Genomic DNA, 57671 nt, shown 5'->3' on the forward strand with positions numbered 1-57671 from the left:
GCCGTACGCAGCAGCGCGTCGCCGTCGTCCGCGAGGGCCAGCAAGGACACCACACCGGACACAGCCTCGTCACCAACAGCCGAGGTCAACCGCGCCGCCACCGCAGCACGGTCCTCGTCGGCAGCCAGCTCGACCCGCGCCACGTCGACACCACGGTCGCCCAGCATCCCGACGACACCGGCAACCCACGCATCCTCGACCGACCCCGCCGGTACGACGACCAGCCAACGGCCACTCAGAGAAGCAGCCGACCGACCCCTCACCGGCTTCCACGACACCCCGTAACGCCAGCCGTCCACCGTCGAGCGCACAGCCGCCTGCCGCCGCCACGACGACAGCGCGGGCAGCACCTCACCCAGCGACAGCCCCGGGTCCACCTCCAGCTCAGCGGCCAGCGCGGCCACATCGCCACGGTCCACCACATCCCAGAACCGCCCATCGACCACACCGCCCGGCGCGGCGACGGCCGCCGTGGGGACAGGGGCGTTGAGCCAGTAGCTCTGGCGCTGGAAGGCGTACGTGGGCAGGTCGACCGTCGTCGCGCCAGTACCGGCGTACGGGGTGGCCCAGGCGACCTTCTTGCCGCGTACGTACGCCAGCGCCACGGCCGCAGTGAAGGTTTCGGCCTCGGGGCGCGCGCCGCGCAGCACCGACGCGTACCGAGCGCCGTCCGCCTCGGGCAGGCAGTCCTGCGCCATGGCCGTGAGCACGGCGTCCGGGCCCAGCTCCAGGAAGGTGGTGGCGCCCTTGTCGGCCAGGGTGCGGACACCGTCGAGGAAGCGCACCGCGTCGCGGACGTGGCGTACCCAGTACTCGGGCGAGCACAGCTCATCGGCGGTGGCGACCTGCCCGGTGACGGTGGAGACCACGGGGATGCGCGGCGGCGCGTACTCCAGCACCTGGGCGACGCGCCGGAACTCGGCGAGCATGTCGTCCATGAGCGGGGAGTGGAAGGCGTGGCTGACCGTCAGCCGCTTGGTCTTGCGACCCTGCGCCTCGAACGAAGCCGCGACCTCGACCACAGCGTCCTCGTCGCCCGAGATGACCACCGACGCGGGTCCGTTCACCGCGGCGATGCTCACCCGCTCGCCGAGCAGCGGCAGCACCTCGTCCTCGGATGCCTGCACCGCGACCATCGCGCCACCGGCCGGAAGCTCCCGCATCAGCCGCCCGCGCGCCGCCACCAGCGCGGCGGCGTCCTCCAGGGAGAACACCCCGGCCACGTGGGCCGCCGCGATCTCACCGATCGAGTGTCCGGCGAGCAGTTCGGGGCGCAGCCCCCAGGACTCGACGAGGCGGTAGAGCGCGACCTCGACGGCGAACAGGGCGGGCTGGGTGTAGTCGGTGCGGTCGAGGAGCGCCGCCTCGGGCGAGCCCTCCTCGGCGAAGAGCACGTCGAGAAGCGGCTGTTCCAGCTGCTCTTCGAGGTACCAGCAGGCGTCGTCCAGGGCTTCGGCGAAGACGGGGTACGTGTCGTACAGCTCGCGGCCCATGCCGAGGCGCTGGCTGCCCTGGCCGGTGAACAGCAGGGCGAGCTTTCCGGCGGCGGGGGCGCCCCGGACGACGGACGGGGTGTCGCCGCCCGTGGCGAGGGCGCGCAGCGCGGCGAGGGCGCCGTCGCGGCCGTCGCGGCCGTCGGCGAGGAGCACGGCGCGCTGGTCGAAGGTGGCGCGGGTGGTGGCCAGGGAGTGGCCGATGTCGGTGAGGGCGAGCCCGGGGTCGGACTCCAGCAGCGCGCGCAGCCGTTCGGCCTGGTCGCGGAGGGCGTCGGTGGTCTTGGCGGACAGGACCCAGGGCAGTACGGCGGGGGCAGGGTCCCCGACAGCTTCCCCGATGACATCTTCGGCGGCGGGCGGCTGCTCGATGATGGCGTGGGCGTTGGTGCCGCTCATGCCGAAGGAGGAGACAGCGGCACGGCGCGGACGGCCGTTCTCGGGCCAGGGCCGTGCCTCGGTCAGCAGCTCGATGTCACCGCTGGTCCAGTCGGCGTGCGGGGTCGGCTCATCCACGTGCAGCGTCTGCGGCAGCACACCATGGCGCATCGCCATGACCATCTTGATGATGCCGCCGACACCGGCCGCGGACTGGGTGTGGCCGACGTTCGACTTGAGCGACCCGAGCCACAGCGGCTGGCCCGCCGCGCGCTCCTGACCGTACGTGGCGAGCAGCGCCTGCGCCTCGATCGGGTCGCCCAGCGTCGTACCCGTACCGTGCGCCTCGACCACATCCACGTCACCGGCCGCCAGCCCCGCGCCCGCCAGCGCCTGGCGGATGACGCGCTGCTGGGCGGGGCCGCTGGGGGCGGTGAGGCCGTTGCTGGCGCCGTCCTGGTTGATGGCGGTGCCACGGACGACGGCCAGCACCCGGTGGCCGTTGCGCTGCGCGTCGGACAGCCGCTCGACGAGCAGCATGCCGACGCCCTCGCCCCAGGCCGTACCGTCCGCCGCCGCCGCGAACGGCTTGCAGCGGCCGTCGGCGGCCAGCCCGCGCTGGCGGCTGAAGGCGATGAACGACCCGGGGTTGGCCATGACCGCCGCACCACCGGCGAGCGCCATGGTGCACTCGCCCGTACGCAGCGCCTGGACGGCCAGGTGGAGCGCCACCAGCGAGGACGAGCACGCGGTGTCGACGGTGACGGTCGGGCCTTCGAAGCCGAAGGTGTAGGCGATGCGGCCGGACGCGACGCTGGCCGCGTTGCCGGTGACCAGATAGCCCTCGAAGCCCTGCTCGGCCTCGTGCAGCCGGGGGCCGTAGTCCTGGGTCTCAGCGCCGACGAACACACCGGCCCGGCCGCCCCGGAGGGTCGCGGGGTCGATCCCGGCCCGTTCGAAGACCTCCCAGGAGGTTTCCAGCAGCAGCCGCTGCTGCGGATCCATCGCGAGAGCTTCCCTCGGCGAGATTCCGAAGAACGCCGGATCGAACTCATCGGCGTTGTGCAGGAATCCGCCTTCGCGGGTATAGCTGCTGCCCGCCTTGTCCGGGTCGGGGTCGTAAAGCCCGTCAAGATCCCAGCCCCGGCTCACCGGGAATTCGGAGATGACGTCTTTTCCGCCCGCGACAATATCCCAGAGTTCTTCGGGGGAACCGACGGAACCGGGGAAGCGGCAACTCATTCCGACAATGGCAATGGGCTCGTCGGCGGCGATCGGGGCCGTATCGGCGGCGTCCGAGGGGGAGTCGGAGGTGTCGTCGGCGCCGAGCAGGTCGGTGCGCAGACGGCGGGCGAGGTCGGCCGGGGTGGGGTGGTCGAAGGCGAGGGTGACGGGCAGCCGCAGTCCGGTGGCGGCGGTCAGCCGGGCGTGCAGGTCGACGGTGGCGAGGGAGTCGAAGCCCAGGTCGAGGAAGGGACGCTCGGGGTCGAGGACATCCGGCGCCTTGTCCTTGAGGGCCTGTGCGACGACCTCGCCGACCCATGCGGTGAGGGCCTCGGCGCGCTCGGCTTCGGGAAGGGCTGCGAGGTGGTCCCGCCACGGGGAGGCTCCGTCGGGGCCGACGGCCGGTATTTCCGTGTGCTCGGGCGTCATATCCACGGACTCACTCACCATCACGCGCCCCATTACCTCGCAAGACATACACCTAGACCGTAGGCCAGCCTTACACAGGGCAGGACGGCGGGATAACCCTTCAACCCCCCTACGGGCACCCCTATTGTTCCTTTGGGACCCCGTATTCGCCGACCATTCCATAATGGCCGCGCTTGGCTCACCAGAATGCATGAGAATTTCGGTGACGACAAGGAGTTCGAAGGAACGAAGAGCGTTCAAAAGGGAAGCGAGCCGGGGAAGCGAGCCGCGGCGGCGGGAAGGTGTTCAGAGGCGGAGGGACGGACTTTCGGTCCGCCCCTCCGCCTCTCGGGGGATCGCCAGTTGGTCAATGGGTGGTCAGCCGCGGTCCGGGGCGCGCTCGATGAATGGGGCGAGCAGCCCGGGGACCGTGGTCTCGGCGAGGGCGATCCCCTGGCCTTCGGTCAGGTCGTACACGTGGTAGGCGCCCTCACCGGCCGCCGTGGTGGCGCCGACGGTGAGCAGCCCCGCCCGGCGCTGGAATGGCGTGCGGGAGATCTTCCAGCCGATGATCGCCTCGCGCTCGAGGGCGACGGTGCGGTGGGCGAACGTCCCGGCGGAGGTGACGAGATAGCGGCCGCGGAGCCCATGGCCGAGGGTGCGGTACGCGTTGAACGCGAACGCCACCAGGATCGGCACCAGCACCACCCCGGCGATCACACCGCCGATGACGAGCCCGGTGCTGAGCCACAGCCCAAGACCCACCGGGACCGCCGCGATCAGGACCGACCAGATGAGGGCGCGGTTGATACGGCGCCGCAGGGCGGCCCGGGGGTGCCCGGTGAGGCCGTCGCGCTCGATCAGGCCCCCGTGTTCGCTCACGCCCGGCTCGTCCACCGGCAGCGCCTCGGCGGCGACCCGCACGGCCTCGGCACGCGGGACGGGAGAGGTCAGGGCGCGGCGGCGGCGATTCTCGTCCTCGCCGCCCAGGCCGCTGGCGACGGCGTTGAGCTTGGCGCCCCTGGCCCAGCGCAGCGGAATGGGCTCGACGAGTTCGAGGCCGCGCAGATTTCGTTCCGCGATGGTCACGGAGCGGGTGGCCAGCAGTCCCCGGCGGACCCGGAGCGCTCCGCCCTCTTCGCGGCGCAGTTCGTAACCGGCCCAGTTCTCGATGAACGTGGCGGTGGAGCCGACCATGCCGAGGGCGACGATGACGAGGACGGACACCAGGATTCCGTACCAGAGCGGCACGGAGCCGAAGCGGTGCTGGAGGTCCTTGACGATGCCGAGTTCGAGCGGGTTGACCTGCATCTCGTTCAGGGTGCGGTACACACTGCCCGCGGCGATGAAGACACCGCCGACGCCCCAGACGGTGAGCGGGCCGTAGCGCAGCCAGGACCAGTCCAGCTGGCAGAGCACACCGTCGTTGTCGGCCACCGCCGGGGACCGGCCCGCGTCGCGCAGGGCGAGGATCCGGCGGCGCAGCTCAAGCGCCTCGGCCTTGGTGATGCCGTCGAGGGCGAGCTTGCGCGCGACGGCGTCGCTCTGCTCCCCGCTGTCGATCCGCAGCGTGGTGAGTCCGAAGACCCGGTGGACCGGGTTGGCGGTGAGGTCGACGCCGCGGATGCGGCCGATCGGGACCGAACGCTCGCTGCGGAAGAGCAGGCCCTTGCGCAGCTCGAAGCGGTCCTCGGTGAGCCGGTAGCGGGTGGTGAACAGCCGCATCAGGCCGATGCCGCTGATGACCAGGAAGGTCACGAACAGCGACGCGAGGGTGATGATGACCTGGAGGTTGGTCTTGCCTCCGGTGACCGCGAGGCTGGCGAGGAACATGGCCAGCGGTGCGCCGAGGATGGACAGGTTGACCAGGAGCAGCCGACGGTTCAGCCGCCCCCAGTCCTGGTCGACCGTGGGGGGCGACACCGTCGTATCGGGTGTCATGTGGCGTCCTCCGGGACCGACTCGACGCGCGCGGCCAGGAATTCGACCAGGTCCTGGGCCACCTTGTGGTCGATGCCCTTGATCTTCACCGCGCCCGAGGAGGAGGCGGTGGCCACGGTGACACCTGAGAGCCCGAACATCTGCTGCAGCGGACCGCGCAGGGTGTCCACCGTCTGGACGCGGGACAGCGGGGCGACCCGCCACTGCTGCCACAGCCACCCGGAGGCCGCGTACACGGCCTCGTCGGTGGTCTCCCAGCGGTGGACCCGGTAGCGCCAGGCGGGCATGACGGCCATGTAGAGCAGCCCGGGGACCAATGAGATCAGCGTGGCCCACATGAAGAACTCACGCGTCGGGGGGATGGTGGCCCACAGGATCCCGAAGGTGAGGGGCAGGGGCAGGGCGAACAGTGTCGACTGCAGCGTCCACCAGCCGATCGCACGGCGGTCGACCCGGTGACGAGGCGGACGGAGCCTCAGATTGTCATGGCGTTCCACTGTTTCACCCTGCTCTTGCTTCCAGATGGGTGCCGGGTGCGGGCCCGGCGGGGTTGGCGGCCTATGTAATCAGGCTTCGGCCGATGCCTTGTCCGCGGTCTGCGGGCTGTCCGCGGTCTGCTGACCGTCAGGGCCCTGCTCGGGCAGCTGACCGTTCCCGGCGGCCTCCTGGGCCCTCAGCTTGCGCATCTTGGCCAGCAGGACGGCCGTACGCGTCAGCACCATGGCCAGCGCCATGAAGATGAAGGCGTTGGAGTAGGTGTCCTGACCGCTGATCCCGTATTCGATGGAGAACTTGATCAGGCCCATCGGGAACCAGTGCTCGGCGCCGTAGACGAAGATGATGCGCCCGCTGGAGAGGATGATCCACACCACCGCGTAGCCGATGCCACCGATGGTGTACAGCGCGCCCGAGGAGGCGTCCCTATAGGCGGGCAGCAGCGCTCCGGCGATCAGGCCGCAGATGACACCGATGCCGACACCCACGAGCTGCAGCGACAGGTCGTTGTCGCCCTTGGTCGGGAAGGAGTGGACGAAGATCGCGATGACGACGGCCACGGCGATGATCGAACGCGCCATCCGCATCGTGGTGATGCGGCGGCGGCCGAGGTCGGTCGCCAGGACGATCGTCAGAATCGTTCCGCTGGCGATCAGCGCGGCCATGAACTGGCTCAGCTGTGGCATATACGACGTTCTCCAAGCCAAGAGGGCGATGTGCTTCGTGGTGTGACGGCCGGTTGTCCCACCGGTCTCACCGGGAACAACGCTAGAAGCGGGCCCCGCGCCGCGCGACGACTGAACGGTGGGATCCGGCTGTCAACCGACCGGTGGACACGGGGGACACGCGTGGTAGTACTGAGGCCGTGCGCAATCACTCCCCGGGGGACGACTCGCCGACCGGCGCGTATTACGGCCCCGAGTCCGGCACCCGCTGGTTCGGCCTCTGGGACGGCTTCTTCGCCGTCTCCTACGTCGTCACCGCGGCCCTGCTGCTGCTCTCCAGCGGCTCCCAGGTCGACCACTCCCTCCCGATCGCCGCGCTGACCCTGATCGTGCCCTGGTACGCGGCGGTCGGCCGGGGGCTGATGATCGAGGCGAGTCACGGGCCGCGGAACCTGGTCTTCGCGCTCGTCCTGGTGGCGCTGTTCTGCGCCACCACGGCGTTCAACCTGATCGGCGCCTTCGCGCTGTTCGCGGTCATCCCGATGCTGATCATGAGCCTGCCGATGGGCCCGGCGGTCGTGCTGGCCACGGTGGCCAATCTGTGCCCCGTGCTGGTGATCGCGTTCGTCGGCGAGGACGTGGGTCTGAACGTCTGGGAGGTGGTGCCCATCTCCCTGCTGAGCATCGCGCTGTCGCTGCTGCTGGGCCTGTGGATCAAACGGGTGGTGCGGCAGAGCAAGGAGCGGGGGCTGCTCATCGAGGAGTTGCGGCGCAGCCGGGAGCGGGAGGCGCGGCTGTCCCACGAGGCCGGGATCTCCGCCGAGCGCGAGCGGCTGGCCCGGGAGATCCACGACACCCTGGCGCAGGGGCTGACCAGCATCATCAGCCTGGTCCAGGCGGCGGAGTCGGAGGTGTACGACGCACCGGACCAAGCCGTGAACCATCTGGCGCTGACCGGGCGGGTGGCCAAGGAATCGCTCGCCGAGGCCCGGGACTTCGTGGCCGCGCTCACCCCGCCCGCGCTGCGCGGCGGCTCGCTGGTGCAGGCGGTCCGGCGGCAGGCGGACGGGCTGATCGCCGAAACCGGCCTGGAGGTGCGGTGCTCGGTCAGGGGCGACGAACCGCCCCTGCCGATGGCGGTCAGCGTCGTCCTGCTGCGCTCGGTGCAGGAGGCGATCGCGAACGTCCGCAAGCACGCCAAGCAGGCCCGTACGGTGGACGTGGTCCTGGTCTTCGACGATGACGGCATCCGGCTGCTGATCCGCGACGACGGCGAGGGCTTCACCCCGGACGGCACGCAGGAAGGGTACGGGCTGCGCGGGATGCAGGCCCGGATGGAGGAGATCGACGGAATGGCGTCCATCACCAGCAGCCCCGGGCGGGGCACCACCGTCGAGGTGGACGTGCCGGCGACGGCGCTGGCCGGGGAGGCAGTGCATGGCTGAGGGAAACCCGATCAGGGTGCTGCTGGCCGACGACCACCCCGTGGTGCGGGAGGGGCTGAGCGCCATGCTGGATTCCGCCGAGGGCATCACCGTCGTCGGACAGGCCGGTTCCGGTGAGGAGGCGGTGGTCCAGGCGAAGGCGCTGCGGCCGGACATCATCCTGCTGGATCTGCGCATGGGCGGGATGGACGGCGTCGAGGCCACCACGCAGATCCTGCGGCAGGTGCCCGGCTGCAAGGTCGTCATCGTGACCACGTACGAGGACGACTCCGACATCCTGCGCGCGGTGGAGGCGGGCGCCGCGGGCTATCTGCTGAAGGGCAGTTCACGCCAGGAGCTGATCGGCGCCGTGCAGACCGCCGCGCGCGGCGAGACGGTGCTCACCCCGTCCCTCGCGGGCAAGCTCTTCCGCAGCCGGACGGCCGAGCCGTCGCCGCTCTCCGGCCGCGAGCGTGAGGTACTGCGGCTGGTGGGCCAGGGGCTGACCAACGCCGAGATCGGCGCCAAGCTGTTCGTGGCCGAGGCCACGGTCAAGACGCATCTGCTGCGCTCGTTCAAGAAGCTCGGCGTCTCCGACCGCACGGCCGCGGTGATGACGGCCATGGAGCGCGGTCTGCTCTCCTAGCGGCCCTCACACCGTGCCGGTCAGGCTGCTGTCGGAGAGCTTGGCGGGCAGGTCGCGGCGGCGCTTGACGTTCAGCTTGCGGTAGATGCGGGTCAGGTGCTGCTCCACCGTACTGACGGTGACGAACAGCTTCGAGGCGATCTCCCGGTTGGTGTTGCCGTGCGCGGCCAGCACCGCGATCCGCACCTCCGCCTCGGTCAGGGCCTCCACATCGCGCTGCGGCTCGGCCCCCTGGCCGGGCTGGGCGGCGGCGGCCGCCACCAGCTCACCGCTCTCCGCGTGCCGTGGCATCAGCTCGCGGCACAGCGGCTCGGCGCCGCAGGACTTGGCCACGTGCCAGGCCTTGCGGACGTAGACCCGGCCCCGGTTGAAGTCGCCCATCGCGCGGTAGGCGCGGCCGAGTTCGCCCAGCGCGATGGCGAGCTGGATGCGGTCGTCGCCGCCCTCCAGCACCTCGACGGCCTCCTTGAGCCGGGGCAGCCGATGCCGGAGCTGGTCGGTGCGGGCCAGGACCACCAGCAGACCGCCGCGCAGCCGCCCGTCACCGGCGCCCCGCCGCAGCTGCTCCTCGGCGAGGGACCGGGCCTGGGCGGGGTTGCCGAGGGCGAGCCACGCCTCGGCGGCGTCCAGCCGCCACGACGCCAGCCGGGGCGTGTCCATGCGCCAGGACGCGGCCAGTTCCCCGCAGTCCGTGAAGTCGCCGAGGGCGGCGTGGTAGCGGCCGGTGGCCAAGTGGCAGCGGCCTCGGGCGCGCAGGTAGTACAGCCCGGGGACGGTGCGGAACAGCCCGTCGGGGAGCGGCTGTTCGAGCAGCGCCATGGCCTCGTCGTAGTGGCCCATCCCGGTCTCGGCCTGGATCAGGGAGGACAGCACCAGCCCGATGCCGACCCCCCAGCCCGGCGCCGGAATCTGCGCCAGGGCGCTGCGCGCCTGGTGCGCGGCCACCTGGAGATCGCCTTGGCGCAGCGCGATCTCGGCCCGTACGGCGGACAGCATCGCCTGCCAGGCGGGGACGCTGCGGGAGGAGCACTCGCCGAGCAGCCGCTCGCACCAGGACAGGGCGAGGTCCAGGCGGCCGGTGACGACGAGCGCGTACAGGGCGATGACCAGCGGCTGGAGGGTGTTGTCGCCGAGGTGGTAGCGCTGCAGGACGCGTTCGGCCTCGATGACCGCCTGGTCGGTCCGGCCCTCGGTGAAGGCCGTGGACAGGGTGGCGGCGGCGTGCGCGTGGGCGAGGTCGGCCACGTCGTGCGGGGATCCGGTGCCCTTCGCGGCCCCGGCGCCGAGGGCGGGGAGGCGGTCGCGCAGCGGCGGGCTGAGCATCGTCAGCCACTGGATGGAGGCCGAGAGGGCGGCGCTCATCGCGGGGTCGCCGCCGCCGGTGACGCCGGGGCCCGCCGTGCGGCTCAGCGCGGTGATGGCGTCGGCGGCCGTGTCCAGCCGCCCCGACCAGGCGAGGTACGAGGTGATGGGGGCGATGTCGCGCGGGGCGAGCCAGCCCTTCTCGGCCTCCTCGGTGAGCGACGGCAGATACCCCTCGGCGACCGCGGGGCCGACCCGCCAGGCGACGCTGACGAGCCGCGCCTTGAGGGCGGTGCGGGTGGGCCCCGGCTCGCACGCGCGATGGGCGTGTTCGAGGCAGCGGAGCGCGACGTCGAGTTCCTTCTGCACCAGCGCGTATTCGGCGGCCTCGCGCAGGACCGGGACGGTCCAGGGCTCGCCGTCCTGGTGGCCGCGGACCAGATGGCGGGCGACGTCGAGCGCGGAGGCGCCGTCGGCGTGCAGCAGCCGGGCGGCCCGGGTGTGCAGGTCGTGGCGGACGGCGGCGGGCGCCGCGTCGAGTACGGCGGTACGGGCGACCTCGTCGCGGAACCGGCCGTGGTCCAGGACGGCGCACTCGTGGAGGTCCTGGACGCCCTGCTCGACCGTGCCGACGCTCAGGTCGAGGAGGCTGCTCAGGTGGCGGGGGGAACGGGCGTCGCCGAGGACGGCGACACCGCGGGCGATCGCCGCCACATCGGGCTCGCCCCGGTACAGACAGCCGAGGACGGCCTGCGCGAACGCGTCGCCGGGCGTGGGGCGCTGCAGGGCCTCGCCGTGTTCGCCACCGGCCCGCCAGTCGTCCAGCAGCGCGCGCAGCAGCAGCGGGTTGCCGCCGGAGAGGCGGTGGCACTCGGGGGCGAGCCGGGAGGCGACGGTGGCGGACAGGGTGTTGGACAGCGCCTCGGCGACGCCCGCCTCGGTGAGCATGGGCAGCCGCATGCGCACGCAGTTGGGCTGGCGGAGCAGTTCGGCGTGGAAGGTGAGCTGCCGCTGGCGCAGCCGGGGGGATTCGGTGAGGACGATGAGCACCCTCGCCTGGCGGACCCGGCGCGCGAGGTGGAGCAGGAATTGCAGGGAATGATCATCGCCGCAGTGCACATCGTCGACGGCGATCACCAGCGTGCGTTCGTCGACCAGCCGCAGCAGCACCGACGAAATCTGGGACATCACGTGCATGCGGGCCGCGGCGGTGCTCTCCGGACCCATGTCGGCGAGCAGGGTGACCGCCTCGGAGCGTACGTCCGGGGGCATGGCGGCGTTGTCGAATATCTTTCGGAGAATACCGAAGGGGAGTTCGCGTTCGGCCCGCGAAGCGGTCACTTCGAGGAGCAACGCGCCGCTGTCGATTGCCTGTTCGGCAAAGCTGTCCAGCAGCCGGGTCTTGCCGCTGGCCACCGCGCCGCTGACCAGCGCCAGCCGTCCCCGGCCCTGTGTCGCGCCGTGCAGCATTTCACGCAGGACGGAGAGACGGCTCTCCCACTCGAAGAGATTTATGGGCACAGGACTCATCCCCCGGCGAATCATCGCCTCACGCCCCCGGGTCGATGACGCCGAGGGCCTGAAACGTGACGTATGGCGAATTGCGTTTCGGTCGTGCGATACGAATCGGCCGGGTCAGGGACGTGACGCCGAAAGCACCCCGGACACCAGACTCGTGATTTCCGCTTGATGGTTGGCCAAGAAGAAGTGGCCACCCGGGAACACCCGGATGTCGAACGCGCCGGTGGTGTGCTCCTGCCACGCCTGCGCCTCGTCCAGGCTGGTTCTGGGGTCGTCGTCGCCGGTCAGCACGGTGATCGGGGCGCGGACAGTGGCACCCGGCTCGGAGCGGTAGGTCTCGATCGCCTGGTAATCACCGCGAATAGCGGGCATCACCATGCGCAGGATCTCCTCATCTCCGAGGACCCGTGCGTCGGTTCCGCTCAGCACCTTCATTTCGCGCACGATGCCGTCATCGTCACGGCGGTGCACATTCTCGTCCCGGTAACGGGACGGTGCCCGGCGGCCCGACGCGAAGAGGGCTACCGGGGAGAACTCCGGATCGGCCGCCTCCAGTCGCCGCGTCACCTCGAACGCGAGCACGGCGCCCATGCTGTGGCCGAAGAAGGCGATCGGCCGATCGAGCCAGGGCTTCAACTCGGCGGCGATGACGTCCGCGTACTCGCCGATGTTCTCGATCCGCGGATCGAGACGCCGGTCCTGACGCCCCGGATACTGCAGCGAGAGGACGTCCACGGCCGGTGAAAGCGCTTGTGACACCGGGAAGAAGAACGGCGCCGAACCCCCGGCATGCGGCAGACAGACCAGCCGCACGCGGCTGTCGGGGGCCGGATGGAACCGTCGTATCCAGACGCTGTCTTCTTGCTGAGCACCCATGTACGTGAAAAGTCTTTCCCTCATCGGGTTCGCGGTCGCAACAGCCGCTCACCCATCAGAAGATGTGTCAGAACAAGCTGCCCCTAAACGTTCTAACACGACAGTAGATGTAGGGGGCACCCCTAACAGCGAGGGGTCACCCCCCACGCGTAGGGTCTTGGAGCGCCGCCTGCTGCCGCGCGCCCCCGGCGAGCGCCTGCGCCAGGTCGTCCAGCGCCTCCACCAACAGCTCGGCGCTGCGCACCGCGACCCCCGGCCGCTCCCCCGCGCGCTCCTGCCAGTGCTCCAGCGACTCCTGTACGGCGGTCCAGTCCAGCGGCCGCCGCTCCCGGACCGCCTCCACCGCCTTCGGAACCGCCGTCCGCAGCGCCGCGGCGAACTCCTCGGACTCCTTCGACGGGGCCGCGTCACGGTCCGGGAGATGCGCCTCCAGCAGCATGGTGACCCGGCCCGTGGTGGACAGCGCGGTCTGCGCCTCCTGCGCCGCCCGGCGGCCGATACCCCGGTGGCGCACCGGCTCCCGGCGCGCCCGGGCCTCCAGCGCCTCGTACTCGCTGCGCGCCGCCCGCGCGTCCAGCAGCGCCTCCCGCACCTGCCGGGGGCGGCGCTCGGCGGGGCGGGCGTGGGCGTCGAATACGGCGACGGCGTACTGGCCGCCGGTGTCCAGCCAGTCGGCCAGCCGGTCGCGCATCAACGGGGTCTCCCAGGCGGGGAAAACCACGTACGCGGCCATCGCCACCAGCCCGCCCAGCAGCGTCAGCGCCACCCGCGCCTGGACGGTCTGGCCGACCTCCGCGCCCGCGATGCCGAGCAGGAAGACCACGTACGCGCTCACGCACAGGGAGGCCACGATGAAGCCGGTGCGCAGCAGCATGAACATGAAGGCCGCGCACACCACGGCCAGCGTGGCGCTGATATACGGGTCCGGGTGGGCCAGCGTCACCACCAGCCCGCCGATCAGGACCCCGGCCAGGGTGCCGAAGAAGCGGGCGACCCCGCGCGAGAAGGTCTGGCCGAAGTCCGGGCGCAGCACCATCACGGAGGTGAGCGGCGCCCAGTAGCCATGGCCGAACGGCAGCATGGCGCCCAGCAGATAGCCGCAGACGGCGACCACCGTGAGCCGCACCGCGTGCCGCAGGATGCGCGAGTCCCAGCGGGCCTCGCGGCGCAGCGCGCGCAGCGCCACCGGCACCAGGCCGGGGACGGTGGGGCGGGGCAGATGGCGGCGGTCCCTGGTGCCCTCGGCGGTCACCGCCTCCACCCGCTCGTCCGAGGACTCCACGACGTCGTTCACCAGGGCCATCAGCTTCAGCGCGGCGCGGCGGGCCGCGCCGTTGAGCATGGGGCCGCTCGCCGGTACCTCCAGCACCGCCATCGCCTCGGGCGGCAGCCGGACCGGCTTGTTCCGGCGGATGGCGTGGGCCACCGCGTCCAGCACGGTGGCGGTCGCGGCCAGCAGCTCCCGCACCCGGTCGCGCTCGGGCCCGAGCATCGGGGCGCCGACCACGGGGTCGGCCATCGAGGCGAGCACCGGGCGTATCCGCTCGGCCAGCAGCCGGTAGCCGCGCAGCTGGCGCGGGCGGCGCTTCGCCTCGCGCGGAGTGAGCGCGGCGGCGCTGCGGGCGTCCATCAGCGGCTGCGGGTCGAACGGCGCCTGCGGGTCGTGGCGCAGCCGCCGGGCGTAGTCGGCGACGCCCGCGAGCGCGTCCGCGAGGGCGTCGCGCTGCACACCCCAGGGCCGTACCGGGAAGAGCACGATCAGCACGGCCTGGACGACGCCGCCGAGCCCGATCAGCGCGGCGTGCTCCAGGGCGCCGAGCACCGAGGTGGGGAGGGTGACGGTGACCAGCATCACCGCGACCATCTGGGTCGACACCAGCCCGGAGACCGGGCCGACCGCCCACGACATGCCGGTCAGCAGCGTCCATACGGCGAGCATCACGACGAAGGTGGCGACGTGGGCGGCGGCCAGATAGCCGAGGAAGGTGGAGACGGCGAGCAGGGACGCCGCGGCGAGCGCCAGCTCCGGGCGGGGCCGCCAGCTCTTCTGGAAGATGGCGATCCCGGCGGAGAACGCGCCGAACGCGGACGACACCGCGAGGGTCGGCGAGCCGAACCAGAGGGTCAGCCCGATGACGATGGCCACACCGCAGGCGCCACGGACCGCGACCAGCGGCTCCAGCCGGATGCGCTCGATCGTCAAACCGGCCTGGGCCGTCTGCTTCAGCGCGTGTGACCAGCTCATACGCCGAGACTACGACCTTGATCTGCACGCGAGGAACCGGCCGTCTTCGGCGGATTCCTCGCGTACCCGCCCTTTCGGCCCGCGTCAGCCCTCAGGTGTCGCGCAGTCCACATCGAGCAGTTCGATGGGCCGGGTCGCGTCGAGGTCGACGTACGCGGTGAAGGAGCCGGTCGCGCCCTGGCCCCAGCGCGTGGTGATGGTCGCCCAGCCGACCCGGGCGGACTGGGCCGTGGTGACCTCGCCGACCTCGATGTCCCTCGGCTCGTTCTGCGCGCACAGCAGCAGGTCGTAGCCGGGGTTCTGGGCGATCCGCTCCTTCAGCTGGTCGGAGACCAGGTTGTCGCGCTCCCAGGGACGCGGCCCGTGGTTGCCGTAGAAGCCCTCCAGGAAGTGGTGGATCTCCTCGGCGGTGAAGCGGCCGTTCGGATCGGTCTTCTGGGCCGCGACCGCGGGTGCGCCCGCGGCCAGCACGAGTCCGAGGCCGAGCGCGGCCGCGGCCGCGGCACAACGAAGGGTACGAAGCATAGGAGATCCCCCTGAATGTGGTCGTGTGCCCATTGTTCGGGCGAACACTCAAGAAGACCTACAACAGGGGTGGATGGTTGCCCTGTGACACAGAGAAACCCTCGCCGGTCGCAGACCGGCGAGGGTGTCCCGTGTGCGCCCGGGTCAGTGGTTCTTGGGGAAGCCCAGGTTGATGCCGACCTCTTCCGACGGCTCCGGCCAGCGGGTGGTGACGACCTTGCCCCGGGTGTAGAAGTGCACCCCGTCGTTGCCGTAGATGTGCTGGTCGCCGAAGAGCGAGTCCTTCCAGCCGCCGAAGGAGTGGTAGCCCACCGGCACCGGGATCGGCACGTTGACGCCGACCATGCCCGCCTCCACCTCGAGCTGGAAGCGTCGGGCGGCGCCGCCGTCACGGGTGAAGATCGCGGTGCCGTTGCCCCACTTCGAGGAGTTGATCAGCTCGATGGCGTCGTCGTACGTCTCGGCGCGGACGACGCACAGCACCGGGCCGAAGATCTCGTCGCGGTAGGCGTCGGCGGTGGCGGGGACCTTGTCCAGCAGCGAGACGCCGATGAAGAACCCGTTCTCGTGGCCCTCGACCGAGTAGCCGGTGCCGTCCACGACCACCTCGGCGCCCTGGGCGGCGGCCCCGTGGACGTAGGAGGCCACCTTGTCCCGGTGCTCCTTGGTGATCAGCGGGCCCATCTCGGAGGACGGGTCGTTGCCGGGGCCGATCTTCAAACGGGCGGCCCGGTCGGCGATCTTCTTCACCAGGTCGTCGCCGATGTCGCCGACGGCGACCACGACGGAGACCGCCATGCAGCGCTCACCGGCCGAGCCGTAGGCCGCGTTGATCGCGTTGTCCGCGGCGAAGTCCAGGTCGGCGTCGGGCAGTACCAGCATGTGGTTCTTGGCGCCGCCGAGCGCCTGCACCCGCTTGCCGTGCTCGACGGCCTTGGACTGGATGTACTTGGCGATCGGAGTGGAGCCGACGAAGCTGACCGCGGCGATGTCCGGGTGCTCCAGCAGCCGGTCCACGGCCACCTTGTCGCCGTGGACGACGTTGAGCACACCGTCCGGCAGCCCCGCCTCGGACGCCAGCTCGGCCAGCCGGTAGGAGGCCGACGGGTCCTTCTCGCTGGGCTTGAGGACGAAGGTGTTGCCGCAGGCGACGGCCACCGGGAACATCCACATCGGCACCATGGCCGGGAAGTTGAACGGCGTGATGCCCGCGACGACACCCAGCGGCTGGCGGATCGAGGAGACGTCGACCCCGGTGGAGACCTGGGTGGACAGCTCGCCCTTGAGCTTCTCGGCGATGCCGCAGGCCAGCTCGACGATCTCCAGACCCCGGGCCACCTCGCCGAGCGCGTCCGAGTGCACCTTGCCGTGCTCGGCGGTGATCAGCTCGGCGATCTCGTCGCGGTGGGCGTCCAGCAGCTCGCGGTACTTGTAGAGGATCGAGGAGCGCTTGGACAGCGAGACGGTGCCCCAGGACCGGTACGCCTCCTTCGCGGACGCGACGGCCGCGTCGACCTCCCCGACCGAGGCGAGGGCGACCCGGGTGTCCTGGGCGCCGGTGGCGGGGTTGTACACCGGGCCGTGGTTGCCGGAGGTGCCCTCGACGGACTTCCCGCCGATCCAGTGGTTGACGGTCTTCATGGGTGCGAAGCCTTTCTCTCGAAAAACGTCAGAGGTGGCGGCGGCGGCCGGCGGCGTGCCGGTCGTACTCCTGGCGGGCCTTCACGGCGGCCGGGCGGGTCGCGGTCTCGGCTACGGGCACATCCCACCACGCCTGTGCGTCGGGTGCGCCCGACACTGTGTCGCCCGTTTCGGTCTCCACATAGACACATGTGGGACGGTCCGAGGCGCGGGCCGCCGCGAGCGCCTCGCGCAGCTCGGCCACGGTCGCGGCGCGCAGCACGTCCATGCCGAGCGAGGCGGCGTTGGCGGCCAGGTCCACGGGGAGCGGATCGCCGGTGTACGTACCGTCGGCGGACCGGAAGCGGTAGGCGGTGCCGAACCGCTCGGCGCCGGTGGTCTCCGACAGGCCGCCGATCGAGGCGTAGCCGTGGTTCTGGAGGAGGACGATGTTGATGTTGATGCCCTCCTGGACCGCGGTGACGATCTCGGTCGGCATCATCAGATACGTACCGTCCCCGACCAGCGCCCACACCGGGGTGTCGGGGGCCGCGAGCCGTACGCCGATGGCGCCCGGGATCTCGTAGCCCATGCAGGAGTAGCCGTACTCCAGGTGGTACTGGCGGGGCGAGCGGGCCCGCCACAGCTTGTGCAGGTCGCCGGGGAGCGAGCCCGCCGCGTTGATCACCACGTCGTCGTCGCCGACCACCGCGTCCAGCGCGCCCAGCACCTGGGTCTGGGAGGGGCGTACGGAGGCGTCCTCGGCGGCGTACGCGGCGTCCACCCGGCGCTCCCACGCGGTCTTGCCGGTGCGGTACTCGGCCTCGTACGTCTCGTCCACCCGGTGACCGGCCAGCTCGGCGGTGAGCGCTTCCAGCCCGGCGCGGGCGTCGGCGACCAGGGTGGTGGCGGCCAGCTTGTGGGCGTCGAAGCCGGTGATGTTGAGGTTGAGGAAGCGGACGTCCGGGTCCGCGAAGAGGGTCGCGGAGGCGGTGGTGAAGTCGCTGTAGCGGGTGCCGACCCCGACGATCAGGTCCGCGCTGCGGGCCAGGTCGTCGGCGACGGCGGTGCCGGTGTGCCCGATGCCGCCGATGTCGGCCGGGTGGTCGTGGCGCAGCGACCCCTTGCCCGCCTGGGTGGAGGCGACCGGGATGCCGGTGGCGTCGGCGAACGCCCGCAGCGCCCCCTCGGCCTCGCTGTGGTGGACGCCGCCGCCCGCGACGACCAGCGGGCGCCGGGCGGCGCGGATCGCCTGCGCGGCGGCGGTGGTCTCGGCGTGCTCCGGGGCGGGGCGGCGCACCCGCCACACCCGGTCGGCGAAGAACTCCTCCGGCCAGTCGAACGCCTCGGCCTGCACGTCCTGCGGCATGGCCAGGGTGACCGCGCCGGTCTCGGCCGGGTCGGCGAGCACCCGCATCGCGGCGAGCGCGGCCGGGATCAGCGCCTCGGGGCGTACGACGCGGTCGAAGTAGCGGGAGACCGGGCGCAGCGCGTCGTTGACGGACACGTCGCCCGCGTACGGCACCTCCAGCTGCTGGAGTACGGGGTCGGCGGGCCGGGTCGTGAAGATGTCGCCGGGCAGCAGCAGCACCGGCAGCCGGTTGACGGTGGCCAGCGCGGCGCCGGTGACCAGGTTGGTGGCGCCGGGCCCGATGGAGGTGGTGACGGCCTGGGCGGCGAGCCGGTTGGATTGGCGGGCGTAGCCGACGGCGGCGTGCACCATGGCCTGTTCGTTGCGGCCCTGGAGGTACGGCATGGTGTCCTGCCCGGCCTCCAGCAGCGCCTGGCCGAGCCCGGCCACATTGCCGTGGCCGAAGATGCCCCAGGTGGCGTTGATCAGACGGTGCCGCTGCCCGTCCCGCTCGGTGTACTGGTGCGCCAGGAACTCGACCAGGGCCTGGGCGACGGTGAGGCGGCGGGTGGTCATCGGGCGTCTCCTGCGGGAGCGTCAGGGGCGGGAGCTTCAGGGGCGGAGGCTTCAGGGGCTTCGTACAGCGGAAGGCGGGGGTCGACGGGCTGGTCGGGCCAGGTGGAGCGGATCCAGCCGTGGTCGGGGTGGTCGCAGATCAGCCAGGCGCGCTCCTCGCCGGGGCCCGCCATGACGTTGAGGTAGTACATGGCGTGGCCGGGCGCGGCGATGGAGGGGCCGTGCCAGCCGTCCGGGATGAGGACCGCGTCCCCGGAGCGGACCTCGGCCAGCACATCGGTGCCGCGGCCCCGGCCGGAGGGCGAGACGCGCTGGTAGCCGACGCCCTCGTTGCCGTGGGCCTCGGCGATCTCGAAGTAGTAGATCTCCTCCAGCTCGCTCTCCTCGCCGGGGCGGCACTCGTCGTGCTTGTGCGGCGGGTACGAGGACCAGTTGCCGCCGGGGGTGAGCACTTCGACGGCGATGAGCTTGTCGCATTCGAAGACGCCTGCCGCGCCGAAGTTGTTGACCTGGCGGGAGCAGTTGCCGGTGCCGCGCAGCTCGACGGGGACGGCGGAGGCGGGCCCGTAGCGGGCGGGCAGCCTGCGCTCGCAGCGGGCGCCGGTGAGGGCGAAGCGGCCCCCGGCGCCGCTGGCGATCGTGGCGTGGGCGTCGCGCGGGACGTACGCGAAGTCGGTCACCCCGCTGAACACGTTCTCGCGGCCGAGCAGTTCGAACGTCTCGCCCTCGGTGATCACCGTGCAGCCGCCGCTGAGCGGCAGCACGATCCACTCGCTGTCGCCGGTGACCAGCTGGTGCGAGCCGCCGGGCGGCAGGTCGAGCACGCGCAGGCTGGAGTAGCCCCATCCGGCCCGCGCGGGGTCGATGTCCAGCGCGTACGGGCCGTCGGCCGCCTTACCGGCCTGCACATGGAAGCCAAGGGAAGATTCGTTGGTGGTCATGGCGTCAGTGTTTCCTCCGGTTCCGGGGCCGATTCACGACGAGGCGATTTCCAGCAGAGGGCCCGATTCACAGCAGGCCGACGGCGGTGTCCACGGCGGTCTCCACGCTGCCCTCCGCCGGGTAGAGCAGCGAGCGGCCGACGACCAGGCCCTGGACGGTGGGCAGCCGCAGCGCCTTGCGCCACTTCTCGTACGCCCCCTCCTGGTCCTTCCCCACCTCGCCGCCGAGCAGCACGGCGGGCAGGGTGCTCGTCTCCATGACGGCGGCCATCTCGTCCGGGTCGTTGGTGACCGGCACCTTCAGCCAGGTGTACGCGGACGTTCCGGCGAGCCCGGAGGCGATCGCGATGGACTTGGTGACGGCTTCGGCGCTCAGGTCGTTGGAGACCCGGCCGTCTATCCGGCGGGAGATGAACGGCTCGACGAACACCGGGAGCCGCCGCTCCGCCATCTCGTCGATGGCGCGGGCCGTGGTGAGCATGGTGGAGAGCGACCCGGCGTCGTCGTAGTCGACCCGCAGCAGCAGCTTCCCGGCGTCGAAGCGCAGCCGTTCGATGTCCTGCGGGCGGTGGCCGGTGAAGCGGTCGTCCAGCTCGAACGAGGCACCGGCCAGCCCGCCGCGGTTCATCGAGCCCATGACGACCTTGCCGTCGAGGGCGCCGAGCAGCAGCAGGTCCTCCAGGATGTCGGCGGTGGCCAGCACGCCGTCGACACCCGGGCGGGACAGCGCTACGCACAGCCGCTCCAGCAGATCGGCCCGGTTGGCCATGGCCAGCTTGTGCCCGCCGACGGCGAGGGCGCCGCGCGCCGGGTGGTCGGCGGCCACGATCATGAGTCGGCCGCTGTCGCCGATCAGCGGGCGGCGGACCCGGCGGGCGGCGGCCTCGGCGATGGCCTCCGGGTGGCGGCTGCGCACCGTCACGAGGTCGGAGATGCTGATACTCAACTAAGGCTCCCTACATAGGGTCCGGCAGAACGGCGAACCGCGTCACGATTGGCTGAGCAGGGCCTCGACCTCGGCTTCCGTCGGCATCGCGGAGGAGCAGGCGAGGCGGGACGCGACGATCGCGCCCGCGGCGTTGGCGTAGCGCATGATCCGCTCCGGGTCCCAGCCCGCCAGCAGCCCGTGGCACAGGGCGCCGCCGAACGCGTCGCCCGCGCCGAGTCCGTTGACGACGTCGACCGGGACGGGCGGGACCTCGGTGGCGGTGCCGTCGCGGTGCACGGCGAGGACGCCCTTGGGGCCCTGTTTGACGACGGCCAGCTCGACGCCCGCGTCCAGCAGGGCCTGGGCACAGGCCACGGGCTCCCGGACCCCGGTGGCGATCTCGCACTCGTCCACGTTGCCGACGGCGACGGTGGCGTGGCGCAGCGCCTCGGCGTAGAAGGGGCGCGCCGTCTCGGGGTCCTTCCAGAACATGGGGCGCCAGTCGAGGTCGAAGACGGTGGTGCCGCTCTTGGCGCGGTGGGCGAGGGCCGCGAGGGTGCTGCCGCGGCTGGGCTCCTCGCTGAGGCCGGTGCCGGTCATCCAGAAGATCCGGGCGGCGCGGACCGCGTCGAGGTCCAGCTCGTCGGGGTAGATCTCCAGGTCGGGGGCCTTGGGGCGGCGGTAGAAGTAGAGCGGGAAGTCGTCGGGCGGGAAGATCTCGCAGAAGGTGATGGGGGTCGGGTAGTCCTCGACCGGCGTGACGAAGCGGTCGTCCACGCCGAACCCCTGGAGTTCCTGGTGGATGTACTCGCCGAACGGGTCCGCTCCGGTACGGCTGATCACCGCGGAGCGGTGGCCGAAGCGGGCCGCGGCCACCGCGACGTTGGTCGCCGAGCCGCCCAGGAACTTTCCGAATGACTCGACCTGCGGCAGCGGCACTCCGGTCTGCAGCGGGTAGAGGTCCACTCCGATGCGGCCCATCGTGATCAGGTCGTACGGCTCACTCATGCGTGCCCCTTCGGGAAAATTCGGGAAAGACGCAGCTCAGGATTGTCGTGGGCGAACACCGGGTCCCGCCCGGCCCCTTCAGGTCTAGACGCGCCCACGGCCCGCTGTCAAGGATTTGTCATTACATTCGGACCTAACCACGAGACTCGGCCCCGGAGCCGCCGCCCGCGCGTTATGGTCTCGTTACGTCCAGATGAAATGTTGTCATGACAAACTCTTGACAGGCAGTGTCCGCGAGGAGTTGGCTCCCCCTCATGCAACAGCTCTGTTAACACCGGACTGGCTTGAGAGGTGCTGGAGCAATGGACCTCAGATTCGACCGACGCCGCCGCGCGGGACTCACCGCCATCGCCGCCGTAACGGTTCTCCTCGCAACGGGATGCAGCAGCCAAGGGGGCAAGAAGGCCCAGGACGCCGCGGACGACATCTCGGCGGGCAAGGCCAACACCCCCCGGATGAAGATCGCGATGATCACCCACGCCGCCCCGGGTGACACCTTCTGGGACACGGTCCGCAAGGGCGCCAAGGCGGCCGCGGCCAAGGACAACGTCGATCTGGTCTACTCCAGCAATCCGAACGGTGGCGACCAGGCCAACCTCATCCGGAACGCGATCAACCAGAAGGTCGACGGCATCGCCGTCACCCTGGCCAAGCCCGCCGCGATGAAGGGCGCGATCGCCAAGGCCGAGCAGGCCGGGATCCCGGTCGTCGGCTTCAACTCCGGCCTGGAGGACTGGAAGGCGCAGGGGCTGCTCGAATACTTCGGCCAGGACGAGGGCCTCGCCGGTCAGGCCTTCGGCAAGCGCCTCAACGCGATGGGCGCCAAGCACAACATCTGCGTCATCCAGGAACAGGGCCATGTCGCCCTGGAGGCCCGCTGCGCGGGCGTGAAGAAGACGTTCAAGGGCAAGACGGACACCCTCTACGTCAACGGGACCGACATGCCGTCGGTCAAGTCCACGATCTCCGCCAAGCTCAAGCAGGACTCCAGCATCGACTACGTCGTCACGCTCGGCGCACCGTTCGCTCTGACCGCCGTGGACGCCGCCAAGGAGTCCGGCGGCAAGGCCAAGATCGCTACCTTCGACCTCAACAAGGACCTCATCGCCGCCGTCCAGAGCGGGGATGTGCAGCTGGCCGTGGACCAGCAGCCCTACCTCCAGGGCTATCTGGCCGTCGACTCCCTGTGGCTCTACAAGAACAACGGCAACTTCAGCGGCGGTGGCGAGGCGCCCGTGCTGACCGGCCCCGCGTTCGTCACCAAGGACAACGTGGAGAAGATCGCCAAGTTCGCCGCGAAGGGCACCAGGTGATCCGGCCATGACCCAAGCCGCCCCGCCCGCCGCCGCCATGCCACCGGCCTCCCCCGCGGCCGCTCCCAAGACCCGCTCCGCCGACCGCTCGCTGACCCGCCGGGCCCTCGCCCGGCCGGAGATCGGCGCACTGGTCGCCGCCGTCGGCGTCTACGCCTTCTTCTTCGCCGTCGCCCCCACCTTCCGCCAGGCGGACTCGTTCGCCACCGTGCTCTACCAGGGCTCGACCCTGGGCATCATGGCGCTCGCCGTCTCCCTGCTGATGATCGGCGGCGAGTTCGACCTCTCGGCCGGTGTCGCCGTCACCTCCTCGGCGCTGGCCGCGAGCATGCTCAGCTTCCAGCTCACCGCCAACGTGTGGGTCGGCGTCGGCGTCGCCCTGGTCGTCTCGCTCTCGGTGGGCCTGATCAACGGACTGCTGCTGATCAAGACCGGGCTGCCCAGCTTCCTGGTCTCGCTCGCCAGCTTCCTGATGCTCCAGGGCCTCAACCTCGCCATCACCAAGCTGCTGACCAACAACGTCGCCACCAACACCATCAACGACATGGACGGCTTCGACTCGGCCAAGGCGGTCTTCGCCTCCGAGGTCCCGGTCTTCGGCGTCGATGTGAACATCACCGTGTTCTACTGGCTGGCCTTCGCCGCCCTCGCCACCTGGGTCCTGCTGCGCACCAAGTTCGGCAACTGGATCTTCGCGTCGGGCGGTTCCAAGGAGAGCGCCCGGGCGGTCGGCGTCCCGGTGAACCTCACCAAGATCGCGCTCTTCATGACCGTGGGCTTCGCGGCCTGGTTCGTCGGGATGCATCTGCTCTTCGAATACAACACCGTGCAGGCCGGTGAGGGCGTCGGCAACGAGTTCTACTACATCATCGCGGCGGTGATCGGCGGCTGCTTGCTCACCGGCGGCTACGGCTCCGCGATCGGCGCGCTCCTCGGCGCCTTCATCTTCGGCATGGTCAACCAGGGCATCGTCTACGCCAACTGGAACCCGGACTGGTTCAAGTTCTTCGTCGGCGTGATGCTCCTGCTCGCCACGCTCGTGAATCTGTGGGTGCGCCGTCAGGCCACCAGGAGGTGATGGGAATGTCCGCCAACGACCTCACGAAGCCCGCCCCCGCCACCGACGAGGGCGCGACGGAGCCGGTGGTCCAGCTCAAGGGCGTCGGCAAGCTGTACGGCAACGTACGGGCCCTGGAGGGCATCGACCTCGACGTCCGGCCGGGCCAGGTGACCTGCGTCCTCGGCGACAACGGCGCGGGCAAGTCCACCCTCATCAAGATCATCTCCGGGCTGCACCAGCACGACGAGGGCGAGTACGTCGTCGACGGCAAGCCGGTGCGGCTGCACAACCCGCGCGAGGCCCTCGACCTCGGCATCGCCACCGTCTACCAGGACCTGGCGACGGTGCCCCTGATGCCGGTGTGGCGGAACTTCTTCCTCGGCTCCGAGCTGACCCGCGGCCCCTGGCCCGTCCGCCGCCTCGACATCGAGCGGATGAAGGAGACCACCCACGCCGAGCTGTCCGCCATGGGCATCCACCTGGACAACCTGGAACAACCCATCGGCACCCTCTCCGGAGGCCAGCGGCAGTCCGTGGCCATCGCGCGGGCGGTGTACTTCGGCGCCAGAGTGCTGATCCTGGACGAGCCCACCGCGGCCCTGGGCGTCAAGCAGTCGGGCGTCGTCCTGAAGTACATCGCGGCCGCCCGTGAGCGGGGCCTCGGCGTCATCTTCATCACCCACAACCCGCACCACGCGTACATGGTCGGCGACCACTTCTCGGTGCTGAGACTCGGCGCCCTGGAGCTGAACGCCGCCCGCGACGACGTCAGCCTCGAGGAACTCACCAACCACATGGCGGGCGGCACCGAGCTGGCCGCCCTCAAACACGAGCTGGCGCAGGTGCGCGGGGTCGATGTGGAGGAGCTTCCCGAGGCCGTCGACACCCCCTCGGCCTGACAGGACGTATCGACATGACGTACTGACATGACGTACTGACATTACGTCCGAATGTCCTGGCAAAGTCTTGACGGCCCCCGGTCCGGCCCGTAAAGCTGCCCAAACCAGCATGAAACGCGGGCCCCGACCACCACCGTGACCACCACCGAGCGCAAGCGACCCGCACTGCCCCCTTCCCCGGTCCCCCCGACCGGCGAGAGGAGACCCTCTTCCATGACTGCCGCCGCCTCCCCCGCACCCGCCCTGGACCGCATCCGGGTCGGCTCGGCCCCCGACTCCTGGGGGGTGTGGTTCCCGGACGACTCGCAGCAGGTCCCCTGGCAGCGCTTCCTCGACGAGGTCGCGGAGGCCGGTTACGAGTGGATCGAGCTGGGCCCGTACGGCTACCTGCCGACCGACCCCGCCCGGCTCACCGAGGAGATCACCCGCCGGAACCTCACCGTCTCGGCGGGCACGATCTTCACCTCGCTGCACCGCGGCCCCGACGTCTGGGACGCCACCTGGGAGCACGTCTCCCAGGTCGCCGAGCTGACCCGGGCCATGAACGCGAAGCACCTCGTGGTCATCCCCTCCTTCTGGCGCGACGACAAGACCGCCGAGATCATCGAGCCGCCCGAGCTGACCGCCGAGCAGTGGCGCCACCTGTCCACCGGCATGGAGCGCCTCGGCCGTGAGGTGCGCGAGCGCTTCGGGCTCGACATCGTCGTCCACCCGCACGCCGACACCCACATCGACGGCGAGGAGAACGTGGCCCGCTTCCTCGACGCCACCGACTCCGACCTGGTCAACCTCTGCCTGGACACCGGCCACTACGCCTACTGCGGCGGGGACAGCGTCAAGCTCATCGAGACCTACGGCGAGCGCATCGGCTACCTCCACCTCAAGCAGGTCGACCCGGAGATCCTGTCCGACGTGGTCAAGAACGGGGTGCCGTTCGGCCCGGCCGTCAAGCGCGGCGTGATGTGCGAGCCGCCGAAGGGCGTCCCGGAGCTGGAGCCGGTCCTGGCGGCCGCCCAGAAGCTGGACGTGGACCTGTTCGCCATCGTCGAGCAGGACATGTACCCCTGCCCGCCCGACCAGCCGTTCCCCATCGCCCAGCGCACCCGCCGCTTCCTGCGCTCCTGCGGCGCCTGACCCTCCGCCGATCTCTTAGATCCTCCGGACGAGCAGAAAGAGAAAAGAGACACCTATGACCCAGCAGGGCACGCTCGGGATCGCCGTCATCGGGACCGGCAAGATGGGCGCCGACCACGTCCGCCGCATCAACGACGTGATCAGCGGCGCCCGGGTGGCGGCCGTGGTCGACATCGACGAGGCGCGCGCCAAGGCCGTCGCCGACCTCTCCGAGGGCTGCCAGGCGTTCACCGACCCGGCCGCCGCCATGGCCGCGCCGGGCGTGGACGCGGTGCTCATCGCCTCGCCAGGGCCCGCGCACGAGGCCGCGCTGCTCAGCGCGTTCGAGCACGATCTGCCGGTGCTGTGCGAGAAGCCGCTGACCCCGGACTCGGCGTCCGCGCTGCGGGTGCTGGAGGCCGAGCAGCGGCTCGGTCACCGCCGTATCCAGGTCGGCTTCATGCGCCGCTACGACACCGAGTTCATGAAGCTCAAGGCGCTGCTCGCCTCCGGTGAGCTGGGCCGCCCGCTGCTGATGCACTGCCGCCACCGCAACGCCTCGGTGCACTCGTACTTCACCACCGAGATGCTGATCAACGACTCCGTGGTGCACGAGATGGACCAGTCGCGCTGGCTGCTGGAGCAGGAGATCGCCAACGTCACCGTGCTCAAGCCGACCCCCAACTCGAACGCCCCCGAGGGGCTTGCCGACCCCCAGCTGGTGATCTTCGAGACCACCGGCGGCGCGATCGTCAACGTCGAGATCTTCGCGAGCTGCGGCTTCGGCTACCAGGTCCAGGCCGAGGCGGTCTGCGAGCGCGGCACCGCGCGCGTCGGCGACGCCCACGGCATGCTCGTCAACCGCCCCGGCACCTGGGGCGGCGAGATCGCCCCCGACTTCGTGGCCCGCTTCGAGGAGGCGTACGACCGCGAGGTGCAGGCCTGGGTCAACGCCACCAAGCGCGGCGAGGTCGAGGGCCCGAGCGCCTGGGACGGCTACGCGGCGGCCGCCGTGTGCGAGGCGGGCGTGCGCGCGCAGACCACCGGTGAGCGCACCCCGGTCGACATGATCGTGCGCCCCGCCTTCTACGCCTGACGCTCCCGGGCGGGCCGGTCGCCGCCACGACCGGCCCGCCCCTTTCTCCCTCCCGTTCTCCCTGCTGGAAAGGTTTCTCCTTCTCATGAAGATCGCCCTCGACCCGCATATGCTGCGCAAAGGGCCGCTGCTCGAACTCCCGGCCCTCGTCGCCGAGCTGGGCTTCGAGTACATCGAGCTGTCCCCCCGGGACGACTTCATCCCCTTCTTCAAGCACCCGAGGGTCGACGACGGCACGGTGCGCCAGTTCCGCAAGGCGCTGGACACCGCCGGGGTGAAGATCTCCTCCGTACTGCCGCTGTTCCGCTGGTCAGGACCGGACGAGGACGAGCGCCAGGCCGCCGTCCGCTACTGGAAGCGGGCCATCCAGATCACCGCCGATCTGGGCGTGGACAGCATGATCTCGGAGTTCAACGGCCGCCCCGAGGACCCCAGCCGCAGCGAGGGCCAGTTCTGGCGGTCGATCGAGGAGCTGCTGCCGGTCTTCGAGCGCGAGTCCATCCGGCTGACGCTGGAGCCGCACCCCGATGACTTCATCGAGGAGGGGTACGAGGCGATCAACATGATCCGGGGCATCAACCACCCCCAGGTCTCCTACCTCTACTGCGCCCCGCACACCTTCCACCACGGCAATGACGCCCCCGGCCTGATCAAGCACGCGGGCGATCTGCTCACCCATGTGCATCTGGCCGACACCTTCGATCACACCGCGTCCTCGGGGCTGCGCTACATCATCAACCCGCCCGGCTCCACGGCCCGTATCCACCAGCACCTGGACATCGGGCAGGGCGAGGTCGACTTCGACGCGCTGTTCGGCGCGCTGCGCGACAACGACTTCGACGGCACGCTGACCTCCTGCGTCTTCGCCTGGGAGGACCGCGCCCGCGAATCGTCCCTCTTCATGCGCCGGAAGATCGACGAATACCTCTCCTCCTGGAAGTAGCAGGCACGTACCGAGGAGAGTTTCTGCGCATGACGACCGAAGGCCCCACCACGGTCCCCGCACCACCCACCGCCGGTCCGCAGGAATCGGCACCCCAACGGCACGCGCTCACGAAGATCGCCGTGATCTCCACGCTCGGCGGACTGCTCTTCGGCTATGACACCGGGGTCATCTCCGGTGCGCTGCTGTTCATGAAGGACGACCTGGGGCTCACGCCCTTCACCGAGGGGCTGGTCGTCAGCTCGCTCCTGGTCGGCGCCGCCTTCGGCGCGCTGACCGGCGGGCGACTCGCGGACGCCCTGGGCCGCCGCCTCACCCTGCTGCTCGCGGCCGTGCTCTTCGGGCTCGGCGCGCTCGGCACGGCGGTGGCCCCCGATGTGCCGCTGATGGTGATCTCCCGGGTGGTGCTCGGGCTCGCGGTCGGCTGTGCCTCGGCGGTGGTCCCGCTGTACATCGCCGAGATGGCACCCCCGCACCGGCGCGGTCGGCTCGTCACCCAGAACGAGCTGATGATCGTCACCGGTCAGCTGATCGCGTTCACCGTGAACGCCCTGATCGACCGGGTGTGGTCCGGCGAGCACATCTGGCGCTGGATGCTCGCGGTCGCGGCGGTGCCCGCCGTGCTGCTCTTCGTCGGCATGCTGTTCCTGCCGGACACCCCCCGCTGGTACGCGAGCCGGAGCCGGGACGCGGAGGCCCAGCGGGTGCTGCGCCGGACCCGGCCCAGGGCCGAGGCGGACGGCGAACTCGCGGCCATCCGCACCGCGATCGCCTCCGCCGCGCACCAGCCGAAGGCGAGCTGGACGGATCTGCGCACCCCGTGGATCCGGCGGCTCGCCCTCATCGGCGTGGGCATCGCCATCTGCCAGCAGATCACCGGCATCAACACGGTGATGTACTACGCGCCGTCCATCCTGGAGTCCACCGGACTCGGCACCAGCGCCTCGCTCGTCTCCACCATCTCGGTCGGCGTGATCTCGGTCGTCATGACCTTCGTGGGCATCTGGCTGCTGGGCCGGGCCGGACGCCGCCCGATGCTGATCGCCGGGCAGATCGGCACCACGACCTCGCTCTTCGTGCTCGGGCTGTGCTTCACGCTGCCGGAGTCCGGGGTGCGCAGCTATGTGGTGCTCACCTTCATGGTGGTCTTCGTGGCCTTCCAGCAGTGTCTGATCTCGCCCGTCACCTGGCTGATGCTGGCCGAGATCTTCCCGCTGCGGCTGCGCGGGTTCGTGATGGGCCTGTGCGTCTGGGTGCTGTGGATGGTGAACTTCGCGGTCGCGCAGACCTTCCCGCCGCTGGTGGCCGCCTGGGGCTCGACCGCCACGTTCTGGCTGTTCGCGATGTGCGGCATCGGCGCGATCGTCTTCTCCACCCGTTGTCTGCCGGAGACCAAGGGGCGCACGCTGGAGGAGATCGAGGCCGACCTGTGCGGCCCGGCCCGCCTCACTCCGCAGACCGACTGACGACTGACCGACTGACCGCCCCTTTACGACCTCAACGACCTCAACGACCTCAACGAGACGGGAACCCTTATGCGCATCGGATTCCTCGGCGCGGGCCGCATCGGCGCGTTCCACGCCGCCGCCCTGGCCGGTACGGACGGGGTCGACGAGCTGCTGATCGGTGACGCCGACGCCGGGCGGGCCGCCGAGGTCGCCGAGCGCGTCGGCGCCCGGGCCGCCGCGTCGGTGGACGCGGTCTTCGAGAGCGGCATCGACACCCTGGTGATCGCCACCCCGACCGTCACCCACGCCGATCTGATCACCCGGGCCGCCCACGCCGGGCTGCCCACGTACTGCGAGAAGCCCATCGCCCTGGACCTCGCGGGCACGGTCCGCGCGCTGCGCGAGGTCGAACGGGCCGGGACCATGCTCCAGATGGGGTTCCAGCGCCGGTTCGACGCCGGGTACCTGGCCGCGCGGGAGGCGCTGCGCAGCGGGCGGCTCGGCCGGGTGCACACCCTGCGGGCCGTCACCTCCGACGCCTCGCCCCCGCCGCCGGAGTTCCTGCCCCACTCGGGCGGGCTGATCCGGGACTGTCTGGTGCATGACTTCGACGCCGTGCGCTGGCTGACGGGCCGTGAGGTGGTGGAGGTGTTCGCGTCCGGCTCGGACGGCGGCGCCGCCTTCTTCCGCGAGGCGGGCGACGTCGATACGGCGGCGGCACTGCTCACCCTGGACGACGGCACGCTGGTCACCGCGACCGCCACCCGCTACAACGGGGCCGGTTACGACGTACGGATGGAACTGTCCGGGGAGCGCGACCAGTTCGTGGTCGGCCTGGACGACCGTACGCCGTTCACCTCCGCCGAACCGGGCGGTCCGCCCGGCCCCGCCCGGCCCTGGGCCAACTTCCTGGAGCGGTTCGAGTCCGCGTACCGGGCGGAGCTGGCGGCCTTCGTCAAGGCGGCCCGGGGCGAGGCCCCCAACCCGTGCTCCGGCCAGCAGGCGCTGTACGCCCTGCTGGTGGCCGAGGCCTGCGAGCTGTCCCGCCTGGAGCACCGCCCGGTCCAGCTCACCGAGATCACCAAACGCATGTCCGACCTGGAGGCGTGAGCCCCGGGGCCGTCGCGTCACCCGGCGGTCACAGGCGTCACATCTGCGCGCGGCTTACGTCACAGGTGTTCAACAGCCCCTAGCCGCCCGTCACCCGGCCTCGTTCACCGGACACAGGCCGAGTGAAAGGGCGCGTGTGATGACCGATCGAAGGCTGTGGTCCTACAAGGAGATCGCCGCACATATCGGTGTGCAGACCGACACCGTACGGTCCTATCGCAAGCACGGTCATATGCCGCCCCCCGATCTGGTGGAGGGCGGCAAACCGTATTGGTACGCGGATACGATCCGGGCCTGGGTGGCCCGCAGACCCGGCAACCGCCGCGCCCGGCGCGAGGATTAGGGGGTCAGTGGGTACTCACCCGGTCCCGATCCCGGTCCCGGCGCCGGTCCCCCTTCGTTCCCGGGACCGTGCCCGCATCCTCGCCGGGTTCGCCGGAGGGGGTGTCGTACGAGGGCGCGGACTCCCCCTCGCTCAGCCCGAACCGGGCGTGCAGGCGGCGCAGCGGGCCCGGGGCCCACCAGGTGGCGCGGCCGGTCAGCTTCATCACCGCCGGTACCAGCAGACTGCGCACCACCATCGCGTCCATCAGCACGGCCAGGGCGATACCGAGGCCGAGCATCTTGGTGTTGGTGACCCGCGAGGTGCCGATGGCCACCATGACCACGGCCAGGATCAGCGCCGCCGCCGTGATCAGCCCGCCGGTGCGCCGCAGTCCGAACTCCACCGCCGCCTCGTGGTTCCCGGTGCGCTCGTACTCCTCCTTGATGCGGGAGAGCAGGAAGACGCCGTAGTCCATGGAGAGCCCGAAGGCGACGCAGAACATGAGCACGGGCAGGGTCGTCTCTATGTCTCCGGAGCTGGTGAAGGCCAGCGGTCCGGACAGATGCCCCTCCTGGAAGACCCACACCATGGCGCCGAACATCGCGGTGAGGCTGAGCGCGTTGAGCAGCACGGCCTGGAGCGGGATCAGCAGGCTTCCGGTGAGCAGGAAAACCAGCAGCAGGGTGACGGCGATGATGATCGCGCCCGCCCAGGGGACCCGGTCGCCCAGGGACTCCTTGGTGTCCACCAGGACGGCGGCGGTGCCGGTCACGGAGGTCTGGAACGGGGGACTCTGGGCCCGGATGTCCCGCACCAGGTCCTGGGTGGCGGGCTCGACGCCCTCGCCCTTGGGCTGCACGCTGAGATACGCCGCGCCGCCGCCCGCGCGCGCCGCCTCGGCCGGGCCGGGCTTGCCCACCTGGCGGCCGTCCGCGAAGTGACCGGCCGGGCTGTCCACCCGCAGCACTCCGGGAAGGGCGGAGACCTTGGCGCTGTAGTCGGCGAGGGCCGCGGCCTCGGGCTTGCCCTCGGCGAGGATTTCCACCCCGCCGCCGGGTCCGCCCGCGAAGCCGTCCCGGATGTGCTGCTGGACGACGTGGGATTCGGCGCCGGAGGGCAGCTGGCGGTCGTCCGCGGTGCCGAACTCCACCCGCAGGAAGGGCAGCCCCAGCGCCACCAGCCCGGCGACGGTGGCCAGGGCGAAGATGGGGGCGCGGCGCATCACCAGCCGGGCGAACCGGCCCCAGCCCGCGCCAGGTTCGGCTCGCTCCGCAGCCGCGTCGGCGCTCTTGTCGGCCTGCCGACGGCGGCGCAGCAGTCGGGTGAGGTCCCACTTGTTGACGCGGTCGCCCAGCAGGATGAGCGCGGCGGGCAGCACCACCAGGGCGGCGGCCGCGGCGATGAGCACCACGGCGATGCCCGCGTAGGCGAAGGAGCGCAGGAAGTACTGCGGGAAGACCATCATCGCGGCGAGCGAGACGGCGACGGTGAGCGCCGAGAAGAGCACGGTCCGCCCGGCGGTGCGCAGGGTGGTGGCGACGGCCGGGAGGGTCTGCCCGCCCGCCGACAGCTCTTCGCGGAAGCGCCGCACGATGAACAGGGCGTAGTCGATGGCGAGTCCGAGGCCGAGCGCGGTGGTCAGGTTCTGCGCGAAGACCGAGACATCGGTGAACTCGGTGAGCACGCGCAGCACGGCGTCGGTGCCCAGGATGGCGATGACGCCGATGAGGAGCGGCAGCAGGGCGGCCACCGCGCTGCCGAAGACCATGACGAGCAGCACCAGGGTGACGGGCAGGGCCATCATCTCGGCGCGCAGCAGGTCTTCCTGGATGGTGGTCTGCATCTCCTGCTTGACCGCGACCGGTCCGCCGACGGAGACCTCGACCGGTCCGTGCCGCCCGCGCAGGTCGGGGGCGATCCGCTCCAGCGCCTTGCCCGCCGCGTTCTCGTCGCCGGTGACGCGGGCGGCGATGAGCGCCGAGCCGTGGTCCTTGCTGCGCAGGGCGGACGCGCCGGTATTCCAGTAGGAGGTGACGCCGGTGACGTCCTTCTCGGCCGCGAGCTTCTTGCCGAGCGCCCGGGCCTCGGCGGCGACCGCCGGGTCGTCCACCTTCTTGCCGCGGCCGTCGACGAGCAGGATGAGGTTGGGCTGTGAGGCGGGGAAGTGCTTCTCCAGCGCCTTGGTGGCGTACGAGGACTGGGACGCCGGGTCCTCCCAGCCGCCGCCCGACAGCCGGTCGGCGACTCCGCTTCCGGCCACGACGGCGAGCGCCGTGAAGAGCAGGGCGATCAGCAGGGACAGCCGTGGCCTGGCGGTGACCAGGCGGGTCCATCCTCCGATCCGCTCGCCGGGCGGCCGATTGACGTCGGTCATGACGCGGTGTCCCCTTCACCTGTGCCCATGCGGCCGCCCCCGCTCGGGCGAGCGGGCAGGCGGGCAGCATGGGTCGCTGATTGCCACGGACTGGCAAACACGAGCGACCGCTCGCATTTCTCAAGAATGCGAGCGGGCACTCGTGTTTGTCAATCGCACATGGGAAACTGTGGATTGTGACCGAGACCCAGGCAGCCCGACCCGCGACCCCGCGCCGCAGGCAGGCGCGCGGCGAGCGCCGGATCCAGCAGCTGCTGGACGCCGCCGCCAGCGTCTTCTGCCGCACCGGCTACGCCTCCGCGAGCACCAACGCGATCGCCCGCGAGGCCGGGGTCTCGCCCGGCACGCTGTACCAGTTCTTCCCGAACAAGGAGGCCATCGCCGTCGAGCTGGGCGACCGCCTCACCCAGCGGATGCGGGACACCCACGGCGTGGCCTTCGCCGAGGAGAACGCCGCGCTGCCGCTCGGCGAGATGCTGGACGTGGTCCTCGATCCGATGATCGAGTTCAACTGCGACAACCCCGTCTTCCTCACCCTGATCTGCTCGTCCGACGCCCCGGGCACGGTCGCCGAGGAGCACGCGGCACTGGCGGCCACGCTGCAGACCCGGGTCGAGGGGCTGATCGGCACCTACGCCCCCGAGCTGCCCCCGGAGCGCCGCACCCACATCGCGACCATGGGGTTCGCCCTGTTCAAGGCCGGGCTGGAGCTGATCCTCTCCCACGAGGGCAAGGACCGGGAGGCGTACATCACCGAGCTGAAGAACTGCCTGTACGGGTATCTGGCCCCCGTCGTCGGCACCGAGACACCGCCAGCCCAGCGCTGACCACCACCCGGCAACCCACCTCTGTGGCACCCCAGGCTTCCGGGAATACCCCCTAGGGGTATAAAGTTGAGACGTCAGGGGGCGCTGCGCCAACCGGCGTCCCTCGCGTACCGTCAGCCACTCCCCCACAGAGGAGAAGTCCATGAGCTCCGAGGCGAACACCGTCACCGCCGTCTACCAGGTGACCGGCATGACCTGCGGCCACTGCGAGGGTGCCGTCGCCGAGGAAATCGGCGCCCTCGACGGCGTCAGCTCCGTCAAGGCCGTGGCCTCCACCGGCCAGGTCACCGTTGTCTCGACCGCCCCGCTGGACGCCGAAGCCGTCCGCGCCGCCGTCGACGAAGCGGGTTACGAACTCGCATGACCATCACGGCTCCCGCCGCCGGGCACGAGGCGCGGGTCGAGCTGGCCATCGGCGGCATGACCTGCGCTTCCTGCGCGGCGCGCATCGAGAAGAAGCTCAACCGGCTGGACGGGGTCACCGCCACGGTGAACTACGCCACCGAGAAGGCCCAGGTCTCCTACGGCGGCGGGGTCGAGGTCGCGGACCTCATCGCCACGGTCATCAAGACCGGCTACACCGCCGAGGAACCGCCTCCCGCCGAGCCCGAGCCCGCCCCCGAGGCCGACCCCGCCGAGGTCAGCGGCACCGAAGCCCCGGCGCCGGGCGAGCACGACCCGCTGCGCCACCGCATGCTCGTCTCGCTCGCCCTCTCCCTGCCGGTCGTGGTGCTGGCGATGGCGCCCTCGCTCCAGTTCGACAACTGGCAGTGGCTCTCGCTGACCCTCGCGGCGCCCGTCGTCGTCTGGGGCGGTACGCCCTTCCACAAGGCCGCCTGGACGAACGCCCGGCACGGCGCGGCCACCATGGACACCCTGGTCTCGCTCGGCACCCTCGCGGCGCTCGGCTGGTCCGTATGGGCCCTGTTCTTCGGCGACGCGGGCATGCCCGGCATGCAGCACGGCTTCGATCTCACCGTCACCCGTGCGAACGGCTCGTCCTCGATCTATCTGGAGGCGGCCGCCGGAGTCACCACCTTCATCCTCATCGGCCGCTATCTGGAGGCGAAGTCCAAGCGGCGGGCGGGAGCGGCCCTGCGCGCCCTGATGGAGCTGGGCGCCAAGGACGTCGCCGTGCTGCGCGGAGGCCGCGAGGTGCGCATCCCGGTGCGCGAACTGGCGGTCGGCGACCGCTTCGTCGTACGCCCCGGCGAGAAGATCGCCACCGATGGCACGGTGGTCGAGGGCCGCTCGGCCGTCGACGCCTCGATGCTGACCGGCGAGTCCGTTCCGGTGGACGTCGCGGTGGGCGACACGGTCGCGGGCGCGACCGTCAACACGGCGGGCCGCGTCGTCGTGGAGGCCACCCGGGTCGGCGCCGACACCCAGCTGTCCCGGATGGCCCGCCTGGTGGAGGACGCGCAGAACGGCAAGGCCGAGGTGCAGCGGCTCGCCGACCGGGTCTCCGGCGTCTTCGTGCCGATCGTGCTGCTGATCGCCGTGGGCACCCTGCTGGCCTGGTGGCTGACGACGGACGACGCGACCGCCGCGTTCACCGCCGCCGTCGCCGTCCTGATCATCGCCTGCCCGTGCGCCCTGGGCCTGGCCACCCCGACCGCGCTCATGGTCGGCACCGGCCGCGGCGCGCAGCTCGGCATCCTCATCAAGGGCCCCGAAGTGCTGGAGTCGACCCGCCGGGTGGACACCGTCGTCCTCGACAAGACCGGCACCGTGACCACCGGCAGGATGCGGCTGCACCAGGTCATCCCGGCCCCGCGCACCAGCGAGGACGAGCTGCTGCGGCTCGCGGGCGCGGTGGAGCACGCCAGCGAGCACCCCATCGCCCGCGCCATCGCGGACGGCGCGGCCGAGCGCACCAGGGCGCTCCCGGCGCCCGAGAGCTTCGATTCCGTCCCCGGGCTCGGCGTCCAGGGCACCGTGGACGGACACGCGGTGCTCGTCGGCCGCGACCAGCTGCTCGCCCAGTGGTCCATCGACCTGCCGCAGGAGCTGGCCGCCGCCAAGGCCACGGCCGAGGCGGAGGGCCGTACGGCGGTCGCCGTGGCCTGGGACGGGCGCGCCCGCGGCGTCCTGACCGTCGCCGACGCGGTCAAGGAGACCAGCGCCGAGGCCGTCACCCAGCTGCGCGCCCTCGGCCTCACCCCGGTGCTGCTGACCGGTGACAACCGGCGCGTGGCCGAGTCGGTCGCCCGCGAGGTCGGCATCGACGAGGTCATCGCCGAGGTGCTGCCGGAGGACAAGGTCGCCGTCGTGAAGCGGCTGCAGGACGAGGGCCGTACGGTCGCCATGGTCGGCGACGGGGTCAACGACGCCGCCGCCCTGGCCACCGCCGACCTCGGGCTCGCCATGGGCACGGGGACGGACGCGGCGATCGAGGCGGGCGACCTCACGCTCGTCCGGGGCGACCTGCGGGTGGCCGCCGACGCGATCCGGCTGGCCCGGCGGACCCTCGGCACGATCAAGGGCAACCTGTTCTGGGCGTTCGGCTACAACGTCGCGGCGCTGCCGCTTGCCGCTGCGGGCCTGCTCAACCCGATGATCGCGGGCGCCGCGATGGCGTTCTCGTCCGTGTTCGTCGTGAGCAACAGTCTGCGACTGCGGTCCTTCACGGCGTCCACGGTCTCCACCAAGTCCCCATAAGCCGCACAACACCCATACACAAGAGTCTTGATCTTTGAATCGAGGCTCTTGCCCTTTACGCCCGTATATGGCAAGAGACGCAGATCACAGACAACCCAACGTAACCATTGCGGGGGGTCGTGAGTCTAATGGGGCGGTGAGGATACGTCTTGGGGGACGCATCCTGCTACGCGTGGCCGGGGCGACGTACCCGGGGAGCTTTGAGCGGCCCTCCCGTACGTACGCGTCCCGGCAGATCGCGGCCGCGCAAGCCCGTAGGGCCCACTGAACGCCCGGGCCGGATCCCGTGGGGGGAATCCGAACCGGGACAAGGGAAGCGCCCCGCTCCGACCCGTGGGGGGATCGGTAGCGGGGCGCTTCTCGTTTGCTCTTTTAGCGCTTGGTCCGGCCTTCAGCGCTTGGCTCGGCCTTTAGCGCTGCTCCACCGGGACGAAGTCGCGCTCGACGACGCCCGTGTAGATCTGGCGCGGGCGGCCGATGCGGGAGCCCGGCTCCTTGATCATCTCGTGCCACTGGGCGATCCAGCCCGGCAGCCGGCCGAGCGCGAACAGCACGGTGAACATCTCGGTCGGGAAGCCCATCGCCCGGTAGATCAGACCGGTGTAGAAGTCCACGTTCGGGTAGAGCTTGCGCTCGACGAAGTAGTCGTCGGCGAGCGCGTGCTCCTCAAGCTTGAGCGCGATGTCGAGCAGCTCGTCGGACTTGCCGAGCGCGGAGAGGACGTCGTGCGCCGCAGACTTGATGATCTTCGCCCGGGGGTCGAAGTTCTTGTAGACGCGGTGCCCGAAGCCCATGAGCTTCACGCCGTCTTCCTTGTTCTTCACCTTGCGGATGAAGGTGTCGACATCGCCGCCGGACGCCTGGATGCCCTCGAGCATCTCCAGCACCGACTGGTTGGCGCCGCCGTGCAGCGGGCCCCACAGGGCGTTGATGCCCGCCGAGATGGAGGCGAACATGTTGGCCTGCGAGGAGCCGACGAGCCGGACCGTGGAGGTCGAACAGTTCTGCTCGTGGTCGGCGTGCAGGATCAGCAGCTTGTCGAGCGCGCTGACCACGACCGGGTCGAGGTCGTACTCCTGAGCCGGGACCGAGAACGTCATCCGCAGGAAGTTCTCGACATAGCTGAGGTCGTTGCGCGGGTAGACGAACGGGTGGCCGACCGACTTCTTGTACGCGTACGCCGCGATGGTCGGCAGCTTGGCCAGCAGCCGGATCGTCGACAGGTTGCGCTGCTTCTCGTCGAACGGGTTGTGGCTGTCCTGGTAGAACGTCGACAGCGCGCTGACCACGGAGGACAGCATCGCCATCGGGTGCGCGTCCCGCGGGAAGCCGTCGTAGAACCGTTTGACGTCTTCGTGGAGCAGCGTGTGACGGGTGATGTCCTCGCGGAACGCCGCGAGTTCGTCGACCGTCGGCAGTTCGCCATTGATCAGGAGGAAGGCCGTCTCCACGAAGGAGGCGCGCTCCGCCAGCTGCTCGATGGGGTACCCGCGGTAGCGCAGGATGCCCTGCTCACCGTCCAGGTAAGTGACGCCGGACTTGTACGCGGCGGTGTTGCCGTAACCGGAGTCCAGGGTCACCAGACCGGTCTGGGCGCGCAGCTTGCCGATGTCGAAGCCCTTGTCGCCGACGGTGCTGTCGACCACCGGGTAGGTGTATTCGTCGTCTCCGTACCGCAGTACTACAGAGTTGTCGTCGCTCACGTCATCCCTCACCGACGTCTGGTTCTCTTCCTCGAGGTGCCCTGACTCCCCCCACCTTCCCCTACTCGGGTGATGAGTGTGCACTCGGGGTCGACTGAAGGGCCTTTTGGCGGCACTCAGTGCCGCCTACACGGCCATCCTGCCCCGTTCGTCACCGTTCGGAAACCCTCTTGACACCCTCGACTCCTATGTCCCGCCGAGCCGGTGATCCAGCGCCGTACAGCGTCTGCCCGCCGAGACGGTACGCACCGCCTGCCCGAGCGCACGGCGCGAGCCGACCAGCACCACAAGGCGCTTGGCCCGGGTCACCGCCGTATACAGCAGGTTCCGCTGCAACATCATCCAGGCCCCGGTGGTCACCGGGATCACGACGGCCGGGTACTCACTGCCCTGGGAGCGGTGGATGGTCACCGCATAGGCGTGAGCCAGTTCGTCCAGCTCGTCGAAGTCGTACGGCACCTCCTCGTCCTCGTCGGTCAGCACGGTCAGCCGCTGCTCGTCGTTGTCGAGAGAGGCGACGACTCCCACCGTGCCGTTGAAGACTCCATTGGCCCCCTTCTCATAATTGTTGCGGATCTGGGTCACCTTGTCGCCGACGCGGAAGACCCGGCCGCCGAACCGCCGCTCCGCGACGTCCGGCCGGGCCGGGGTGATGGCCTGCTGCAACAGTCCGTTGAGCGTGCCCGCGCCCGCCGGACCGCGGTGCATCGGGGCGAGGACCTGCACGTCACGGCGGGGATCGAGGCCGAACTTCGCGGGGACGCGGCGGGCCGCGACATCCACCGTGAGCCGCCCGGCCTCCTCCGTGTCGTCCTCCACGAAGAGGAAGAAGTCCGACAGGCCCTGGGTGATCGGCGGGGTCCCGGAATTGATCCGGTGGGCGTTGGTGACCACCCCGGACTGCTGGGCCTGGCGGAAGATCCGGGTCAGCCGGACGGCGGGCACCGGGCTGCCGTCGGCCAGCAGATCGCGCAGCACTTCCCCGGCGCCGACGCTCGGCAGCTGGTCCACATCCCCCACGAACAGCAGATGGGCACCGGGCGGGACCGCCTTGACCAGCTTGTTGGCCAGCAGCAGGTCGAGCATCGAGGCCTCGTCGACGACCACCAGGTCGGCGTCGAGGGGGCGGTCCTTGTCGTACGCGGCGTCCCCGCCGGGCTTCAGCTCCAGCAGCCGGTGCACCGTGGACGCCTCGGCGCCGGTCAGCTCGGCGAGCCGCTTGGCGGCCCGGCCGGTGGGGGCCGCGAGCACCACCTTGGCCTTCTTGGCGCGGGCCAGCTCCACCACGGACCGCACGGTGAACGACTTGCCGCAGCCGGGGCCGCCGGTGAGCACCGCGACCTTCTCGGTGAGCGCGAGCCGCACCGCCTGGCTCTGCTCGGGGGCCAGATCGGCGCCGGTGCGCTGGGCGAGCCAGCTCAGCGCCGCGTCCCAGTCGACGCCCTGGAAGGCGGGCATCCGGTCCTCGTCTGTGCGCAGCAGCCGCCGCACCTGACCGGCGAGCGAGATCTCGGCGCGGTGGAAGGGCACCAGATAGACCGCCGAGACCGGCTCGCCGTCCTCAGGGCCCGGCACCGGCTCGCGGACCACACCCTCGTCCTCGGTGGCCAGCTCGCCCAGGCAGTCGATGACCAGCCCGGTGTCGACCTGGAGCAACTTCACGGCATCGCCGATCAGTTGCTCCTCGGGGAGATAGCAGTGGCCCTGGTCGGCAGACTGGGACAGCGCGTACTGCAGACCGGCCTTGACCCGGTCGGGGCTGTCGTGCGGGATGCCGACCGACTGGGCGATCTTGTCGGCGGTGAGGAAGCCGATGCCCCAGACGTCGGACGCCAGTCGATACGGCTCGTTCTTCACTATCGCGATCGACGCGTCGCCGTATTTCTTGTAGATCCGCACCGCGATGGAGGTGGAGACGCCGACGCCCTGGAGGAAGACCATGACCTCCTTGATGGCCTTCTGCTCCTCCCACGCGGCGGCGATCATCTTGGTCCGCTTGGGGCCCAGGCCCGGGACCTCGACCAGCCGCTTGGGCTGCTCTTCGATGACATCGAGGGTGTCGACGCCGAAGTGCTCGGTGATCCGGTCGGCGATGCGCGGGCCGATGCCCTTGATGAGCCCCGAGCCCAGATAGCGCCGGATGCCCTGCACGGTGGCGGGCAGGACGGTCTGGTAATTCTCGACGGTGAACTGTTTGCCATATTGCGGATGAGAACCCCAGCGGCCCTCCATCCGCAGCGACTCCCCCGGCTGCGCGCCCAGCAGCGAGCCGACGACGGTCAGCAGATCGCCCGAGCCACGGCCGGTGTCGACCCGGGCCACCGTGTACCCGTTCTCCTCATTGGCGTAGGTGATCCGCTCCAGAACCCCTTCGACCACCGCGAGTTTGAGCATGCGTCGACCGTACCGCCCGGGGCGGACACCGGTCCCGGGCGAATGCCGGGCCTGTGGATAACCGGGCGGCGGGCGCTCCGGGGCAGGGGGCAGGGCGGAACATCACAATCCAGTTTCGGCCGGTTCCGGCATCTTGCCCCGGCCCCGTGTAATCGATTCCAATCTCCTCGGCGTCATCGATGTAATCGATTCCACGAGGAGGTGGGGCGATGCCGGCCATCAAGGACGTGGCGCAGCGCGCCGGGGTCTCCGTCGCGACGGTCTCCCGGGTGCTCAACGACCACCCGGCCGTCCGTACGGACACCCGGGACAAGGTGCTCGCCGCCGTCGCCGACCTCGGCTACCGGCCCAACGCCGTCGCCCGCTCGCTGCGCACCCATCAGACCCGCGCCCTCGGGCTGGTCATCAGCGATGTGCTGAACCCTTTCTTCACCGAGCTGGCCCGCTCGGTCGAGGACGCGGCCAGGGACCGGGGCTACAGCGTCGTCATCGGCAACGCCGACGAGCGGCCCGACCTCCAGGACCACCACGTCCGCACCCTGGTGGACCGCCGTATCGACGGCCTGCTGGTCAGCCCCACCGACGGCGGCTCCCCGCTGATGCTGGACGCCGCCCGCGCCGGGACGCCCATGGTCTTCGTCGACCGCTGGATCGAGGGCGAGGGACTGGACGAGGTGCCCGTGGTGCGCACCGACGGCGGGGACGCGGTCCGCGATCTGGTCGCCCATCTGCACGCCCTCGGCCACCGCAGGCTCGCCATCATCGCGGGCCCGGCCGCCACCACCACCGGACGCGAGCGGGTGGACGCCTTCCGCTCCGCCCTGCGCGAGTTCGGCCTCGCCCTGCCCGCCGACTACATCGGCCAGGGCGACTTCCAGGCCGACAGCGGGCGGCGGGTGACCGCCCGCTTCCTCGATCTGCCCCAGCCCCCCGAAGCGGTCTTCGCCGCCGACAATCTGATGGCGCTCGGCGCGATGGACGAGATCCGCTCGCGCGGGCTGCGGGTGCCCGACGACGTGGCGCTCGCCGCGTTCGACGACATCCCGTGGTTCGTCCACACCGATCCGCCGATCACCGCCATCGCCCAGCCCACCGGAGACCTCGGCCACGCCGCCGTGCGCGCGCTGATCGACCGCGTCGAGGGGCGGCCCGCCGCATCGGTGACCCTCTCCGCCCGCCTGGTCCCCCGCCGCTCCTGCGGCGAGCCCGAAGGGAGCACGCCATGACCACGACGCCCAGCCCCGAACCGGAACCGGCGCCGCCCGCGCCCACGGACGGCCCCGCGGACCAGGGGGTGGAGATCCTGCGGATGGAGGGGGTCCGGAAGACGTTCCCGGGCGTGGTCGCGCTGGACGGCGTCGACTTCGACCTCCGCCGTGGCGAAGTGCACGTACTCCTCGGCGAGAACGGCGCGGGCAAGAGCACGCTGATCAAGATGCTCTCCGGTGCGCACCGCCCGGACGGCGGGCGCGTGCTGGTCGACGGCAGCCCGGTCCGTATCAACGGGGCGCAGGACGCCGAGCGGCTGGGCATCGCCACCATCTACCAGGAGTTCAACCTCGTCCCCGACCTCAGCGTCGCCGAGAACATCTTCCTGGGCCGCCAGCCGCGCCGCTTCGGGGTGGTCAACCGTACGAAGATGGACGAGCGGGCCGCCGAACTCCTCGCCCGCGTCGGCGTGGACGTCTCCCCCCGGACCCGCGTCCGCGACCTCGGGATCGCCCGGCTGCAGATGGTCGAGATCGCCAAGGCGCTCTCCCTGAACGCCCGCGTGCTCATCATGGACGAGCCGACCGCCGTGCTCACCACGGAGGAGGTCGACAAGCTCTTCCGTATCGTCCGCACGCTGCGCGCGGACGGCGTGGGCGTCGTCTTCATCACCCACCACCTGGAGGAGATCGCCGCCCTGGGCGACCGCGTGACCGTCCTGCGCGACGGCCGCAGCGTCACCCAGGTCCCGGCCGCCACCTACAGGGACGAACTGGTGCGCCTGATGGTCGGGCGGTCCATCGAGCAGCAGTACCCGAGGGAGCGTCCCGAGGCCGAAGGCGACGGCGTGCCGTTGCTGAAGGTCCGGGGGCTCGGCCGGGGCGGCAGCTTCCAGGACATCGGCTTCGAGGTGCGCGCCGGAGAGGTGGTCGGCCTCGCCGGACTCGTCGGGGCGGGCCGTACCGAGGTCGTACGGGCGCTCTTCGGCGCCGATCCGTACGACACCGGCACCGTCGAGGTCGCGGGCACCCCGCTGCCCCGCCATGACGTGGTGGCCGCGATGGACGCCGGGATCGGCCTCGTCCCCGAGGACCGCAAGGGCCAGGGGCTGGTCCTGGACGCGTCCGTGCAGGAGAACCTGGGCCTGGTCACGCTGCGCGGCGCCACCCGCGCCGGGCTCGTCGACCGGGCCGGGCAGCGCCGCGCGGCGGAGCGCGTCGCCGAACAGCTGGCGGTCCGGATGGCCGGGCTCGACCAGTCGGTACGCACCCTCTCCGGCGGCAATCAGCAGAAGATCGTCATCGGCAAGTGGCTGCTCGCCGACAGCAAGGTGCTCATCCTCGACGAGCCGACCCGCGGCATCGACGTGGGCGCCAAGGTCGAGATCTATCAGCTCATCAACGAACTCACGGCGTCCGGCCACGCCGTCCTGATGATTTCCAGCGACCTCCCCGAGGTGCTGGGCATGAGCGACCGCGTCCTGGTCATGGCCCAGGGCCGGATCGCCGGAGAGCTGACCGCGCGGGAAGCGACCCAGGACGCCGTCATGGCCCTGGCGGTGAAGGACGTCAAGGGCGTCGAAGGAAGCACAGACGGCGACGACGAAGGCGTCGGCGCCAACGAAAAGGAGGGCTCCCGTGGCCACTGACACGCTCGCGTCCACGAAGGACCCCGGGAGCCCGGCCGTGCTGCGCCGTGTGCTGCTCGACAACGGCGCGCTGAGCGCCCTGGTGCTGCTGGTGGCGGCCATGTCGCTGCTGTCCGGCGACTTCCTCACCACCGACAATCTCCTCAACGTCGGCGTCCAGGCGGCGGTCACCGCGATCCTCGCCTTCGGCGTCACCTTCGTCATCGTCTCCGCGGGCATCGATCTGTCGGTCGGCTCGGTGGCCGCGCTGTCCGCCACCGTGCTCGCCTGGTCGGCGAGTTCACAGGGGCTGCCGGTGTGGCTCGCGGCGCTGCTCGCCGTCGCCACGGGTGTCGCGTGCGGCCTGGTCAGCGGGGCCCTGGTGTCCTTCGGCAAACTGCCGCCGTTCATCGCCACGCTCGCGATGCTGTCGGTCGGCCGGGGCCTCGCCCTGGTCATCTCGCAGGGCAGCCCCATCTCCGTCCCGGACTCGGTGTCCGGCCTCGGTGACACGCTCGGCGGCTGGCTGCCGGTTCCGGTGCTCGTGATGATCGCGATGGGCCTGATCACCTCCGGGGTGCTGGGCCGTACGTACGCGGGCCGCGCGATGTACGCGATCGGCGGCAACGAGGAGGCGGCCCGGCTCTCCGGCATCCGGGTGGGCCGCCAGAAGCTGGTCATCTACGCCCTGTCCGGCGGCTTCGCCGCGATCGCGGGCATCGTCCTCGCCTCCCGGCTCTCCTCCGCGCAGCCGCAGGCGGCGGTCGGCTACGAACTGGACGCGATCGCCGCGGTCGTCATCGGCGGCGCGAGCCTGTCCGGCGGCGTCGGCAAGGCGTCCGGCACGCTCATCGGCGCGCTGATCCTGGCCGTGCTGCGCAACGGGCTCAACCTGCTGGAGGTCTCCGCCTTCTGGCAGCAGGTCGTCATCGGTGTCGTCATCGCGCTCGCGGTCCTGCTCGACACGGTGCGACGGCGCGCCGGGGCGCGGCCCGCGGCGCCGGGAGCGTCGGCCGGTGGACCGTCCGGTGGCGGCCGTAAGACGGCCATGAACGCCGGGAAGTTCGCGGTGGCCGCCGTGGTCGTCGCCGCGTTCGCCTTCGGCTCGTCGCTGTGGCACTCCGGTTCGGACAGCGGCGCGAAGACCAAGGTGGGGCTGTCGGTCTCGACCCTCAACAACCCCTTCTTCGTCCAGCTCAAGTCGGGCGCCCAGGCCGAAGCCAAGCGCGCCGGGATCAGCCTCACCGTCACCGACGCCCAGAACGACGCCTCCCAGCAGGCCAATCAGATACAGAACTTCACCAGCCAGAACATGAAGTCGATCATCATCAACCCGGTCGACTCGGACGCGGCGAGCCCGTCCGTGAAGACCGCCAACAAGGCCGGTATCCCGGTGCTCGCCGCCGACCGCACGGTCAACAAGGCGGACATCGCGTCCCTGGTGGCATCCGACAACATCGAGGGCGGCAAGCTCGCCGCCAGGACGCTGGCCGAACGGCTCGGCGGCAAGGGCAAGATCCTGGTCCTCCAGGGCGTCGCCGGTACATCGGCCTCGCGCGAGCGCGGCCAGGGCTTCGCGGAGGGGCTGAAGGAGTACCCGGGCATCGAGGTCGTCGGCAAGCAGCCCGCGGACTTCGACCGCACCAAGGCCCTGGACGTGACCACCAACCTGCTCCAGGCCCACTCCGGCGTCGACGGCGTCTTCGCCGAGAACGACGAGATGGCGCTCGGCGCGATCAAGGCGCTGGGCTCCAAGGCGGGCAAGTCCGTGAAGGTCGTCGGCTTCGACGGCGAACCGGACGGGCTCAAGGCGGTGAAGAACGGCACGATGACCGCGACCGTCGCCCAGCAGCCCGAGGAGCTGGGACGGCTGGTCGTACGGAACGCGATCAAGGCCGCGAAGGGTCAGAAGATCGCCGGGACGGTCAAGGTCCCGGTGAAGGTCGTCGCCGCGAAGTGACGTCTCCGGCGACAGCTGACAATGATCGGCTGACAGGTATCAGCTGACGCGTAACAGCTGACAGGTATCGGCTGACAGACATCGGCTGACACCTAACAGCTGACAGGTATCAGCTGACAGCTGACAATCTTGGCCGTCTGAAAGGACATACCGCATGCACGACTACGACCTCCTGGTCGTGGGGTCGGCCAACGCCGATCTGGTGGTCGGCGTCGACCGCCGCCCCGGGGCCGGGGAAACCGTCCTCGGCTCCGACCTGGCCGTCCACCCGGGCGGCAAGGGCGCCAACCAGGCCGTCGCCGCAGGCCGCCTCGGCGCCCGTACGGCCCTGCTGGCCCGGGTCGGCGACGACGGCCACGGCCGACTGCTGCTGGACTCGCAGCGCGACGCCGGGGTCGACACCACCGGCGTCCTGGTCGGCGGCGCGCCCACCGGGGTCGCGCTGATCACGGTGGACCCCTCGGGCGACAACAGCATCGTGGTCTCCCCCGGCGCCAACTCCCGGCTCACCCCCGAGGACGTACGCGGCGCCGAGAGCCTGCTGGCCGCCGCCCGCGTCGTCTCGCTCCAGCTGGAGATCCCGCTGGAGACGGTCGCCGAGGTCGTCCGCACGGCGGGCGCGGGCTTCGGCGACCGGCCCGGGCCGCGCGTGGTGCTCAACCCGTCCCCGCCCGCGCCCCTGCCCGCCGATGTGCTCGCCGCGTGCGATCCCCTCGTCGTCAACGAGCACGAGGCGCGCTATCTGCTGAGCGACGACCCGGCCGGGGACGCCACGGACCCCGAGGCGTGGGCGGCGGCGCTGCTGGCGCGCGGCCCGCGCTCGGTGGTGGTCACCCTGGGCGGCGAGGGCGCGCTCGTCGCCGAGCGCGACCGTACGGTCCGGGTGCCCAGCCTGCCGGTCGAGGCCGTGGACACCACGGGGGCCGGTGACGCCTTCACCGGTGCGCTCGCCTGGCGCCTGGGCGTCGGGGACGACCTGGAGACCGCCGTCCGGTACGCCGTACGCGTCGGCGCGGCCGCCGTGACCCGGGCCGGGGCGCAGGTGTCCTTCCCGACCGCCGACGAGGTGGCCGCCCTGTGAAGCGTGGGGGGATCCTCAACCGTCATCTGAGCGCGGGTCTTGCGCTGCTGGGCCACACCGACACGGTGATGGTGTGCGACGCGGGCCTGCCGATACCGTCCTCCGGCCCCCGCGTCGTCGACCTGGCCTTCACGGCCGGGGTGCCGTCCTTCGAGCAGGTGCTGGCCGGGCTGCTGGACGAGCTGGTGACCGAGGGGGCGGTCGCGGCGCAGGAAGTGAGCGAGTACAACCCGGCGGCGATGGCACTGCTGGACGCGTACTTCCCCTACCCCGCGCTGGACCTCGTGTCCCACGAGGAGCTGAAGTCCCGTACGGCCACGGCGAAACTGGTCGTACGGACCGGCGAGGCGCGGCCGTACGCGAACGTACTGCTGCGCTGCGGCGTGCCGTTCTGAATTCGTCCGGTGCGGTGTCGGCGAAATGCGTTTAACGGCAACGTGAATGACCGCATTCCGGCTGGCGGTTGACGAGGCTGGCGATTCGATCATCGAATACGGCCGCCCGTCAACCGCCCTCGGCGGCACTGCCGCCCTTCCGCCATAAGTGAGTTCTTTGTCACGCGGGACAACTCGCCAGTAGGAAATCGAGAGGTCGCGCCGAAATGACTGATCGCTACACTCCCTCCACATGTGTAAGGCCAGCCGGAACCGCAAGCGACAGAAAACCCGTCTCATAGCGAACGCTCACCGCGCCCTGGTGGTGATCACCGCGCCTGGCCCCGCGCCGGGCCGAAGACGGGTCGTCCGGGTCCTCCGCCGGGTGGCCCCGGGCGTCGGCGGATGAGCCGCAAGCCCAGACGTCGGCATGCCGCGGCCCGTGATCCGCGGGGACACTGGCTGTTTCTGATCATCGTCCTCCCTGTGATGTTCGCCATGCTGATGTTCCAGGGGTGGACCGACAACGAGATCGACGCCGCGAAGACGCGGCGCCCCTGCGCCACCCCCGTGCCCCGGGCCGTGGACAAGGGAGGCCCGGTCCTGCGCATCAAGGACGGCGAGGTGTCGTCGGCCTCGATGCCCGCGCGCACCGTGGCGCTCACGTTCGACGGCGGCCCCGACCCCGTATGGACGCCGCGCCTGCTCGACCTGCTGCGCGAGCACCACGCGCACGCCACCTTCTTCCTCTACGGCGCCAAGGCGGCCGAGCACCCGGACCTGGTGCGGCGGATCCGCGCCGCGGGCCATGAGATCGGGTCGAATACCTACACCGGCGCCGACCTGGGCACCTCGTCTTCCGCTCGCACCGGTCTCGAACTGTCGCTCACGCAGTCGGCGCTGGCGGGCTCCTCGGGCGTCCGCACCGGGCTGCTCCGGATGCCCCAGACGACCGCGATGGACACCCTGTGCGGCGCCGAGTGGAAGGCGGCGCAGCGCGTCGCCGCCGACGGATACACCCTGGTCACCGCCGATCAGTGGTACCGCGAGCCGTCGCAGGGCGTGGTCCGGCAGTTCAGCCAGAACGAGAGCGCGTACCAGGAGGCGAAGAGGCTGCTCGGCGACCGGCGGGTCGACCGGTTCACCACCGTGACCGCCGGGATCGGGGCGCCCTCGGGCGAGATCCCGGCGTCCCTGTGGGAGCGCGCGGAGGGCAAGGCGCTGCTCTGGGCCGGTGCCATCGGGCGGGCGTTCACCAGCGCCATGGCCTGGGTGCTCGCGATCGCCGGTGCGCTGGGCCTGCTGCGGCTGGTCACGCTCGTCTTCTTCGCCCGCGCCCATGTCCGGCGGCTGACCCGCTTCCGCCCCGGCTCCCCCTGGCTGCGCGAGGTCAACGACCCGGTGACGGTGATCGTCCCCGCGTACAACGAGGAGGCGGGCATCGAGGCCACCGTGCGTTCGCTGCTGGCCTCCACCCATCCGTATCTCCAGATCATCGTGGTCGACGACGGGTCGACGGACCGGACGGCGGACCTCGCCACCTGGATCGACGACCCCCGGGTGTCGGTGATCCGGCAGGTCAACTCCGGCAAGGCGACCGCCCTCAACACCGGTCTCGCGCACGCGGCGCACGACATCGTGGTCATGGTCGACGCCGACACCGTCTTCGAGGCCGATGCCGTCCACCAGCTCATCCAGCCGCTCGCCCACCCGGCCATCGGCGCGGTGAGCGGGAACACCAAGGTCGGCAACCGGCGCACCCTGCTGGGCCGGTGGCAGCACCTGGAGTACGTCTTCGGGTTCAACCTCGACCGCCGGATGTTCGAGGTGCTGGAGTGCATGCCGACCGTCCCGGGCGCCATCGGCGCCTTCCGGCGGGACGCGCTGATGGGCGTCGGCGGGGTCAGCGAGGACACCCTCGCCGAGGACACCGACCTCACCATGGCCCTGTGGCGGGCCGGTTGGCGCGTGGTGTACGAGGAGACGGCCGTCGCCTGGACCGAGGTGCCCACCTCGCTGCGCCAGCTGTGGCGGCAGCGCTACCGCTGGTGCTTCGGCACGCTCCAGTCCATGTGGAAGCACCGGAGGGCCGCCGTCGAACTGGGCCCGGCCGGGCGCTTCGGGCGCCGGGGGCTGTCGTACCTGGTCCTCTTCCAGGTGCTGCTGCCGTTGATCGCGCCGATCGTCGATCTGTTCGCCCTGTACGGCGCGCTCTTCCTCAGCCCCGTGCAGTCGGCCGGGATCTGGTGCGCGTTCCTCGCGGTCCAGCTCGTGTGCGCCGGATACGCGCTGCGGCTGGACGGGGAGCGGTTGCGGTCGCTGTGGTCGATGCCGTTCCAGCTCTTCGTCTACCGGCAGCTGATGTACCTGGTGGTCATCCAGTCCGTGGTCGCCGCGCTGCTCGGCGCCCGGCTGACGTGGCACCGCATGCACCGCTCGGGCACAGCCGCCCAGCAACTCCGATCTAACGATCATGAAGAACTGTCGTCCATTTGATGTAGGACTGGTGAACATGCAGACTGGCGCGCCATGAGCGAGTGGGTGGACAGGAACCAGAACGGTGGCGGGGCGGGCTTCGGCGGCGGCCCGGTCATCAGCGGCCCGGTCATCAGACGAAGACCGCCCCGGCAACCCGCCAGCAGGCGCCGCCGGATCGCGCGGGCGGTGGCCCTCCTGATCTCCGTACCGCTCGTGGCGTCCGCCGGTACCTACGTCTGGGCCGACAGCACGCTCGACCGCAAGGTCGACCTCGGCAAGGCCGCCGCGGACCGTCCGGCGCGCGGCAAGGGCACCAACTACCTGATCGTGGGCTCCGACAGCCGCACGGGACTGTCCGGCGCGGCCAAGAAGCAGCTGCACACCGGCTCCGCCGACGGCGGCCGCACCGACTCGATGATGGTGCTCCACACCGGTGCCCACGGCAGCACGTTGATGAGCCTCCCGCGTGACTCCTGGGTGACCATCCCCTCGTTCACCCGCCCCGAGACCGGCAAGCACTACCGCGCGGCCCGGAACAAGCTGAACGCGGCGTACTCCCTCGGCGGCCCCGATTTGCTCATCCGCACCATCGAGCGCAATACGGGTCTGCGCATCAACCACTACGCGGAAATAGGCTTCGCGGGATTCGTGGGCCTGGTGAACGCGGTCGGCGGCGTGGACATGTGCGTGAACAGGAATGTACGGGACGAGAAATCGGGCCTGAATCTGAAGAAGGGCTGCCATAACCTCGACGGATCCAAGGCACTCGCATTCGTCCGGCAGCGCCACCAAGAGGCCGAGGGCGATCTCGGACGGTCCAAGAATCAACAGAAATTCCTCGCCGCACTCGCCCACAAGGCCGCCACCCCGGGTGTCGCCCTCGACCCGTTCACGATGTATCCGACGATGCGCGCGGGGCTGGACACGCTCATTGTCGACAAGGGCATGGAGATGCCCGATCTCCTGTCGCTGTTCGAGGCGATGAAGGGCGTGACGGCCGGTGACGGGCAGCAGGTCAAGGTCCCGGTCTCCAGCCTGGGCTTCCGGACGTCGAAGGGCAGCGCCGTGCGGTGGGACACCGCACGCGCGAAGAAGCTCTTCGGCGAGCTGGCGCACGACCGGCCGGTGAGCCCCGACCTGCGCTAGGACGAGGCGCTGACGCGTTTCGAGGGGCCCGGTCCGTCGACCAGGCCCCTCGCTTCCCCCTCCGCAGGGCTCCCTCTGAATCCCCCCAGATCCCTCCCCAGGAAGCCCGATGCCAGGTACGACCGGCCAAGGCGGGGAAGGGTTGCACGATTTTCCGAAGTTATTGATCTGTTACTTCGGGCGGGTCTTGACCACCACGGTCAGACTCGGGACAGCACGTCCCTCGGGTTGATCCAAGATTTTCCGGGTGCCGCGACAACCTCGGGTGGGGCCGCACGTCTGGTGGGGTGAAGGCGGGTTCCGGGACGGGTCTTCCGGTTCCCGGCTCCGCCTGACTCATCAGCGTTTTCCCGATGTTCCTGGAGTCGTTGACCTATGCGGCACATCCGCGCCAAGAAGCTGAACCGCCCCCTGCGCACCTGGGTTCTGGGGTCGGCCGCCGGTATCGCCCTGCTCGTGGGGGGTGGCATGGCCGCCCAGGCCGCCACCGCCGACCACGCGCGGCCCACCGAGTCGAGCGCGCCCACCCCGGCCCCGGCCGAGCCCGAGCCGGTCCCGTCCGTACCGGAGGCGAACGAGCCCAAGCCGGTACCGTCCGCCCCTGCGGACCCCACCGAGCCCAAGCCCGTGCCGTCCGCCCCCGCGGACCCCACTGAGCCCAAGCCCGTGCCCTCCGTACCGGCTGACCCCACCGAGCCCAAGCCCGTACCGGCCGACCCCACCGAGCCCAAGCCGGTGCCCTCCGTACCGGCCTCGGCCCAGCCCAAGCCGGTTCCGGCCGAACGCTAGCCGTCAGCCCGTCAGCAACGGATGGGGCAGGGCCGGATCCGGAGTCGGCCCTGCCGCAGCACCGACGAGGTGAACGAGGACGATGCAGCTCACTCTTGTCCTGCCCTGGTGGGCCCGGCTGCTTCGCCGTGCCCGGACGACCGCCCCGGCACCGGGGGCGCGCCCCCGGCTGCTGAGGCCGGTGGACGCCCAGGACGACGAGGAGCCACCGCCCACACTGGCCGAGCTGTACCGGGCCCGGCGGCTCGACATGGTCCGGCTGGCCATCTTCCTGGTGGACGATCTGCACACCGCCGAGGACGTCGTCCAGGACGCGTTCGCCGCCGTCTGCCGCCGACACGGCGCACGGCTGGACGACGTCCAGGACGCCCACGCCTATCTGCACACCGCCGTGGTCAACGCCGCCCGCTCGGTGCTGCGCCGACGGCGTACGGCCCGGGCGTACACCCCGCCGCACCCGGGGCCCGGCGCGCCGGTGGACGAGCCGCTGCTGCTCGCCGAGGAACACCGGCAGGTGCTGGACGCGCTCGCGCACCTCACCGCGCGCCAGCGTGAGGTGCTGGTGCTGCGCTACTGGTCCGATCTGTCCGAGGCGCAGATCGCCGAGACCCTCGGCGTGTCCCGTGGCACGGTGAAGTCGACCGCGAGCCGTGCGCTCGGCACCCTGGAAAAGCTGCTGGAGGCGGACCGATGAGTGCCCACCCGCCGACCGAGGACCGGCTGCGCGCCGCGCTCGACGCCCGTGCGCGGCTCATCAGCGCCCACGATCTGTCCCCGGCCCGTCCCCCGACCGGCCGGGCGTGGGGGACCCGGCGGATACGGCGCGTCGTATCGGCCGTGGCGGTGGGCGCGGCGGCGGCCGCGGCCGCCCTCGCCTTCCTCCTCCCCTCCGGCTCCGACTCCCCCGAGCGCCCCCACCGCCCGGCCCCACCCGCCCACGACCCGCCCGCCACCAGCACCACACCGGCCCCGGTCCCGTCACCGACCGAGCCCCGATCGCGCCCTTTCCCCTCCCAGCCGCGCTGAGCTAGGTCAACGCGCCTGGTAGCGGGCCACGTTCTGATCAGGTTGGGTCTGGTCGGGCGATGTGCCATGGCGCCGGAAGCCGGACTTCTCCAGCACCCTGACGGAGGCCGGGTTCGACAGCTCCACGGTGGCGTGCACCGCGTGGACGCCCGGCGCGCCGAGCGCGAAGGCGGTGAGGGCGCGGGTGGCCTCGGGGGCGTAGCCACGGCCCCGGCGGGACGGCACGATGCCGTAGCCGATTTCGACGGCGCCGTCACTCGGCGGCCAGAACAGACCGATCGAGCCGACCACCAGACCGGTGGCCCGCTCGATGATCAGCCGGTGGCCGTACGGGCCCAGCCAGTCGGGGTGTTCGGCGAAGAGCCCGGCGATGACCTGATCGCCCTCGGCGGGGAAGTCACCGGCCCAGTACGGCGCCACGCGTCTCTCGCGCCGCGCATACCCTAGCCTGCTAGCTTCCGGAGACGTGAGCGACAGCGTGAATGACAGCGTGTACGTGGGCAACGCGGGCAAGGACGCGGCGTTGGACCGGGGGTGGATCCTCGGGCACTTCAAGGACGCCGACGATCCCCGCCACAGTGCGGACGTGGAGATCAAGTGGGGTGTCCATCCGCCCGGGGACGAGCGGGCGCGGTGGGTGAGGGGCGAGGAGCGGACGGCGCTGCTGGTGCTCATCAGCGGCCGCTTCCGCGTGGAGCTGCCCGGCCGCAGCGTTCTCCTGGAGCAGCAGGGGGATTACGTCGTGTGGGGGCACGGAGTCGACCACTCCTGGGTCGCGGAGGAGGAGTCGGTCGTACTGACGGTGCGGTGGCCTTCGGTGCCCGGATACGCGGTGCCGCCGCCGGAGGACGAGGCGAACGGGCGTCAGCTGCCGTAGAGCCAGCTCCCGATCTCCGCCTCGTCGATCAGGCCGTACAGCCCGAACGCGGCGGGCGCCAGGACCAGGGCCATGACGCCGAAGCGGACCATGGCCGGGGCCATGATCGAGATGCCCTCGTACTGGTTGGTGATCGAGCGGAAGTCGCGCCACCGGCGGATGTCGCCGCGGCAGCACGCCCAGAAGAAGAGGCCGAACACGAAGAACCCCCCGCCGAAGACGAGCGCGAAGCCGCCGACGACCGCGATGAATTCCTCCCGGTCGTGGTGGTCGCCGACGAACAGCATGGCGATCAACAGGACGACGATCAATGCCAGTCCGTGCAGCACACCGCGCAGCAGTACCTCACGCATCCGCAGCCGTGGCTCGATGATCCTCCGTGCCCCCGTGTTCATGGCCGCACCCTACCCGGGCCCGGTTACAGCACCAGCGCCCGGTAGCGGTCGGCCACTTCGGCCAGGACTTCGGCGCCGTCGCGGGCCCAGAGGTCCGGGTTGAAGATCTCGACCTCGATGGGGCCGTCGTAGCCGGTCGCGTCGACCTGTTCGCGGAACCAGCGGAAGTCGACCGCGCCGTCCCCGAGTTGCCCCCGGCCCAGCAGCACGCCCTCCGGCAGCGGCGTGATCCAGTCGGCGAGCTGGAAGGCGGCGATGCGGCCCTCGGCGCCCGCGCGGGCGATCTGGGCGGCCGCGGTGTCGTCCCACCACAGGTGGTAGGTGTCCACGACGACGCCGACCTGGTCGGCCGGGAAGCGGGTCGCCAGGTCGAGGGCCTGGGCGAGGGTGGAGACGACGCAGCGGTCGGACGCGTACATGGGGTGCAGCGGCTCGATGGCCAGGCGGACGCCGCGCTCGGCGGCGTACGGGCCCAGCTCCCCCAGCGCGTCGGCGATGCGCTCACGGGCGGCGAACAGGTCGCGGCTGCCGGGCGGGAGGCCGCCGGAGACCAGGACCAGGGTGTCCGTGCCGAGGGTGGCGGCCTCGTCGATGGCCGTGCGGTTGTCGGCCAGGGCGGCGGCGCGCTCATCGGGGTCGATCGCGGTGAAGAAGCCGCCGCGGCACAGCGACGTGACGGTCAGCCCCGCGTCCCGGATGAGCGCGGCGGCGGCCTCCACGCCGTACTTCTGGACCGGCTCGCGCCACAGGCCCACGCCCGTGACGCCCGCCTTGACGCAGCCCTCCGCCAGCTCCGGCAGCGACCACTGCTTGATCGTTTCCTGGTTGAGGCTCAGGCGGGGGACGGCGTTCATTGGGCGACTCCGTAGACGGACAGCAGGTGCTTCATACGGGACTCCGCCAGCGCCGGGTCCGGGAACAGGCCCAGCCCGTCGGCCAGTTCGTACGCCCGCGCCAGGTGCGGCAGCGAACGGGCCGACTGCAGGCCGCCCACCATCGTGAAGTGCGACTGGTGGCCCGCCAGCCAGGCCAGGAAGACGACGCCCGTCTTGTAGTAGCGGGTCGGGGTCTGGAAGAGGTGGCGGGAGAGTTCCACGGTGGGGTCGAGCAGGGCGCGGAAGCCCTCGGTGTCGCCGGTGTCCAGGCGGCGTACGGCCTCGGCGGCGAGCGGGCCCAGCGGGTCGAAGATGCCGAGCAGCGCGTGGCTGAAGCCGTGGTCGTCGCCCGCGATCAGCTCGGGGTAGTTGAAGTCGTCGCCGGTGTAGCAGCGCACCCCGTCCGGCAGGCGGCGCCGCAGGTCGACCTCGCGCTGGGCGTCGAGCAGGGAGACCTTGATGCCGTCGACCTTGTCGGGGTGGGCGGCGATCACGTCGAGGAAGGTGTCGGTGGCGGCGTCCAGGTCGGCGCTGCCCCAGTAGCCCTCCAGCGCCGGGTCGAACATCGGGCCCAGCCAGTGCAGGACGACAGGCTCGCGCGCCTGGCGCAGCAGGTGGCCGTAGACGTCGAGGTAGTCGTCCGGCCCCTTGGCGGCCGCGCACAGCGCGCGCGAGGCCATCAGGATCGCCTGGGCGCCGGACTCCTCGACGACGGCGAGCTGCTCCTCGTACGCCGCCCGCACCTCGGCCGCCGTGCGGTCGCCGGGGGCCAGCTGGTCGGTGCCGACGCCGCACGCGATGCGCCCGCCGACCGCCTTCGCCTCGGCCGCCGAGCGCCGGATGAGTTCGGCGGCGCCCGCCCAGTCGAGGCCCATGCCGCGCTGCGCGGTGTCCATGGCCTCGGCCACGCCGAGCCCGTGCGACCACAGGTGGCGGCGGAAGGCGAGGGTGGCGTCCCAGTCGACGGCGGCGGGGCTGTCGGGGCTGACGTCGGCGTACGGGTCGGCGACCACATGGGCGGCCGAGAACACGACACGGGACGTAAAAGCAGCCCCCGTGGTCAGGGACAGCGGCTCGGTGCGGGGCTCGTAGGGGCGGGTCGTGCCGTCCGGCCCGGGCAGGTGGAGGGTCACAGGCTCAGCTCCGGGACGTCGAAGCGGCGGCCCTCCGCGGAGGACGCGAGGCCCAGCTCGGCGAGCTGGACGCCGCGGGCGCCCGCGAGGAGGTCCCAGCGCCAGGGCTCGTCCAGGGCGACGTGGCGCAGGAACAGCTCCCACTGGGCCTTGAAGCCGTTGTCGAACTCGTCGTTGTCCGGGATCTCCTGCCACTGGTCGCGGAAGGACTCGGTGGCCGGGAGGTCCGGGTTCCAGACCGGCTTGGGGGTGGCCGAGCGGTGCTGGACGCGGCAGTTGCGCAGCCCCGCGACGGCGGAGCCCTCGGTGCCGTCGACCTGGAACTCGACCAGCTCGTCGCGGTTGACGCGGACCGCCCAGGACGAGTTGATCTGGGCGATGGCGCCGCCTTCGAGCTGGAAGATGCCGTACGCCGCGTCGTCGGCGGTGGCGTCGTACGGCTTGCCCTGCTCGTCCCAGCGGGTCGGGATGTGGGTGGTGGTCTGGGCCTGGACGGTGCGGACGGGGCCGAACAGCTCGTGCAGGACGTACTCCCAGTGCGGGAACATGTCGACGACGATGCCGCCGCCGTCCTCGGCGCGGTAGTTCCAGGAGGGGCGCTGGGCGCTCTGCCAGTCGCCCTCGAAGACCCAGTAGCCGAACTCGCCGCGGATCGAGAGGATCTCGCCGAAGAAGCCGCCGTCGATGAGCCGCTTCAGCTTCAGCAGCCCCGGCAGGAAGATCTTGTCCTGGACGACGCCGTGCTTGATGCCCGCGGCCCGGGCGAGCCGGGCCAGTTCGAGGGCGCCGTCGAGGTCGGTGGCGGTGGGCTTCTCGGTGTAGATGTGCTTGCCCGCCGCGATGGCTTTCTTGAGGGCGTCCTCGCGGGCGGCGGTGACCTGCGCGTCGAAGTAGATGTCGACGGTGTCGTCGGCGAGCACGGCGTCCAGGTCGGTGGAGACGTCGGCGACGGGGTCGAGGCCGTGGCGCTCGGCCATCGCCTTCAGGGCGTGCTCGCGGCGGCCGACGAGCAGCGGTTCGGGCCACAGCACGCTGCCGTCGCCGAGGTCGATGCCGCCCTGTTCGCGGATGGCGAGGAGCGACCGGACGAGGTGTTGGCGGTATCCCATCCGGCCGGTCACACCGTTCATGGCGATCCGCACGGTCTTGCGTGTCACGTGGCTTCTTCTCCTCACCAGGGTCACCGTAAGCGCTTGCAGTAAGCGCTTTCTAAAACCCAACGCTAGCCGCCCCGGCCACCCCTGTACAGAGCGGGCACAGGGGAGACACAGAGGCGGTCAGCGCTTCAGCGCAGAGTCATCGCAGCGTCAAGCGATAGTCGAGAGGCGAACGCCCGGTGATCAGCACGCGCAGCCCGGAGACCGGCAGATCGCCGCCCATCCAGGTGTAGCGCTCCCCCGGGTCCACGGTGGCGGGCTGGCGCGGGCCGCTGCCGTTGCCCGGGCCGAAGGTGATCACGTCATCGCCGGACGTGTACGTTCCGTACCCCTTGACCAGCTGGTACGTGTCCTTCTGGCCGGGCACGGGCTCGACGCCGGTGAGCTTTCCGCCGCTGCGGAAGCACAGTTCGAGGGCGAGCGGGACGTCGGACTCGCCGACCTCCACGTCCAGGTTCCAGCCGCCGTCCGCCTCGGCCGCCCGCACCTCGGTGTGGAGGGTGCGCCACTCCTTGGGGCGGTGCGGGAAGTCCATCGCGGACCAGAAGCGGCCGTCGTTCGTCAGCGGATAGCGGCCGTCGGGGCGGCGGTGCTGCGGGGGCAGCGGCAGGTGGTACCCGGCGCGTACGTCCGCCCACAGCCGCCAGCCGTCCGCCGTGCGCTCGATGTCCTCGGCGCGGAAGTGGCCGAGCGAGAAGAACTGCGGGGACA

47 protein-coding genes (2 of these 47 cut by a window edge) are annotated in these 57671 nt (G+C 71.0%); 25 read left to right on the forward strand and 22 right to left on the reverse strand.

Features of this window, described 5'->3' with window-relative positions; genetic code table 11:
* The 4 genes from ACWC5C_RS05320 to ACWC5C_RS05335 form a co-directional block, all read right to left on the reverse strand.
* On the reverse strand, positions 1-3530 hold the 5' portion of the coding sequence (locus ACWC5C_RS05320; RefSeq protein ID WP_450873860.1) for a type I polyketide synthase. It extends 35539 nt beyond the left edge of the window; 3530 of the gene's 39069 nt are visible here — the first part of the coding sequence; the start codon lies at positions 3528-3530; its stop codon lies beyond the left edge, outside the window.
* 351 nt (positions 3531-3881) lie between these two features.
* Positions 3882-5444, reverse strand: coding sequence for a PH domain-containing protein (locus ACWC5C_RS05325; protein WP_450873862.1), 1563 nt, complete (start codon positions 5442-5444; stop codon positions 3882-3884).
* Positions 5441-5941, reverse strand: a complete 501-nt coding sequence (locus ACWC5C_RS05330) for a PH domain-containing protein (RefSeq protein WP_450873864.1) — start codon at positions 5939-5941, stop codon at positions 5441-5443. Before ACWC5C_RS05330 ends, ACWC5C_RS05325 begins: the two co-directional genes overlap by 4 nt.
* A gap of 69 nt (positions 5942-6010) precedes the next feature.
* The gene (locus ACWC5C_RS05335) at positions 6011-6625 is read right to left on the reverse strand and encodes a hypothetical protein (protein ID WP_450873866.1); all 615 of its coding nucleotides are present in this window, start codon (positions 6623-6625) and stop codon (positions 6011-6013) included.
* A 179-nt stretch (positions 6626-6804) separates the two neighbouring features.
* Here ACWC5C_RS05335 and ACWC5C_RS05340 point away from each other — a divergent pair, with 179 nt between their 5' ends.
* Both ACWC5C_RS05340 and ACWC5C_RS05345 read left to right on the forward strand, forming a co-directional pair.
* Complete coding sequence (locus tag ACWC5C_RS05340; protein WP_450873868.1) at positions 6805-8049, forward strand: sensor histidine kinase; 1245 nt, start codon at positions 6805-6807, stop codon at positions 8047-8049.
* Positions 8042-8674, forward strand: a complete 633-nt coding sequence (locus ACWC5C_RS05345; protein WP_450873870.1) for a response regulator — start codon at positions 8042-8044, stop codon at positions 8672-8674. Before ACWC5C_RS05340 ends, ACWC5C_RS05345 begins: the two co-directional genes overlap by 8 nt.
* 6 nt (positions 8675-8680) lie before the next feature.
* On the opposite strand, the gene ACWC5C_RS05350 is transcribed toward ACWC5C_RS05345, so the two are convergent.
* The 9 genes from ACWC5C_RS05350 to iolC all read right to left on the reverse strand — a co-directional run bounded on the left by ACWC5C_RS05350 (position 8681) and on the right by iolC (position 21567).
* Entirely contained in the window at positions 8681-11506 is a 2826-nt protein-coding gene (locus tag ACWC5C_RS05350) for an AAA family ATPase (protein ID WP_450873872.1), read from the reverse strand.
* Positions 11507-11611: 105 nt separating this feature from the next.
* A complete protein-coding gene (locus ACWC5C_RS05355) occupies positions 11612-12373 on the reverse strand; it encodes a thioesterase II family protein (protein WP_450873873.1) in 762 nt (253 codons plus the stop codon).
* A gap of 136 nt (positions 12374-12509) precedes the next feature.
* Positions 12510-14618 carry an FUSC family protein gene (locus ACWC5C_RS05360; RefSeq protein WP_450873875.1) on the reverse strand — a complete coding sequence of 703 codons (2109 nt, stop codon included), beginning with the start codon at positions 14616-14618 and terminating at the stop codon, positions 12510-12512.
* A gap of 84 nt (positions 14619-14702) precedes the next feature.
* On the reverse strand, positions 14703-15143 hold the full coding sequence (locus ACWC5C_RS05365; protein WP_450873877.1) for a hypothetical protein: 441 nt from the start codon (positions 15141-15143) through the stop codon (positions 14703-14705).
* Between the two features lie 144 nt (positions 15144-15287).
* Positions 15288-16784, reverse strand: coding sequence for a CoA-acylating methylmalonate-semialdehyde dehydrogenase (locus tag ACWC5C_RS05370; RefSeq protein ID WP_450873878.1), 1497 nt, complete (start codon positions 16782-16784; stop codon positions 15288-15290).
* 28 nt (positions 16785-16812) lie between these two features.
* Complete coding sequence (gene iolD, locus ACWC5C_RS05375) at positions 16813-18690, reverse strand: 3D-(3,5/4)-trihydroxycyclohexane-1,2-dione acylhydrolase (decyclizing) (RefSeq protein WP_450873879.1); 1878 nt, start codon at positions 18688-18690, stop codon at positions 16813-16815.
* A complete protein-coding gene (iolB, locus tag ACWC5C_RS05380; RefSeq protein WP_450873881.1) occupies positions 18687-19631 on the reverse strand; it encodes a 5-deoxy-glucuronate isomerase in 945 nt (314 codons plus the stop codon). The genes iolD and iolB overlap by 4 nt, the downstream gene beginning before the upstream one ends.
* A gap of 67 nt (positions 19632-19698) precedes the next feature.
* Positions 19699-20577, reverse strand: coding sequence for a Cgl0159 family (beta/alpha)8-fold protein (locus ACWC5C_RS05385; RefSeq protein WP_450873883.1), 879 nt, complete (start codon positions 20575-20577; stop codon positions 19699-19701).
* Between the two features lie 42 nt (positions 20578-20619).
* The gene (gene iolC / locus ACWC5C_RS05390) at positions 20620-21567 is read right to left on the reverse strand and encodes a 5-dehydro-2-deoxygluconokinase (protein WP_385437667.1); all 948 of its coding nucleotides are present in this window, start codon (positions 21565-21567) and stop codon (positions 20620-20622) included.
* 302 nt (positions 21568-21869) lie between these two features.
* Here iolC and ACWC5C_RS05395 point away from each other — a divergent pair, with 302 nt between their 5' ends.
* The 9 genes from ACWC5C_RS05395 (at position 21870) to ACWC5C_RS05435 (ending at position 30892) form a co-directional block, all read left to right on the forward strand.
* Positions 21870-22880, forward strand: a complete 1011-nt coding sequence (locus ACWC5C_RS05395; protein WP_450873885.1) for a sugar ABC transporter substrate-binding protein — start codon at positions 21870-21872, stop codon at positions 22878-22880.
* Positions 22881-22887: 7 nt separating this feature from the next.
* On the forward strand, positions 22888-23958 hold the full coding sequence (locus ACWC5C_RS05400; protein WP_450873887.1) for an ABC transporter permease: 1071 nt from the start codon (positions 22888-22890) through the stop codon (positions 23956-23958).
* A gap of 5 nt (positions 23959-23963) precedes the next feature.
* Positions 23964-24839 (forward strand): ATP-binding cassette domain-containing protein, encoded by an 876-nt coding sequence (locus ACWC5C_RS05405; protein ID WP_450873889.1) that lies wholly within the window; start codon positions 23964-23966, stop codon positions 24837-24839.
* Between the two features lie 213 nt (positions 24840-25052).
* Positions 25053-25973, forward strand: coding sequence for a sugar phosphate isomerase/epimerase family protein (locus ACWC5C_RS05410; protein ID WP_450873891.1), 921 nt, complete (start codon positions 25053-25055; stop codon positions 25971-25973).
* A 55-nt stretch (positions 25974-26028) separates the two neighbouring features.
* Positions 26029-27048, forward strand: a complete 1020-nt coding sequence (locus ACWC5C_RS05415) for a Gfo/Idh/MocA family protein (RefSeq protein WP_385437672.1) — start codon at positions 26029-26031, stop codon at positions 27046-27048.
* Between the two features lie 85 nt (positions 27049-27133).
* Complete coding sequence (locus ACWC5C_RS05420; protein WP_450873893.1) at positions 27134-27991, forward strand: sugar phosphate isomerase/epimerase family protein; 858 nt, start codon at positions 27134-27136, stop codon at positions 27989-27991.
* 29 nt (positions 27992-28020) lie between these two features.
* The gene (locus tag ACWC5C_RS05425) at positions 28021-29457 is read left to right on the forward strand and encodes a sugar porter family MFS transporter (protein WP_450873895.1); all 1437 of its coding nucleotides are present in this window, start codon (positions 28021-28023) and stop codon (positions 29455-29457) included.
* Positions 29458-29526: 69 nt separating this feature from the next.
* The gene (locus tag ACWC5C_RS05430) at positions 29527-30549 is read left to right on the forward strand and encodes a Gfo/Idh/MocA family protein (RefSeq protein WP_450873897.1); all 1023 of its coding nucleotides are present in this window, start codon (positions 29527-29529) and stop codon (positions 30547-30549) included.
* A 139-nt stretch (positions 30550-30688) separates the two neighbouring features.
* Positions 30689-30892, forward strand: a complete 204-nt coding sequence (locus ACWC5C_RS05435) for a helix-turn-helix transcriptional regulator (RefSeq protein WP_385437676.1) — start codon at positions 30689-30691, stop codon at positions 30890-30892.
* Between the two features lie 4 nt (positions 30893-30896).
* Here the strand turns inward: ACWC5C_RS05435 and ACWC5C_RS05440 are convergent, their stop codons facing one another.
* Positions 30897-33248 carry an MMPL family transporter gene (locus ACWC5C_RS05440; protein WP_450873900.1) on the reverse strand — a complete coding sequence of 784 codons (2352 nt, stop codon included), beginning with the start codon at positions 33246-33248 and terminating at the stop codon, positions 30897-30899.
* 176 nt (positions 33249-33424) lie between these two features.
* Between ACWC5C_RS05440 and ACWC5C_RS05445 the strand changes: the two genes are divergently transcribed.
* From ACWC5C_RS05445 to ACWC5C_RS05455, 3 genes are all read left to right on the forward strand, one after another.
* Positions 33425-34075 (forward strand): TetR family transcriptional regulator, encoded by a 651-nt coding sequence (locus ACWC5C_RS05445; protein ID WP_450873902.1) that lies wholly within the window; start codon positions 33425-33427, stop codon positions 34073-34075.
* Positions 34076-34217: 142 nt separating this feature from the next.
* Positions 34218-34439, forward strand: a complete 222-nt coding sequence (locus tag ACWC5C_RS05450; RefSeq protein ID WP_385437679.1) for a heavy-metal-associated domain-containing protein — start codon at positions 34218-34220, stop codon at positions 34437-34439.
* Positions 34436-36736, forward strand: a complete 2301-nt coding sequence (locus tag ACWC5C_RS05455) for a heavy metal translocating P-type ATPase (protein ID WP_450873904.1) — start codon at positions 34436-34438, stop codon at positions 36734-36736. The genes ACWC5C_RS05450 and ACWC5C_RS05455 overlap by 4 nt, the downstream gene beginning before the upstream one ends.
* A gap of 410 nt (positions 36737-37146) precedes the next feature.
* On the opposite strand, the gene ACWC5C_RS05460 is transcribed toward ACWC5C_RS05455, so the two are convergent.
* Positions 37147-38451, reverse strand: a complete 1305-nt coding sequence (locus ACWC5C_RS05460; RefSeq protein WP_385437681.1) for a citrate synthase — start codon at positions 38449-38451, stop codon at positions 37147-37149.
* A 174-nt stretch (positions 38452-38625) separates the two neighbouring features.
* Entirely contained in the window at positions 38626-40833 is a 2208-nt protein-coding gene (recD2, locus tag ACWC5C_RS05465) for an SF1B family DNA helicase RecD2 (RefSeq protein WP_450873906.1), read from the reverse strand.
* Between the two features lie 209 nt (positions 40834-41042).
* On the opposite strand from recD2, the gene ACWC5C_RS05470 reads away from it, so the two are divergent.
* The 10 genes from ACWC5C_RS05470 (at position 41043) to ACWC5C_RS05515 (ending at position 52523) form a co-directional block, all read left to right on the forward strand.
* Positions 41043-42059 carry a LacI family DNA-binding transcriptional regulator gene (locus tag ACWC5C_RS05470; RefSeq protein WP_450873908.1) on the forward strand — a complete coding sequence of 339 codons (1017 nt, stop codon included), beginning with the start codon at positions 41043-41045 and terminating at the stop codon, positions 42057-42059.
* A gap of 83 nt (positions 42060-42142) precedes the next feature.
* Complete coding sequence (locus tag ACWC5C_RS05475; RefSeq protein ID WP_450874014.1) at positions 42143-43690, forward strand: sugar ABC transporter ATP-binding protein; 1548 nt, start codon at positions 42143-42145, stop codon at positions 43688-43690.
* The gene (locus ACWC5C_RS05480; protein ID WP_450873910.1) at positions 43680-45629 is read left to right on the forward strand and encodes an ABC transporter permease/substrate-binding protein; all 1950 of its coding nucleotides are present in this window, start codon (positions 43680-43682) and stop codon (positions 45627-45629) included. Before ACWC5C_RS05475 ends, ACWC5C_RS05480 begins: the two co-directional genes overlap by 11 nt.
* Positions 45630-45783: 154 nt before the next feature.
* Positions 45784-46710, forward strand: coding sequence for a ribokinase (locus ACWC5C_RS05485; RefSeq protein WP_450873912.1), 927 nt, complete (start codon positions 45784-45786; stop codon positions 46708-46710).
* The gene (gene rbsD, locus ACWC5C_RS05490) at positions 46707-47105 is read left to right on the forward strand and encodes a D-ribose pyranase (protein WP_450873914.1); all 399 of its coding nucleotides are present in this window, start codon (positions 46707-46709) and stop codon (positions 47103-47105) included. The genes ACWC5C_RS05485 and rbsD overlap by 4 nt, the downstream gene beginning before the upstream one ends.
* 384 nt (positions 47106-47489) lie before the next feature.
* A complete protein-coding gene (locus ACWC5C_RS05495) occupies positions 47490-49580 on the forward strand; it encodes a bifunctional polysaccharide deacetylase/glycosyltransferase family 2 protein (RefSeq protein ID WP_450873916.1) in 2091 nt (696 codons plus the stop codon).
* A gap of 33 nt (positions 49581-49613) precedes the next feature.
* Positions 49614-50708 carry an LCP family protein gene (locus ACWC5C_RS05500; RefSeq protein WP_450873918.1) on the forward strand — a complete coding sequence of 365 codons (1095 nt, stop codon included), beginning with the start codon at positions 49614-49616 and terminating at the stop codon, positions 50706-50708.
* Positions 50709-51083: 375 nt separating this feature from the next.
* Positions 51084-51497, forward strand: coding sequence for a hypothetical protein (locus ACWC5C_RS05505; RefSeq protein WP_450873920.1), 414 nt, complete (start codon positions 51084-51086; stop codon positions 51495-51497).
* An 82-nt stretch (positions 51498-51579) separates the two neighbouring features.
* Positions 51580-52191, forward strand: coding sequence for a SigE family RNA polymerase sigma factor (locus tag ACWC5C_RS05510; protein ID WP_450873922.1), 612 nt, complete (start codon positions 51580-51582; stop codon positions 52189-52191).
* Positions 52188-52523, forward strand: coding sequence for a hypothetical protein (locus tag ACWC5C_RS05515; protein WP_450873924.1), 336 nt, complete (start codon positions 52188-52190; stop codon positions 52521-52523). Before ACWC5C_RS05510 ends, ACWC5C_RS05515 begins: the two co-directional genes overlap by 4 nt.
* Before the next feature lie 6 nt (positions 52524-52529).
* Here ACWC5C_RS05515 and ACWC5C_RS05520 read toward each other — a convergent pair whose 3' ends face one another.
* Positions 52530-52943 (reverse strand): GNAT family N-acetyltransferase, encoded by a 414-nt coding sequence (locus ACWC5C_RS05520; RefSeq protein WP_450873926.1) that lies wholly within the window; start codon positions 52941-52943, stop codon positions 52530-52532.
* Positions 52944-53001: 58 nt separating this feature from the next.
* On the opposite strand from ACWC5C_RS05520, the gene ACWC5C_RS05525 reads away from it, so the two are divergent.
* Positions 53002-53400 (forward strand): signal peptidase I, encoded by a 399-nt coding sequence (locus tag ACWC5C_RS05525; protein WP_450874016.1) that lies wholly within the window; start codon positions 53002-53004, stop codon positions 53398-53400.
* Here ACWC5C_RS05525 and ACWC5C_RS05530 read toward each other — a convergent pair.
* From ACWC5C_RS05530 to ACWC5C_RS05550, 5 genes are all read right to left on the reverse strand, one after another.
* Positions 53388-53795, reverse strand: a complete 408-nt coding sequence (locus tag ACWC5C_RS05530) for a DUF6336 family protein (protein ID WP_450873928.1) — start codon at positions 53793-53795, stop codon at positions 53388-53390. The genes ACWC5C_RS05525 and ACWC5C_RS05530 overlap by 13 nt on opposite strands.
* 23 nt (positions 53796-53818) lie before the next feature.
* Positions 53819-54649, reverse strand: coding sequence for a sugar phosphate isomerase/epimerase family protein (locus ACWC5C_RS05535; protein ID WP_450873930.1), 831 nt, complete (start codon positions 54647-54649; stop codon positions 53819-53821).
* A complete protein-coding gene (locus ACWC5C_RS05540; protein ID WP_450873932.1) occupies positions 54646-55803 on the reverse strand; it encodes a dihydrodipicolinate synthase family protein in 1158 nt (385 codons plus the stop codon). The genes ACWC5C_RS05535 and ACWC5C_RS05540 overlap by 4 nt, the downstream gene beginning before the upstream one ends.
* Positions 55800-56960, reverse strand: a complete 1161-nt coding sequence (locus tag ACWC5C_RS05545) for a Gfo/Idh/MocA family protein (protein WP_450873934.1) — start codon at positions 56958-56960, stop codon at positions 55800-55802. Before ACWC5C_RS05545 ends, ACWC5C_RS05540 begins: the two co-directional genes overlap by 4 nt.
* Before the next feature lie 139 nt (positions 56961-57099).
* Positions 57100-57671, reverse strand: the 3' end of a protein-coding gene (locus ACWC5C_RS05550; RefSeq protein ID WP_450873936.1) for a hypothetical protein. The gene runs 1225 nt beyond the window's last position; the window shows 572 of its 1797 coding nt (coding positions 1226-1797); its start codon lies beyond the right edge, outside the window; it ends in the stop codon at positions 57100-57102.

It is taken from the genome of Streptomyces sp. NPDC001700 (genome assembly GCF_053596435.1).

Bases quoted from the DNA above. Each gene is read 5' to 3' on its own strand.
- ACWC5C_RS05415 (WP_385437672.1), top strand. From the start codon at position 26,029: ATGACCCAGCAGGGCACGCTCGGGATCGCCGTCATCGGGACCGGCAAG.
- ACWC5C_RS05450 (WP_385437679.1), top strand. From the start codon at position 34,218: ATGAGCTCCGAGGCGAACACCGTCACCGCCGTCTACCAGGTGACCGGC.
- ACWC5C_RS05535 (WP_450873930.1), bottom strand. From the start codon at position 54,649: ATGAACGCCGTCCCCCGCCTGAGCCTCAACCAGGAAACGATCAAGCAG.
- ACWC5C_RS05515 (WP_450873924.1), top strand. From the start codon at position 52,188: ATGAGTGCCCACCCGCCGACCGAGGACCGGCTGCGCGCCGCGCTCGAC.
- ACWC5C_RS05475 (WP_450874014.1), top strand. From the start codon at position 42,143: ATGGAGGGGGTCCGGAAGACGTTCCCGGGCGTGGTCGCGCTGGACGGC.
- ACWC5C_RS05505 (WP_450873920.1), top strand. From the start codon at position 51,084: ATGCGGCACATCCGCGCCAAGAAGCTGAACCGCCCCCTGCGCACCTGG.
- ACWC5C_RS05485 (WP_450873912.1), top strand. From the start codon at position 45,784: ATGCACGACTACGACCTCCTGGTCGTGGGGTCGGCCAACGCCGATCTG.
- ACWC5C_RS05325 (WP_450873862.1), bottom strand. From the start codon at position 5,444: ATGACACCCGATACGACGGTGTCGCCCCCCACGGTCGACCAGGACTGG.
- ACWC5C_RS05355 (WP_450873873.1), bottom strand. From the start codon at position 12,373: ATGGGTGCTCAGCAAGAAGACAGCGTCTGGATACGACGGTTCCATCCG.
- ACWC5C_RS05500 (WP_450873918.1), top strand. From the start codon at position 49,614: ATGAGCGAGTGGGTGGACAGGAACCAGAACGGTGGCGGGGCGGGCTTC.
- iolD (WP_450873879.1), bottom strand. From the start codon at position 18,690: ATGACCACCCGCCGCCTCACCGTCGCCCAGGCCCTGGTCGAGTTCCTG.
- ACWC5C_RS05360 (WP_450873875.1), bottom strand. From the start codon at position 14,618: ATGAGCTGGTCACACGCGCTGAAGCAGACGGCCCAGGCCGGTTTGACG.
- ACWC5C_RS05335 (WP_450873866.1), bottom strand. From the start codon at position 6,625: ATGCCACAGCTGAGCCAGTTCATGGCCGCGCTGATCGCCAGCGGAACG.
- ACWC5C_RS05440 (WP_450873900.1), bottom strand. From the start codon at position 33,248: ATGACCGACGTCAATCGGCCGCCCGGCGAGCGGATCGGAGGATGGACC.
- ACWC5C_RS05495 (WP_450873916.1), top strand. From the start codon at position 47,490: ATGAGCCGCAAGCCCAGACGTCGGCATGCCGCGGCCCGTGATCCGCGG.
- ACWC5C_RS05365 (WP_450873877.1), bottom strand. From the start codon at position 15,143: ATGCTTCGTACCCTTCGTTGTGCCGCGGCCGCGGCCGCGCTCGGCCTC.
- ACWC5C_RS05395 (WP_450873885.1), top strand. From the start codon at position 21,870: ATGGACCTCAGATTCGACCGACGCCGCCGCGCGGGACTCACCGCCATC.
- ACWC5C_RS05430 (WP_450873897.1), top strand. From the start codon at position 29,527: ATGCGCATCGGATTCCTCGGCGCGGGCCGCATCGGCGCGTTCCACGCC.
- ACWC5C_RS05455 (WP_450873904.1), top strand. From the start codon at position 34,436: ATGACCATCACGGCTCCCGCCGCCGGGCACGAGGCGCGGGTCGAGCTG.
- ACWC5C_RS05405 (WP_450873889.1), top strand. From the start codon at position 23,964: ATGTCCGCCAACGACCTCACGAAGCCCGCCCCCGCCACCGACGAGGGC.
- ACWC5C_RS05420 (WP_450873893.1), top strand. From the start codon at position 27,134: ATGAAGATCGCCCTCGACCCGCATATGCTGCGCAAAGGGCCGCTGCTC.
- ACWC5C_RS05345 (WP_450873870.1), top strand. From the start codon at position 8,042: ATGGCTGAGGGAAACCCGATCAGGGTGCTGCTGGCCGACGACCACCCC.
- recD2 (WP_450873906.1), bottom strand. From the start codon at position 40,833: ATGCTCAAACTCGCGGTGGTCGAAGGGGTTCTGGAGCGGATCACCTAC.
- ACWC5C_RS05410 (WP_450873891.1), top strand. From the start codon at position 25,053: ATGACTGCCGCCGCCTCCCCCGCACCCGCCCTGGACCGCATCCGGGTC.
- ACWC5C_RS05425 (WP_450873895.1), top strand. From the start codon at position 28,021: ATGACGACCGAAGGCCCCACCACGGTCCCCGCACCACCCACCGCCGGT.
- ACWC5C_RS05530 (WP_450873928.1), bottom strand. From the start codon at position 53,795: ATGAACACGGGGGCACGGAGGATCATCGAGCCACGGCTGCGGATGCGT.
- ACWC5C_RS05510 (WP_450873922.1), top strand. From the start codon at position 51,580: ATGCAGCTCACTCTTGTCCTGCCCTGGTGGGCCCGGCTGCTTCGCCGT.
- ACWC5C_RS05470 (WP_450873908.1), top strand. From the start codon at position 41,043: ATGCCGGCCATCAAGGACGTGGCGCAGCGCGCCGGGGTCTCCGTCGCG.
- iolB (WP_450873881.1), bottom strand. From the start codon at position 19,631: ATGACCACCAACGAATCTTCCCTTGGCTTCCATGTGCAGGCCGGTAAG.
- ACWC5C_RS05400 (WP_450873887.1), top strand. From the start codon at position 22,888: ATGACCCAAGCCGCCCCGCCCGCCGCCGCCATGCCACCGGCCTCCCCC.
- ACWC5C_RS05350 (WP_450873872.1), bottom strand. From the start codon at position 11,506: ATGAGTCCTGTGCCCATAAATCTCTTCGAGTGGGAGAGCCGTCTCTCC.
- ACWC5C_RS05370 (WP_450873878.1), bottom strand. From the start codon at position 16,784: ATGAAGACCGTCAACCACTGGATCGGCGGGAAGTCCGTCGAGGGCACC.
- ACWC5C_RS05435 (WP_385437676.1), top strand. From the start codon at position 30,689: ATGACCGATCGAAGGCTGTGGTCCTACAAGGAGATCGCCGCACATATC.
- iolC (WP_385437667.1), bottom strand. From the start codon at position 21,567: ATGAGTGAGCCGTACGACCTGATCACGATGGGCCGCATCGGAGTGGAC.